Source organism: Breznakia blatticola, from assembly GCF_004365815.1.
In the GTDB taxonomy this organism is placed as follows: domain Bacteria; phylum Bacillota_I; class Bacilli_A; order Erysipelotrichales; family Erysipelotrichaceae; genus Breznakia; species Breznakia blatticola.
Map to the genome: position 1 here is coordinate 1 of NZ_SODD01000011.1, position 57,671 is coordinate 57,671.

The following is a 57,671-nucleotide window of genomic DNA, read 5'->3' on the forward strand; positions in this document are numbered from 1 at the left end:
TTATGGTAACGATTCTTAATATTATTTTTACAATTTTTATTATGAATCTAAATCCACGTTTAGACAACTTAGGGGGTCACTTCATATTATCTTAATATAAATTATCGTCCTGAACGCAATATAAACAGAAGCATTGTAGAACAACTACAAACGAATGATTATATTCGAAAACATCATAATGTCATTATACATGGTGCATGTGATACTGGTAAATCGTTTATCGTAAATGCATTAGGTAACCATGCTTGTGATAACTCGCATTCCACATTCTATTGTAGGATATTTGAATTCATTGATGACTTTTTAATTAACGAATTAATAGATAAGGAAGTGAATTACTTATTTCAACTTCTTTAATATTGATATGGAACCAAGTCAACTATTGTATGCTCGTAACTTGAACATAAAGAATGGCATTCACAACTTGGTGGAAACATATTGACAGATTCTATTCTTGGCAGAATTTCTCCAAACGCCTACGAAATCATACTTGATGAAAAATCCATAAGAAGTGTCTAAAAAAACAGTTATCATCATAAGGTAGTAACTGTTTTCAATTACTATAATTGGCTCAAACTATCGCGACGTGTCTGGCACAAAACGAGTGACGTATTCAATAACTGTAAAAATTCAAAGGTGTTGCACTAGAAGTTCAAACAAATAAGATAGGTACACTAAAGAATCCTGGCGTCAGTGCTAATTGTTTTACGCTTACACTATACCATTTTCTCCAATGTTGGTTCTTGTGATGTAAGTAATTCTATAACAGTATCAATCATATCAGATATTATATAGTTTTCTATTTCCTCCATAGGTCGCGTACCTGAAGATTGATGTTCGAAATATTTTTTGTATTTTGAGTTTTCAATCATTAAAATATTACTTTTCTTTTTTACATTTCGTTCAAACTTTGAAAATCTATCAATATATCCATTTTCTGTTGCACACCGAATATCCCAGACCGAATCAAATTTTAGTTTATATTGATCTTTATTTGGTGTTGAAAATATTATTTCAAAATATTGATTAGATCCCGATATATTCTCAATAGTTTCAATGTCAACGACTATATTACAATTTACTAAAACTTCCATAAGCAACACCTCCTTAATAACGTATTTTTATACTATGTTCTGTCAATGGATTATAAATCTCTACTGATGGCACTCCATTCAATGTTGTTGAAGGTTGAAGATTTTTTGTGGTTCCATCTGGCAAGTCACCAAAAATAGTTCTATTTTCATAAGTTCTGACGTATGTGGAACTTTGAGATTAAAAGTCTTTTTTTGCTACATCAAGTTCTTTTACATCGGATGTATAATGATCTACCTTTCTAGTTTGATTAGTTATTTTTTATTAGATATATATGTCACTACCTGAACTCTTATCTGAATTCTTGTTTCTATCTTAATAACCAAATTGGTATCCTTCAGCAATATAAGATAACATACAAATACAACTCCATACGGACTTCCAAAACTAGTGGGACCAACACTCACTGACTCTACGATAGCTTATAAAGCTTTATTTAACGATTGTGGATCAGTTGCATAATTAACAGATGCAATACCTACAGCAAGTGGCTGTCTTTGATTCTTTTTTGCTATTGCCCTACTGACTGCGCTTACAGCAGAATTTTTTAGTTTGATTTTTATCATTCTATTCCTATCTCTATCCACACACGTATAAGAATTACTTAAGCATAGTTATCTATGTGATACTTTCTTTTACTTGTTTGAGTTTTAGATTTGCAAAACTTTGCTAATCACAGTTATATCCTCTTTTTTGTAGTTTGTTTATATACTCTTCTCTCTTAAGAAAACTAACACTAGGTGATATTATATTGATTGATTTTTCATTATATTCTATGATTTCACTAACTATTACTACATCATTTTCAATAGTAATATTCACAGTTATATATGGAATATCTTTTAGAGCTTGCTCATAGTTTGCTTCAAGATCTTTCTTTAAACCGTGAATATCTTCGTCATTTCGATTTAAATATTTCGTTATAACTTCCCTCTTAATAATCTCTTCATCTTTATAGTATACTTTTTCCTTTATTTCCTTATCTGCTGTGTTCATAGTACAAATTTGCTCTCCACTTGCTGAATCACAAGAAACTAGAAATATGAGAATTAGCAAATAAAATGTATATTTTTTTATATTGTCTGTTTTTTTGATCATGCTTTCTCCATTTTCCTTACCTTACAATTAGCTCTTTTATAAATCGCATAAATTCACAAAAGTCATCATGAACTGAACCTTGTATTTCCTTGTTTTTCTTCATTTTCTAACAGTTCTTGTTAGTATTAAAATGTAATATTTGAATTCGAGTATGAATGAAATCTAAGTTGAAAAAGTCTCCATTAATATTATTGTTCGCAATTAAGCTTATAACTGAACAAGGAATCTTTGTTGTAGATATATTCATCAACAATGCTTTTTTCCTGCGTCTATAGTGAAGTAACTTTCGTTAGCCAGAACTTTTTATCGGAGTTTTAAACTATAACTATTTGTATGAGATTTTTTAATCACTCAAATTGCATAATTTTCTTAGTATCATGAGATGTATTGATTACTTATCACTTTCATTTGTTGATTCACATGTATATCCACCCTTTTTAAGAGCATTAATGAATTCATCTTCACATTCCAACGTATCTACGGATATGATCATCGAGATGTAACTTGTGTCTAATGGAATTACATTGTCAACTTTTTCAAAATCTACAGCAACACTTAATTCAAACGAATCATCAAACGGCATAAATTCAAATGTTTGACCTTCATTTTCTGTATGATTCTCAATATCATTTGTCATCTTGTATATAAACTCTTCTTTATCTTCTGCGTATGCACTATATGGTATTTTAAATTTTTGCTCAATATTTATCATTTCATTATTTTGATATGTACTTACTACCGTAGTTGTTGAATCATCATTAATTTGTGTACATGTGTATTGTACTTTATCCATTGTTTTTGATTTTGTACATCCACACATTATACAAATACAACAACATAAATATATTATTTTTTTCACTGTATCTATTTTCTTCATATTACGGTTCCTTTTTTCACACTAAACATCTACTTTTTTCTATTTAATCTATTCCACAAAAAAAGTGCAGCACTAAAAAACACTTACGGTTTCTTAACTCCTGCACACATCAATATATTTATTTTAGCATAATGTGACAAAAATGCTATTTTATTTCATTCGTTTGATTAAATCTTCTATTTCTACTTGCCCTGGTGCACTCACTGTACCAAGTGCTGCATACGTTAAACATGAACCTAGTTCGGTAGCATGTACACGTGTGAACTCACCGAGTTCTCCCATCGAAATCGCCACAAATAGTTCACCATTTTCTTTTAATGTTTTAGCAGCTTCAACCGTTGCATCGACATCCTTTTGACTTCTTGGCATATTTGCGATTTTTGCAATATCTGCACCCAGTGTATACATATGTTGCATACGTTTAATGATAACATCTTTTGTTGGGGTTGAATCAAAATCATGGTAAGACAAAATAACTGCAATTCCTGCTTGTTTTGCCTTTTGGACTAATGGTTGACCAACTGCTGGATCCACATTCATTTCAATATCAATAATATCAACTAACTTTCCTAAGATAATCGTATTATACAGCAAACTGTAATCGCGACTTTCAATTGCACGCACACCACCTTGGTTTGCGTTACGGAATGTGAAAATTAATGGTTTATCTTTACGAATTTCGTTGATTTCACGTAATAATGGAAGTAGTTTTTTCTCATCTAGAACGTCGTCATAGTGATCGACACGCCATTCCATTATATCTGCTTTTGAAGCAACAATTGCTTCTACTTTTTTTAGTATTTCTGTATCTGTTGTTTCAACAATGGGTACACAAATCTTTGCTTTGCCACGACCAAGTGTTGTTTGTTTTATTTGTAGTTCTTTCATCTCTCGTTCCTTTATATTCGAATTCATTATACACTATAACAAATCCCCAGAGTTTCTTCAATGTAAGTACTTAATCCTTTTCGATTGTAGTACCCCAACCATCAAATTCACCATCGTGATCTTTAGCTAATGTAATAAGTGCATTGGTTGTTTGCATAATGTAGTCCATTTGCGGAATATCCACAACTGATACAAATACTTGAATTCCTTTGCGCTCTACCTCACAAATATCCAACTCATGAATATCAGTAAATACATCATCAAGTGAACTAGCAAAGGCTTTTGCTTGTTCATTGGTTTCAAAATACGTGTAGAAATCAATCTCACGTGCTTTACAAAATAGTTCTCCTTGATTTCGTAAATCATTGATAATTGTATCGTTTTTAATCCAGTTAAATCCATACGCATCTGGATATAGTTTTGTTTGGTAAAACTTTCCATGATCATGAAGTCGTGTCACAATCTTTGACTGTAAGTCTTTATGATTTCGTAACAGTTGGTTACACATCGATTCCCAACGAATGATATGTTTACTCATAAAGACAAAATCACGATTTCCATCTTGTGTTCGTGTTCCCACGAAATAGAATCCTTTACGACCCCACTGTTTTTCGATTTGATCTTCCACTAGATATAGTTTTTCTAACTCTTCTTTAGTTGGAAATCCTAAATCGTTTTGTTGGTCGTAATGAATGGTTAAAATATAAGTATGTTCTAAATCTCTAAATAAATATTTAAATGCTCCATAATCAAAACGTACGGACGTATTCCCTTTAAAATACACACGCCAGTCTTCACTTAATTTGTTCACACTGTGTTTCTGTTTAGGTTTTAGTACCTTAGGTGCTTTAATATTTGGTTTTTTAATTTTTGGTTTCATTACATTAAGTTTCATAGTATCCTCGTTATTTATGCAATTCAATCAATTGTACAAAATCATACGTATTTTCTAATTCTTGTTTCGCTTTTGCAAGTGCTTCTTTATCTTTGCTTAATGCAAAAACGGAACTACCACTACCTGACATCAAGACCACTGGAAAGTCATATCCTTCTAGTGCTTGCTTAACTTGTTTAATGTCGGAATTTAATGATAGTGAAGGTTGTTCAAGGGTATTATCTAGCAGTGCAAGATAAGTATCATCTTGCATTTTCATCTTCTTAACAATCGCATCGATATTTGGATGAACTGCTTTTGCAAAATCAATTCCAGCAAATGCATCTTTTGTTGAAACACCACTAGCTGGTTTGACTAAGATTCCAGATATATCTAATGTTGCATCAATCGGTGTGATGACTTCTCCAATTCCTTGCACGCGTGCAAGTGTATTAGCAATGCAAAATGGCACATCTGCACCTACTTTAACACCTAAAGCAAACAAGGCTTCCTCTGTTAGTTGTAAGTCACACAGTTTATTGATAGCAATGATTACTGCAGCTCCATCTGCACTTCCTCCTGCAAGTCCTGCTTGCATTGGAATACGTTTTTCTACATGTATATGGAAATGACCAATTGATGGATATGCTTTACGCATAACATGTAGTGCTTTTACGACGGTATTACTTTCATCAAAAATCATATCTATATTTGATGAAAATGCATCATCTTTAGCAGTTTCAATATGCAAAGTATCATGTAAATCAATAGGTGTCATAATCATATCCATTTCATGATAGCCATCATCTCTTTTTCTAATCACATTTAATGCAATATTGATTTTCGCATTGGCTTTAATGATCATGTAGCACCTCATATAGTCTAGCAAACTCTGTAGCTTCCATACTTTCTGCACGACGTTTGCTATCAAGGTTTGCTGCTTCTAATGCAACTTTGGCTTTTTCTTTATCTTGAAGGTATTCACCTAAGTTATTTAAAATCGTTTTTCTTCGTTGTTTAAAACAGGCTTTAACTAACTCAAAGAATGCTTCTTCATTATCAACCAATTTGCTTGGGCGATACGTAAACTGTACAACTGCACTATCCACATTTGGTTTAGGATTAAACACATGTTTGCTGATTTTTAAAATCGTTTGGACATCATAGTTATATTGACTCACAATACTTAGTGCATTGTAATCTTTTGTATTTACTTTTGCCGAAAAGCGATCAGCTACTTCTTTTTGCATCATAACCGTTATCTTTTTAATTTTGATGTCACTTTCAAATAGCTTAAAAAGAATTGGCGTTGTAATGTAGTATGGTAAATTTGCTGCTACGACTACTTCACTTTCATCTGCAAGAATTTTAGCTAAATCAGCTTGTAGAAAATCTTGGTGGATAATTTCTACATTGTTATATGGAGCTAAAGTATCGTCCAGTACAGGAAGTAAACGATCATCAATTTCAAAAGCAATGACTTTTTTTGCATGTATCGCTAAAAACTGCGTTAATGCACCAATTCCTGGCCCAATTTCTAATGCAGTTGAATTTTCTGATAACAAAGACTCGACTGCTATTTTCTCCACGATTTGTGGTTCAACTAAAAAGTTTTGTCCATAATTCTTTTTTGCATACATTTGATGCTTTTCTAATATTTCCTTTGTATAGGAAGGTGTCGCAATAATTCTATCCATGTGTATCCTCTATGATTTCTGCTACTTGTGTATAGGTTAAACCCACCATATTGATGCGTTTATATAATGTTTTAGCATTGCATTTTCCTAAATGAAAGGCATTTGCAATTGTTTGTCGTCTAGCTGCACTATCACTTTGCCCTTGTAAGCCTAGTGATAAAAACTGCTCCATTGAAAGTGTGGTTGTATCTGTTTGTGTAAAACTTACTACATGTTCTAATGCATCAAGTAAATCTTTTTCATTTGCATGTTCAATTCCAACTTTTTTTGATGTTCTACTCTTACTTTTTTCAATAAAGGCATTTTTTAGGTTTGGAATTTGCTCATTAATCACTCTACGTATTCTTTCTCCAACATGATCTGGATCAAGAAACAAAATGACGCCACGCGTTGTATTTGCTTGTTGGATTTGTCGGATTGTTTGTTTGGAAAGATTGTAGCCATTGGTTTCAATGGTATCTACATCAAAGTATTGTTTTAACTTTGCTGTATCATGTTTTCCTTCAACCACAATGATTTCTTTGATTTTTAACATACCATGATTATAGCATAGAAAAAAAGGAAGAATTATGTGTTTAGCACTCTTCCTTTAGCTTGTTGTGACAGATTCTAAAAATTGTAGTAATTCTGGTGCAATATCATCAATAAAATAGTAATATTCATCGATTTTGGCATGATTTGCTTCCTTCCAAACATCGATAGTTTTTATAATATGACTACCTTTGTACACCTTGATGTGATAATCACTATTTGACAGCGTTAAACGATACCCTTCTGGATTTGTTTCTTCATGAAATTGATCACTATCATACGGACATGTATCAAGTAACTCCAGTAACGTATTTGTTTGTTCTTCGTTGAGTGTATATTTTTGTCCATTATATGCAACTTCAACAACAGCTTCGATTTTTGATTTCGTCGCTGTCGTTGTTTTCTTATTGGTTTCAGTATTGTTGCCTGCACATCCAAAGAGCATCAATGTGACTATACACATGACTATCACACGTTTCATTCTATCCCTCCAACATTACGCTTTATCTAAATAGAAAAAGAAGGTTGTTCCTTTATTGACTTCGCTTTCGACACCGTATTCAACACGATGTAATTCTAAAATCCCTTTAACGATATTTAAACCAAGTCCAGTTCCAATATCTTGTCGTTTCCATTTTTTCGGTTGTTTGAAATAGCGATCCCAAATATATGGAATTTGGCTTTTCTTAATCCCTTTCCCAGTATCTGTGATTTCAATGCGGACACGATGTCCTTCATCCCGTTGATTCACATATACTTTCTTATCACTTCCAGTAAAGTGAATTGCGTTTCCTACTATATTATACACCACTTGGTTAATTCTTTCTTTATCTGCATATACAAATAATTCTTCACTATAGTTAAATTCAATTATATAGCCATCATTTGCTAGCATCTTATTGATACGGTTGACGATATCTTGAATTGTCGTGGTGATATCAAATTCAGCAATATGCAACTCTTGACGATTTGTTTGGATTTTTGATAGATCAAGCAAGTTATTTACCAGTTGTGTAAGTCGTTGTGCTTCATCGATAATTACCTGAATATTTTCTTTGGTATTTTCACCAGGTAAATCACGCATAACTTCTCCATACCCAGTAATCATCGTTAATGGTGTACGTAAATCATGTGATACATTTGCCATCAATTCATTACGCATCGATTCTACTTTCTTTAATTCTTCTACTGCATAATTTAACGTATCATTAAGCTCTTCAATTTCCATATACCCTCTTGCATCAAAGTGAATATCTAAATTATTTTGTGCAAGTAGTTTTGCTTTTCCATTGGTTTTCTTGATTGGATTTGCAATTGTCCAAGCAATTAAATACGCAATGATAAATGACATTGCAAGCACAACCCAAGTAATAATAAACAATTGACGCGTACTAGCTGCAACGGTTTCTGAGGTTGGTGATAATCTTGCATTCACAATAACCATATATGTATTATCATTTTTACTTGTAATAACATTGGTTACCGTCATATTGGCAAAAGCATCAAGTGGTTTTCCACCAAACTCTAATTGTATATCTTCTACATCAACAAGTTCATTATCATTTTCTAATGCACCTGCATAAAGTTTACTTACATCTTGATTTGCTTGAATTGCTTCACAAGATGCATTTTCTCCTGTAGCTAATGGTAATTCTTGAAAATGTTGTGCATCTACTTTTTCAAATACTTGAATACAATAGTTTTGATTGATCGTCAAATCTTGTACATATTGATTAAATTCTTCCTGATCATCAATTCGTTTTACCATTCGAGACGCCGAACGCGTAATTTGTTGGCTTGTATAGTTTTGGTAGAATTCCTCAAAGAAGACAATTTGCATTAACCAAAGCAGTGCAATAATAGTTGCCGCAAAGATTAAGATAAATGCCATTATTTGATTTTGTAGCTTAATTCTCTTCAAAACGATATCCTACCCCTCGGATTGTCACAATATTATTACTGTATTGTCCAAGTTTTTTACGTAATAGTTTAATATGTGTATCTAGTGTACGATCATCACCAAAGAAATCATATCCCCATACCTTAGAGATAATTTGTTCTCTAGTTAAAGCGATATCTTTATTTTCAACAAGATACAACAATAAGTCATATTCTTTTGGTGACAGATTTAATGGTTCACTATCAATTTTCACTAGGTGTGATGTATGATTGATTTCCAACGTTTTGTAGTTATACATATCAACCGTTTGATTTTTCTCATAACGTTTAAGAATCGCTGCAATACGCATCATCAATTCTTTTGGTGAAAATGGTTTAACCACATAGTCATCTACACCAATTTCAAATCCGTGGATACGATCATATTCTTCTCCACGTGCACTTAACATTAAAATTGGTACACCTGAAAATTTGCGGATTTCACGACATGCGCTAAATCCATCTAATTCTGGCATCATCGCATCCATTATAATTAGATCGATACTTGGATTGAGTTTTACTTTATCAATAGCTTGCAATCCATCTTCTGCCTCTAATACTTCATATCCTTCAAACTTTGCATATTTTTTTACAATTTCTCTTATATTAGCTTCATCATCAACGATTAATAATTTCTTCATAGTCCGTACGCTCCTAAACATATTATAATACAAAAGTCCATAAAACCTATGGACTTTCCTTGATATATGACTGAAGTTTTGGTGAACGTAACCTACTCAATGACCTATTTTTCAGTTTCTTTTACATGATAAAGACAAACATCGGATAAAATACCCAGTCCATTATGTGCTACATATTGTGATAAACCATCGTTTTGACTGTTTACTAACGTGTTTGTGATAAGTAGTTGCAACGTATTTGTTTGCTTGATTACATCTTTAGGAATTACAAATCGATATGATGGTGCAATTTGTACACCACAAGAAGTACCATTGACAACTAATTCAACAACTTCATTTGCTTCTGCAATTTCAAGTATATGATCTTGTTTAGCTAGTTTCACATCATATGTATACAACAAGTTTCCGCTAAAACGAGCAAATGCTTCACTATGTAAGGCATCTAATGATTGTACGCGTTGGTATGAAGATTCATTATATGCTTTACATTCCAATGAGGATAGTGTATCTAACGTTTGTATAAATGTCCCTTTACTTGGTTTATATTTTGAAGCAGTTGTACTAACGAGTACCAACATTTCATATGGTTGTAATGTAAGTTGGAAAGTAACAGAGGTTTCATCATACTTTGCATCTAGTGTATATACTTCATTAGTGGATGCATCATAAATTGCTAGTTCTTTCGCAAAAGGTAGTTTGATTTGTGTATCAATTGTATGTGTCACACTTTCATTATTAAAAACAAACACATGACTATTTGCATGATGCATATAATGTAGCATACTTAAGTCTTTTTCAGGTGTTTCTGTATAAGCAAGTTTATCTTTTGCGAGTTCTTGTGTTAATTGATCCAGCGTACATGTTTTCCCAATAGATTCCAATCCAGCAGGTGCTTGATGAATCCATATAATTTGCACTTCTTTTGCCAGTTTTTCTAATGTATCCATTAGTTTTTTAGGTAAATATGGTGTATATGGCACAACAAGTGTATGAAATCCATATTGTTCAATCCAATATTTTCCATCTTGAATAGTTGCATCAATAAGATAATCTTCACTGATGATATTGCAATCTATCTGATTTTGTTGGAGTGTTTTCGTTACTTTCTGCACAAACATTGTTTCACCTTGCCATTCAGCAAAGGCATGATAGAGTACACCTATTTCACACTGTTGGTGTCCATCTTGTAGTAGTTCACATAAGCGATTTGTGTATGTTGACCACTGCGTAAAGTAGGTAAACTGTGGATTGTTGCCATGCGCATAAAAATGTGGTGGACAATCAAAATCTGGGAACTGTTTTGGACTGAATGCATGAGGCACTATCACATTTACTCCATGTACCAACATATGATTGGTAATCCATTTCATCATCCGTAAACCTTCAACCCAACCATATGCGCCAAATGCTTCACACATCAATCTACCTTTTTTCTTTGGATCCAATTTTGCTGCAGATTGTCCTAACTTACAAAGTGCATAGTGATAAAACTCTCCATCACTTCCACCTGTTGAAAATGCAGTATGTGCATAATCCATTCCAGGAATTACTTGACCACCGATAATATCAATACCTGCATACGTTTGACCAACTAGACTGCGAAAGTAATGTCCTGGTCCATATCCAAGACGTGCATGTGCATTATTATCTTCTATAACATGCCCAACATAATCTACATCATGTGCTGTACACCATGCACCAATGACTGCAGAGAAGTTTTTCGCATATAAATCACTTACGATATCCATATAGTAAAAACGAGCATCATTCGCTGCTTTACTGACTCCAGTAAATAAGAATACCTCACAAATGTTTGCTTGTTGAAGCATTTCTTCAATTGTCATATTCCACGGAATAACCATATCTGTTTTCCCAATGATACAGTTTGGTCCTTTTGCATTACCAAAACGTGGCTCATCCGAGAAAAAACCAACAATGGTTTGTCCAAACTCTTGTGAGAAATGCGACCAATGTTTCTCATATACTTCATTTAGTAAAATTTGTGTTGCTTCTTTTCTTGTTGGATCCAAGTATTCACGTGTTCCTACTTCTTGTCCGCAATACGTTGTATATAAAACAAATACACTATAATGATCTGCATCTAATTGGATCTTTAATTTTCCATGTTCCACTTGTGCTGTAACATCTTGCAAGCTATCTTCAATAAATGCATCTTGGCCACTTGTGTCGTTTTTTGCAATATATACTTTATATAACGCATCATTTTGATGTTCTTTATCCATCATGAGTTGTCGAAATTCCGCATATGGTTCAATGGATAGTTCTCCTTGCATCACAGGCCCACAAATATCATAACGACGAACTTGTAAATACTGCTTTTGCAGGTGTTTTGGTACTTGTCCATTTGCATATCCAGTTGGAAATTTCGCATCATCTAAAATCCAAAGTTTCATTTGACGCTTCTTTGCTTCTTTAATTATAAAGGCAAGATCTTCCCACCATTGATCTTGTAAGAACGCAGGATGTGGACGTGATTCAATACATAAATTGTGAATGCCACTTTCATAGATCTTTGTTATATAGTCAAGTAATATCTCGTGTGATTCTCCATGTTGCCAAAAAAATGGAAACAGATGATTTGCTTCTTGATTCTTTAATAATGTGTTAATTTTTTCCATAATTCACCTCTATTACTTCTATGATTCATCTCGTATCACACGACATCCATCAAGCAAACCCTATTTTATTTCCTTCTTATACGTTTCGCGATATACACTTGGTGTCATTTGGTACTTCTTTTTGAATATCTTATAGAAGTATGTAATATTTTCGTAGCCGACTTCTTCCATAATATCGACAACAGGCAAAGTTGTACTGACAAGTAGTTGTACCGCATTTTTTAAACGTTCTTCTTGAACTAGTTGAATAAATGTCGATTTTGTATATTTCTTAATGACTTTACATATCTTATAATCAGCAATTCCTAATTGTTTTGATAAAACAACGAGTGAACCTTCTTTATACTTCGTATGAACGTATTTAAGAATACGACTCATTAAGACTCTTTCACTACTTTCTGATTTATGGGTTTGAATATTTTCTGGATGATTCATCAATTCAGTTAATAGTAAACCAACCAATAGTTTTAGTGATACCCCTGCATTCAACTGTGGACGATACAGTTCGCTAATAATCAATTCGATATAATCTAGAGCAACTAGATTGTTGGATTCATGAAATACAAGAAACTCTTTTGTATCATCATAGGAATAGAGTGCTTGAAAGATAAAGCGTACCACTTCATTATCCGTATCCACTATCGATGATAAAAACTCGAGAAACTCAGGTTGAATAATAAAATTAAAGATAATGTCATCTTCCCCAGTAAAGAGAATTTCATGTTCTACATTTTGATTTAATAAGATAAGTTCTCCTTGCTGGATGGTAATCTTTTTTCCACTAATCACATGTGTCATCGATCCACTATATACATACGACAATTCAATATAGTTATGTCGATGCATCGGATACTGTGCAAAACGTGCATGTTTACGCACAGAAAACAAACGATCCTCATCGTGTAATTTACGATAATCAATGACATTTGAATTTTCATGCATATAAATCGATTTATCAATTTTATGCTTCTTATTTAAATTATCAATCTCTTCATCTGTGAATGTAATAAGTTCATCTAGTATCTCTTGTTTGATCATCGTGCACCTCATGCTTGTTACTCATAGTTTATCATAGATGCAAAGAGAAGATAAAGACGGACTATCTTTACCTTCAAAGTAATATTATGCCTCTCTATTTGCTAATACATAGGAAAGTACTGCTGAAACTACAAATGCAATAAGTGCACATGCAATAAACCCATAGAAACTAATATCAAGACCATCTGGATTAATCATTCCTGGAATTCTAAAGAATCCATCACCAACCATGGCATATAAACGTGCACCAAGTCCACCAAGAATTCCTCCTGCTAGACCTCCACCAATCCAAGCAGCTGCAAAGCATTTAATTTGTGGTAAGGCAATTGTATAAATCGTTGGCTCGGTTACCCCACATAAACACGATGCCATCGCACCAAATCCAATGGATTTCTTTTCTGGATCTTTCATTTTTAATGCATATCCAAGTGATACTCCTGCAAGTTCCCAAACAGTTAATCCCAAAATCGCATTGATTGGATCACTTCCCATCGTTACGATGTTATTGATTAATACTGGAATAAATGCTGCATGCAATCCAAGTAATACCATTACTTGCCAGAATGCTCCAAATAAGATTCCTCCAATAATTGGACTAAAATCAAACACCCCAACAACAAAATCAGATAATACACTTGATACAATGTTCATAACTGGTCCAATTGCCAACCAACTTAATGGTACTGTGATCATTAATACAAGTGTTGGCACTAACATAAGTTGTAACATTTGTGGAATAATTGATTTTGCAATACGTTCTATCCATGATGCAACGTAGGATGCTAAGATAATTGGAAATAATGTACTTGAATATGTTGCAGCTTCAATTGGTAAACCTAAAAAGTTAAGTGCTTGTTCACCATTTACAGCAGCAACTAAATCTGGATATACAAGTGCTGCTCCAATTGCAGCCGTAACATATGGATTGCATCGAAATACTTTACCTGCAGAAAACCCAACAATAATTGGCATAAAGTATAATACTGCATCAGATGCTGCATATAAAACAAGATACACTCCATCTGTTTTTGCAATTAGTTCAAATGTGACTGCTAGAGTTAATAATCCTTTGATAATTCCTCCTGCAATCATTGGTCCAATAATTGGCATGATGCAACCAGAGATCATTTTAAAGAAACGATCAAATAATGAACCTTCATTTTCCCTTGATGGCATGCTTTCTGTTTGCACACCAATGATATTCTCTACTTCTTTAATTACTTCATTTACATGAGTTCCAATAATTACTTGATATTGACCACCTTTGTTCATGACACCCTTTACACCAGGAATTGCTTTTATTTCTTCCTCATTTGGAATACAGTCATCTTTTAAAACGAATCGCAAACGTGTCATACAATTGGTAACGCTTTGAATGTTTTCTTTTTGGCCAACAGCAGCTACGACTTCTTGTGCAAGTTGGCTATAATTATTCTTCTTTGCCATATTCTACTCCTTATCATCATCTTACTGTCACTTTGGTACCTTGACAACCACAGTATAGCAAGAGTTTATATAGGCAAAAATATCTCATCTTGGTTTATTGATTATCCTTTTTTGCAAAAAGAAAGATACAGCATTCATCATTAAACCGTATCTTTCTTCTTTAGATTATTCTTCTTTGTCAAAATCGTATTGGATTCCTTTACATAAGTAAACGATATGTTCACATATATTTACTGCATGATCACTACTGCGACCAATCGTACGATACAGTGCAGATAAGTTAAATGCATCTTCTAAGTCTGCAACATTGTTTTTAATCACAATCTTACGGAAATCTTGTAAGAGTGCTTCAAGTTCTTTATCTTGTGTTGGAATTTCATATGCCAAGGAAACATCTTTTTGTTTATAGGCAATCATGATATCCTCTAACATTTTCACCAATCTTTGTTGGATGAAACTTGCTTCTTTTAATATTTTTAATGTTGCTGGATTATCTAAATTCTTAATCACAAACTTTGCCATGCTTTTCGCATAATCCCCAATTCTTTCTAAGTCTGAAGCAATCTTGATTGCGACAATCACACGACGTAAATCTGTCGCAATTGGACGCAACAAGACAATATCGGCAATTGCTTGTTCATTGATGTTTGTTTCATAGTTATTGATGATTTCATCATTGTGCATTACTTGTCGAGCAAGTGATTTCTCTGGATGTTCAAATAACACTTCACAGTTTTTATGTTGTTCGATAACTTGTCTTCCCATGTGTCGAACACTGGTTTCAAGTTTTTCTAGTTTACGATCTAATTTCAGCATAACATCCTCCTTTTACCCAAATCTACCAGTAATATATTCTTCTGTTTTCTTATTTTTTGGATTGGAGAAAATATTCAATGTACTATCAAATTCTACAATTTCCCCCAATAAGAAGAACGCTGTATCATCACTAACTCTTGATGCTTGTTGCATCGAGTGTGTAACAATCAAAATCGTATAATCCTTTTTGAGGATATCAATCAGTTCTTCAATTTTTTGTGTTGCAATTGGATCTAGTGCACTAGTAGGTTCATCCATTAAGATGACTTCTGGTTTCATGGCAATTGCACGGGCAATACACAAACGTTGTTGCTGTCCACCAGACATACCTAATGCATTTTTATTTAATCTATCTTTTACATCATCCCATAACGCTGCAGCCTTTAAGGAGCTTTCAACGATTTCATCTAGTATCTTCTTATCCTTTACACCCTGACAACGTGGCCCATAAGCAATGTTGTCATAAATACTCATTGGAAACGGATTTGGTTTTTGGAATACCATTCCAACTTTTGTCCGTAAATCAATCGTATTTATTTTATCAGACAGTATATTTTTACCATCCATATTGATTTCACCAGTAATCTTTACCCCATCTACTAAATCGTTCATCCGATTCAGTGTTCTTAGAAACGTTGACTTTCCACATCCAGAAGGACCGATGAGTGCAGTTACACGGTTTGCTTTTATGTTGATATTCAAATCCTTTAGTGCTTGAAAATCACCATAATACAAATTTAAATGTTTTACCTCAAATTTAATATCTTCCATATTATCCTACTTTCTTCTGAATTCGTCTAGCAACCAATTTTACAATAAGATTCAATGCAACAATTACCAATATTAGAATGGTAGCCGTCGCAAATGCTTGCGCTCTTTGCTCATCACTGACACCTTCACTTGCTAGATAGTAAAGGTGGGTTGTTAGTGTTCTTGATGAAGAGAATATCCCTTCAGGCATATAGTACACCATACCAGCGGTTAGTAATAACGGTGCACTTTCACTAACGATTCGACCAATCGCTAAGATGATAGCGCTAATAATTCCATTCAAACTTGTTGGTAAAATAACTTTAAAGATGGTTTGTACCTTGCTTGCACCTAGTGCATAACTTGCTTCTCTAAGTTCATTTGGAATGGTTTTTAACGTTTCTTCAATCGTTTTAATCAGGACCGGTAAAATCATAATTGATAAGGTTAAAGATCCTGATAAAATGGAATATCCATTTGTGAATGGTTGTAAGATTGTCACAAACAAACTAAATCCAAAAAGTCCATAGACAATACTTGGAACACTGGCTAATCCATCAATGGCAAAGCGAATAACTTCGGTAATTTTGTTTGCTTTTGCATACTCATGTAAATAGAGTGCACTACATATCGATATTGGTGTCGCAATAAGTAAGGTTACACCAACCGTGTATAAAGTTCCCACTAACATTGGTAAGATTCCACTATTTGGATCACTTGGACTAAAACTGTTTGTTAGAAAATCCCAACTTACATGCGACAGTCCTTTTCGTAAAACAAATACGATAATTACAACAAGTGAAATAATACTAATTGCACTTGCTAAAAAGATAAACAGGTATTGGATACCATCCATAATTGTTCGTTTTTTCATGAATGTGCCACCCCTTTTCGTTTTACTCTAAGTATGATGATATTGATCAAACACACAAAGATAAAAAGGACAACCCCAGTAGCAAACAGTGCCGCTTCATGGGTTCCACTAGCATATGCAAGTTCCATAATAATGTTACCTGTTAAAGTTCTTCCACCATTTAGATATGCTTCACTAATTGGAATAAGCTGTGGCATCATATTGGCATTTCCTGCTACTAACATAACTGCCATGGTTTCTCCTAGTGCTCTTCCTAAACCTAGAAGAAACGATGTCAGTATTCCACTTTTTGCATATGGTATTTTGGTTTTCATAATGGTTTGCATCTTTGTTGCTCCTAGTGCAAGAGAACCTTCATCAATTGTTTTTGGTACCGCTTTTAGTGCACTTGTCGATAAGGATACAACCGTTGGTAATATCATTAGCGCCAAAATCAATGATGCCGTAAACAGTGTTGTTCCACTACGAATGTTAAATAGTTTTTGCACAAATGGAACCATTACAGTTAATCCAAAAAATCCATAGATCACACTTGGAATCGATGCGAGTATTTCTACTGCAAATAAGACAAAACTTGCAATTTTCTTGGGTGCGATTTCGCTAATAAAGATTGCTGTATATAAACCAACCGGTATTCCAATCAAACATGCAAGAATCGTTGTAAGAATACTTGCCACAACAAAGGATGCAATTCCAAATTGTTCAGTTGATGGAGACCATACATCCGATGTAATAAATTCAATAATATTTACTTCTTTAAATAATGGTAATGCTTTTAATAAAGTGAAAATAAGAATGGCAGCTAATGCAATGACAGAGATACAAGTAAAAAAGAAAACAACGGTTTTAAAGATTGCATCGATTCTTAATTTTGAATGCATACGTTTCATTCACTACTTCCTTTCCACAGGTATATAATTATGTGCTTCAATTAGTTTCTTTCCTTCTTCTGAGAAAATGAAATCAAATAATTCACTACCTTGTTTCTCTCCTTTTTTCTGTACAAGTAAGAAAGCACGTTGGATTTTATACGTTCCATCTTTTACACTTTCTTCACTTGGTAATACGCCATCAATTTTTAATACTTTTACACTATCCGATAAGGATCCTAGTGAAATGTATCCAATTCCATGTTCATTAACAGACACATCACTAATAATGGAACCTGTTGCATTTTGAATGTCGGAATTACGAATTAAGTCACTTGATGAAAATCCAACAATGCTTTCAAAGCCATCGCGTGTTCCACTACCTTCTTCTCGTGAGACGACAGCGATTTCTTTATTTGCACCACCTATGTTTTTCCAATTGGTAATTTTACCAGTATAAATATCTTTTAGTTGTTCCATCGTGATGGAATCCACTGGATTATCTTTATGTACAACTACGACAATTCCATCTAAGGCAATGATCGTTTGATCAAGTTGCTTTGCTTCTTCAGGTTTTAATTCTCTTGAAACCATACCCAGTTGAAAGGTTCCATCTTCCGTTCCTTTTATCCCTACACTGGAACCTCCACCTTGGATACTTACTAAAGCATCGTTTTTCTCATTGTATGTTTCTGCGATACTTTCCATAAGTGGTTGTATTGACGTTGAACCGCCAATAATCATGGATGTTATCCCTTCACTTGTACTTCTTCCACCACATCCACTAATTACAAGAATGCAGCAAAGACTTAGTATTGTTCCTATCTTTTTCATCCAAACCTCCATCTTACATGTAAATTATAAGTAAGAGATATGTTCTTATTGTTTACAAACTGTTAAGAAACGGTTAAAAAGTTTTGGTATTTTGCTTTTTCATAGTTTGTATGTACAATGAAGATACAAAAAGGAGTAACTATGACAAATATAATGGATTATCTTGCTTGGCGTGGTGATTTAACCTTCCAACAAGATCCCTTCAATGAAATAGATGCACTGATACTTGCACGCTTATCGTATTTGCGTTTTGATCAAATGGTCGACTTTCAACTTGATAAAACAAAACCACTAGTGGATGTTGCAGAAATGTATTTTAAGGTGCCTGTAGATCCTAAATCACTAAGTCCAACCGAATTTGAAGATCAACCATTCTTACAAGCTTTGGCAAAAAGTGTTCGATTCAAGGATCTTTTACTATCCGGTTATCGCAATCATATTGATCCCATACTCGAAAAACAGTTTGCTTGTATTACGATTCAACTGAGTAAAGATGTGTACTATATTTCCTATCGTGGAACTGATAATACGCTTGTTGGTTGGAAAGAAGATTTCAATATGACGTACTTAACTATCATCCCAGCACAACAAGATGCACTTGCATATATTGAAGAAGTAAGTCAAACTTTACCTGGAAATTACTATCTTGGTGGACATTCTAAAGGTGGCAATTTAGCTATTTATGCGGGTATGTTTACCAAAACAAATCTACAAAAGCAAATCCTTGGCATCTATAACTTTGATGGTCCTGGCTTTCAGAAAGATATCGCAAAACAATTTGCGAAAAAGCCACTTAGTAAAAACGTATATACATATGTTCCACAAGGTTCAATTATTGGTATGTTGATGTATCGCTATCTTCCTTATACGGTTGTTAGTAGCACAGAAAGAGGGATCAACCAACATGATGTGTATAGTTGGCAAATTCTTGGGAAACAGTTCGTATATGAAAATTCACGCACTGAAGATAGTCATTTTATTGATCGCACCATTAAGATATGGATGGATCAAATTCAACCTAGTGACCGAAAGAAATTCATTGATTCAATGTTTGAACTCTTTGCCAGTGTTGGTACGGATACCGTTCATGAAATGAGCGAATCTTGGTTTAAGTCATTAGGTAGTATGCTAGATGCCTATTCCCACCTTGATAAAGAAACGCGCAAAGATATGGGAGATGTTACTTCGCTTTTGATGAGTACCATCTCAAAAAATATGAAGGATGTCCATCCATTAGATAAACTTCGTTTAAAAGTAAAAAATACCAAGCCTACAGAATAATCCTGTATGGCTTGGTATTTTAGTTTTTAATCCAAATTTGGAATGATGAACCTTTATCAACTTCACTTTCAATCACAAGTTGTGCATTATGGGCATCAAGTACAGACTTTACAATCGATAATCCTAACCCACTACCACCAGAAACACGAGAGCGTGCCTTATCCGTACGATAGAACCGTTCAAAGATGCGTTCTTGGTCTTCTTTTGAAATTCCTCGACCTTCATCTTTTACTTCAATTACATATGAATCCCCACGATATAGTGTAGATACTGTAATAACTCCATGATCACTATAAGTAATTGCATTGGATATTAAGTTATTGATAACGATTTGCATTTGTCCAGGATCCACAAAAATTGGTTCTTTGTTTTCATAATTCGTTTGAATTTGTAATCCTTTTTTATTTGCTTTATACGATAAACTAGCAATACTTGCATCAATGATTTGTGTTACATCGCAAGATTCACGTTTCATTACAAGTTGTTCACTAGATAACCTTGATAACTGCAATAAATCATATACGATTCGTTCCAGTCGACTATTTTCATATTCGATTTGTTCGAGGAAGTCTTTTCGTATTTCTTCATCATTAAATCCTTCTCGATTTAAAATTTCGACCATTCCTTTAATCGCACTTATTGGTGTTTTTAATTCATGTGATGCATCCGCAATAAACTGCTTTTGCAGTGCTTCTTGACGCTTAATTTTTGTGATATCTTGAAATACTATTACACAACCACTAAACTGATTGTTTTTAAATAGTGGTTCACTGTATGCTTCGTATTCTTTTTCATGCACGACAATTGTTTTTCGGATTTCTCGTTCAAATAATGTCGCATCAAAAATGAAACGATATACAGGACGTTCAAAATCATTATGCACATATGTAAGTCGTCGTTGTTCTTTCGACTGACGAAACTCTGCAAAACTATCATTGAATAAAAGCACTTCCCCATTACGATCCAATAAAATTAATGGCATCGGCAAATTGGAAATTAATGCAGCAAGTTGTTCTTGTCGAATATCCGCTTGAAACGTCACATTTTGAATTTGCGTATGTAAACGTGCATTTTCTACTTTCTCAATACTTTCACGTTCTTTTGCTTCTTGATAGGAAAAGTATCCTGCTGTTATACCTAATAAAATAATGACCAAAAAGCTTGGTAGGTTGAACATATAGACACCAACCAAACCAAAGAAACAAAGTAAAAGAACTCTTTGATAGCGTTCTTTAATCATTCTTTTGCCTCAAGTATATACCCAACTCCGCGTGAAGAACGAATTTCAACAGGAGCATCTTTTAATTTTGAGCGCAGTTTGAATGTATGTACATCCACAATTCGCGTATCTCCATCATAATCAAACCCCCAGATATCATTTAAGATTTGATCACGTGATACAACAATATTTGCATTACGAATAAAGTACGTAAGTAAATCATATTCTTTCTTTGTAAGTTGTAATAAGCTATCTTGCAAATACACTTTTCGTTTATTTTCATCTACACGTAAACCAGAGAATGTTTGTTCTTGTTTCGTGTTGTTTCGTTTTAAATGGGACTGTACACGCGCAAGTAATACACGTGGTGAAAATGGTTTGGTAATATAATCATCGACTCCAGCTTCAAATGCATCTAAGATATTGGATTCTTCATCTTTTGCCGTAAGCATAATCATTACACCATCAAGCCCCTTTTCACGAAATTTTCTAACTAAATCGATCCCCTCAATCTTTGGAATCATCCAATCTATTAAAAATACATCGTATGCTTGACTATAAGCTTTTTCTAAAGCAACTTTTCCATCACATGCTTCTTCAACTGCAAAGCCAGCAACTTTTAAATCATAAGTAATTAGTTTACGAATATTTGCTTCATCTTCAATCAATAGTATTTTTTTCATAGTCCACCCTCATTTGTATTAATCATAAAACAAATGTGCACAATTGAAAAGGTAAGTTAACTAAAAATACAAAAGTTTACACAATCTTCATCTAGAATCCATCATTCCTAAACAAAAAGGGCACTTGCCCTCATCGTTTATATATTTTCTATTTCATAAATGGAATTTTTTTACGAATTCCACCTCTAACAACACCAACAAGAACTTGCAGAATGTTTGCTACATCATCATGTGCATAACCAGTTTTATTTGCTATCCAACTTACCATATCAGCATCAACTTCTGGTTTGAATGGTCGCTTAATTTCTTTAGTACAATATTCTTCATATGCATCTGCAATCTTTGTACATATTTCTTTATCTTTTCCTGTTTGTTTCATTACTTCATTAATTACATTCGTGTAGTTCATTTTATTTACCCTCTACTTTCCTTAAAATCCGATCCATTCAAAGATATTTGTCTCTTTTTCATCTTTGAAATCGAATGTGTCTTTATCATCATCTGTCTCTTTAAAACTTGTTTCTACATACTTTTGAATTGCTGGTTTATCTAAATTTCTTTCCACTACTTGTGATACTAACCCAATTCCTACTAACATGACACATGCCACAACTAACTTATTTCTTTTCATATACATTTCCTCCTCGCCTTTTCTAGGCCTTTATATGTTTGTTTATTGTTTCTATAACTTTGGTTTTACTAGTTTTTTGCTCATTAACTACAAGCATCTGAAAGATTGCATTTACAACACTTTCTATTTGTATTTCAATTGTAGATCCTTGAATATGACTCAAATCAAATAGTGTTTGAATTCCTGCAATTAGAAATTGAATATCTTCTAATGGTTGCTTAGATATAAACTCACCATTTGCATTTCCTTCTTCAATAATTTGCGCATAGATTGGACAAATTACTTCAATAGTTCTTTGCAATGTTCTTTGTTTCATCAGTGCATTGTTTGCTTCATAAAGTTGTTCAATCATTACTTTCTTATTGTCTGTTTTTGGTTTACTGAAGATACATTGCAGCAATTTATCCATTGCACCTAGCTCTTGTTTATCCATAATGGTTGTTGCTGTTTGTAAGTCTTCATCAATAAATCGCATAATTACTGCATCCATAACTTCTTCTTTTGATTGAAAATAATAATAGAAGGTTCCTTTTGCAATTCCAACTTCTTTTAGAATGGCATTTACGGTTGTATCTTCATATCCCTTACTTGTGAATAGTGCTTCAGCAGTATCAAGTATTTCATTTCGTTTGATATCGAATTCTTGTGTGTTTGACATGTCCTTCTCCTTTGTCGACCGCCGGTCTATATGCATATATTACTCGACCAACGGTCGAATATCAACAATTTCTTTATAATTTTTTTATTTTTTATGCTTTGATTCTTTTTTGACGTTAAAAAAAGGGCCTTTCGCCCTTAGAGTAATTCTCCATATTTTCTGATATAAATCTTTTTCATAATGCTTACACCAACAAAGTATAAGAACATTAAACCAAACATCCATGCAAAGTAAATAACTGGTAATCCAGTCAATTCAAAGTAACTTGCAAGTGGTGTGTATGGCAGTGCAATAATGAATAGCACAGAGATTGTTGTAAGGCTCATAAGTATTGCCGATGGTCGTGATTGAATAAATGGTATTTTACTTGTACGCATCAACCAAATCACAAAGGTTTGTGTACACATAGATTCAATTAACCAACCGGTTTGGAATACAGCAACATATAAAAGTTGCATTGATGGATCACTTATTTGATGATACATCAATCCATTACATACCATTGGACAAATCACAAAGTAAAGTAATATATATGTAAGAATATCGAAGATGGAACTAATCGGTCCAAAGTATTTCATAAAGCTAGAAATGCCATCTGCTTGCCAACGTCTTGGTTTTAATAAGTATTCTGGATCCATGTGATCCCATGGAATTGCTGTACAGGATAAATCATACACCAAATTAAGTAGGATTAATTGCACTGGATCCATCGGTAGAAATGGTAAGAAGGCACTTGCTATTAATACAGAGAACATATTTCCAAAATTAGAGCTCGCTGTAATTTTGACATACTTCATCATGTTTCCATAGGTCTTTCTTCCTTCAAGAATACCTTTTTCTAATACCATTAAATCCTTTTCTAATAAAATGATATCTGCACTTTCTTTTGCAATATCTACTGCTGTATCTACTGAAATTCCAATATCTGCTTGATTCATTGCAAGTGCATCATTGATTCCATCTCCCATAAAGCCAACTGCATGTCCTTTTTCTTTCATAAGACGAACTAGACGTGATTTTTGTTGGGGAGATAGCTTTGCATAGATATCAACCGTATCCACTTTATCTTTAATTTGTTCATCACTCATATTTTCTAAATCACTACCCAGTAAGATATCTTGTACATCCATACCTACTTGTTTACAGATTGCTTGTGTCACCACATCATTATCACCAGTTAAGACCTTTACATTCACTCCATAATAATGTAAGGCTTCAATGGCAGCTTTCATTGTCGGTTTTGGTGGATCAAGAAATGCTAAATAACCAATCAGTACCATCTCTTGTTCATCCTGCACACCAAAGGCATCAACGTCTTTTGGATTTGTTTTTTGTGCAACTGCAATTACACGCATTCCTTCTTTGTTGAGTCGATCTACTACTTGAACAACACGGTCTTTCATGTCTTCATGTAATTTCATGACTTGTCCATCAAGCTCTACATATGTACAAATATGTAAGATTTCTTCTACTGCTCCTTTTGTGATCAATTGTACTTTTCCTTGATGATCTTTTACAACAACACTCATACGTCTTCGATTAAAATCAAATGGAATTTCATCAACTTTTTCATAGCGATCGACAATATCTTCAAACATTTCTTTTTCTTGTGTTTTATTAATGATCGCGATATCGATAAAGTTCTTCAATCCAGTTTGATAGTAACTATTTAAAAATCCATGACGTAACACACGATCATCTTCATTTCCATTAACATCTAAGTTATATTGCAATACAACTTTATCTTGGGTAATTGTTCCTGTTTTGTCTGTACAAAGAATATCCATTGCTCCAAAGTTTTGTATTGAATTTACATTTTTCACAATTACCTTTTGTTTGGACATTTGATATGCACCTTTTGCTAAACAGGTTGTGGTAATCATTGGCAGCATTTCTGGAGTTAATCCTACTGCAATGGAAATCGCAAACATTAATGCATGAACAAAGTCACCTTTGCTAAATCCATTAATGAAGAAAACAATCGGTACCATGGCAAGCATGAAACGAATAAGTATCCATGATACATGGTTCATTCCTTTTTCAAAGCTTGTTTCTTCTTTTTCCTGTATTTCCTGGGAAATAGATCCAATAAGTGTTTCATCTCCCACAGCAACCACAATACCAATAGCTGAACCTGATACAACATCACTTCCCATAAATACGAGATTCTCATATTCAATGGTTGGTTTATCATCTTGTTCATGATCAGCAAACTTTTCAACTGGAGCACTTTCACCAGTTAAACTACTTTGTTGGATAAATAAGTCTTTGGTTTGGAAAAGTCGCATATCTGCTGGAATCATATCGCCAGCTGCTAAATACACAATATCACCAACAACAATTTCATTAATTGGTACTTCTGTTGCAACTTTTCCTTTACGCTTAACTCGCGTTGTATTCTCAATCATTTCGTTGAGTTTTTCTGCTGCTTTACTACTACGATTTTCTTGGATAAATCGTAACAAGCCACTACTAATTACCATAATGGAAATGATAATGATGGTTGTCCAATCCTGTTTTTTATCTGGCATTAACACAACATCTGTGAAATACGAGATCACAACTAAAATAATCAAAATCAAACTAAATGGATTGATAAATGCATCAAACAAGCGTTTCCATACATTATCGGGTTGTTTACTAGTCAGTACATTTTCTCCAAACATTTCCATTTGTTCTTCTACATGTGTTTCATCAAATCCATCCATACTACTATCAAGCATATCTAGCAAATTCATAATGGGTAATTTTGCTGCTTGTTTTAGTCTAGCTTTTAAAGCCTTTGCTTTTTTTACTTCTGCTTTTTTTGCTTCTTCTTTACGTTTTTTAAATACAGTCATCTAGTTACCTCCCTTGGGATGGCTACAACAAGTGACTGTAATCGTCACATGTTATACCATGCCATATATCTTGTATTTGCCTCTGCTTTGGTCCTTCGTCCATGTGACTCACTCCTTTCAAACATAGAAAAAGCCGCTCTCAAAAGAAAACGGCATTAAAAAACTATGACATTTCCGTTTGAGCTTTAGCTCTGTAGGGCGATGAAATTGCATTAAGTATGACCTTGAATCGATCATCCCTGCTAACCTGCGCATAGTGTCTCCACTATTTTGCGGCAGCAACCCGTATCCCTACAGTAACCTTACTTACCGGTTTTTCTAGACACATCATAACGCGATATGCCAAAATGTACAACCTTTATCCACGAAATCTTCACTTTCCGCTTATGGTAGAATGTCCATTTCTATGCTATTATAATGATATTATGAAATTTAAGAAAGCAACGACACAAAAAGAAATATTTCAACTTATGCGTATTCGAATTGACGTATTTGTGATTGAACAAGAAGTAGATCCAAGTATTGAAATTGATGATACTGATGGCTTATGTGATCAATATGTACTCTATGATGACAGTGAGCAAATCGTTGGTACTTGTAGAGTCATCATTGAAGATGATTCATGGCACGTAGGACGTGTAGCCATTAAAAAAGAAGCACGTAAGCATCAGTATGGAAGTTATATGTTACAACAAGTAGAAATACTTGCTCGTCAAGCAAATGCAAAACAACTTGAGCTTGGTGCACAAGTAACTGCAATGCCTTTTTATGAAAGAAATGGGTATGTTGGATTTGGTGATATCTTCTTCGATGCACATATCGAACATAAAATGATGGTGAAGCAATTATGAGTGGAAGAAGACAAAACCTTTCAAGGGTTCGCCAACCACAAAAGTTTGATTACATCTTATCGTTAATCATAGTACTATTCTTTGTGGCTTCAATTATCACCATTGCTGCTTGTAAACCACTTTTACCTGTTTACTTAAGTTTATGGGGACTAGATGGTGTACTGACAAAACAGATTCTATTTTATATTCTAGGAGTCATCATCATTGCCGTAATCATTTATTTCGGTAATGATAATCTCTTTGATTTTGCGAAGATTGGCTATTTCATTTTCTTAGCATGTCTGGTGTATTTGTTTATGTCCAGTCAAGTGGTCTATCGCTTCACTGGTCGCTATTTGCCACTCGCTTCTCCAGTAAACGGTTCAACCGCGTGGTTACAAATACCCTTACTAAACATACAACCTTCTGAGTTTATGAAGGTTATGCTAATTATTATTAGTGCTTATGTGATTGAGCAACATAATGAAATGAAGGAAGATGATTCCTTTGAAAGTGATATTCATTTATTTATTGAGTTATTAAAATGGATCTTAGTTCCTGCTATACTTATTCTTCTACAACCAGATACCGGAATCTTCATTTTGATTCTATTCTCGATTATGGTTATGGTTATCTGTTCTGGAATTCGTAAAGAATGGTTAATCTTTGGTGGAATCGTAGTTGTCGCTGCAGTTGTGCTATTCTTATATCTATTTTATTTCAATCAACTATTATTTGTAAAAATATTTGGTGATAGTTATAAAGTTAAACGTATCTATGGTTGGCTATATCCTGAAGAATATTCAACTGGTGTTGGTTTACAACTATACTCATCCCTACTTGCAATGGGTTCTGGTGGTTTATTTGGACATGGTTTCCAAGCCAGTCTTATCAGTTTTCCAGAACCACATACAGATTTCATCTTCGCAGTTATTGGAATGAACTTTGGATTTATCGGTTGTTTATTTGTAGTTGGTTTATGTGTTGCTTTGGATGTACGACTATATATTATTGCATCCAGGTCAAAAAACAATATTGAGAAATTGATGGTCATTGGTTTTCTAGCCATGTTCATCATTCAACAATTAGAAAACATTGGAATGGTTGTTGGTTTATTACCAATAACCGGAATCACTCTTCCACTTATTAGTGCAGGTGGTTCTAGTATGTTATCCTTCATGATTGCCTTTGGTATTATTATGAATGCATCATTAAAAGCAAAAAAGTTATCAGACTATGTATATTAGTCCGATAACTTTTTTTATCTTCTAAACCAAGATTTTTTCTTCTTATAGAAAGGTTCATAGCTTTTCACTGCACTTTGACCAAAGTCACTTTGCAATTCAACCATATCTAAAAATTCACCTTTATCTAAATATTGTGGTGCTAAACGACCAATCTTAGGAAAATCAACTTCCTTTTGCGTTGTATCAACCACCATCAAATAACTACCTTCGCCATCTTTCATCATATATAGCAAGTATGCACTCGAAACACTTTTTAATGTTGGTAATAATTCTTTTACTGCATCAATGAGTTTCGTTGGATATTTCGCAGGAATTCCGATTTGCACAGAAGTTTCCTTTTCAACAACAACTTTTTTCGCACCAGATAACATATCTCTGGTAAATAAGAAATTCTCAGTAAACGGATTAATGACAAGTCCTGCATATGCTTCATTTTTTACCACTAATGATTTTCCATCTTCAAAAGATACCATGAGTGTTTGTTGGCCTTCTTGTTTGAGCCATTTACCTAATTCATTCCAATCGGTAAAGTAAGGCAGATAATATTCATTATTTGCATTTGTAATTCCCACAAAACTAATTGTTGAGCCTTTTTCTAATACTGTTTGATTTCCATCTTGTTCTCTTGTTTTTGCATCCAGTTTTACTGGCACTAAAAATATCGCCTGTTCCAATTCTTGAAAAAATGCGAGTTCATTTTCTTTGGTTGGTTGCTCTTTCAACTGTTTCATACAAGCAACAAGCTTTGGATTGACCACCGGTTTATTTACATCATAATCTTCTCTCATACGTTTCCCTCTTTTACATCACTTATATGTATTATAACGCAAAATAAGCCGACATGACTGTCGACTTATCTTTATGCTTCATTATGGAATTCACGATACAAGTAATTCTTTGAAACACCTTGTTCCTTTGCAACCTTTTTGATTGCTTCTTTACTGCTCATTCCGTTTTCCATATATTGTTCTACTTTTTCTTTTAGCAATGGTAAAGGCATGACATCTTTTTCTTTGTCGCAACCTTCAATAACAACAACCATTTCACCTTTGATATCATCAACAACTTCAAGAACTTCACTGATCTTTCCACGAATAAATTCTTCATGCATTTTTGTTAGTTCTCTAGCTAAACAAATATTGCGATCTCCCAATACTTGTAAGCTTGTTGTTAACATCTTTTCAATACGATGTGGTGCTTCATAGAAAATCATCGTATATGGAAGCCCTTTTACTTCTTCTAAAAATTTAGCACGTTTGTTTTCTGTTGCATCCATAAATCCATAAAATACAAATGGTTGTGGTATTAGCCCACTAGCTACAAGTGCATTTAAACATGCACTACTTCCAGAAATCGGTACGACATTGTATCCTTCAGCGATTACTTTCTCAACTAAAATATGTCCAGGATCAGAAATACACGGATATCCTGCATCACTAACTAAGGCAATATTTTTTCCTTCCTCAAGAAGTTTAAGAATTCCTTTTACACTTTCATTCTCATTATGTAAATGATGTGCAATGATATTTGTATCAATGCCAAAGTGATGACATAGTTTTTTTGTATTGCGTGTATCTTCAGCAGCAATCACATCAACTTCTCTTAAAACTTCAATCGCACGTGGTGTCATCTCTTGTAGATTTCCTATTGGAGTAGCAACTACATAAAGCGTTGCTTTTTCATTATGAAAACTTTTTTGTCTAATCATAAAGTTTTACATCCGGTAATAGAACATTGATATCTACAAACTGGATGTCCTCCTTATTTTCAATTTTCGCTTGTTTTAATAATAAGTTGTAACTTGTAATTCGATATTGTTTTCCATTGAACTCAATTCGTGAATTGATCTTTGGTAAATCTTTGCGCATTTCTGTATATAAGTTATCTTCATAGCGTAGACAACATTTTAACTTTCCACATTGTCCTGATAACTTTTGAATATTCAGTGCCAACAATTGGTTTTTTGCCATGTTAATCGAAACCATTTCAAAATCACTCATATATCTTGAACAACATGTTTCTTGTCCACATTGCCCAAGACCACCAATCATTTTTGCTTTATTACGTGGTCCTACTTGACGTAGTTCAATACGGCAATGGAAAATTGATGCTAAACGTTTCAATAATTCACGGAAATCTACACGTTCTTCTGCAACATAAACAAAGGTAATCTTGCTTTGATCCAATGTATACTCTGCTTCAATTAAATTCATATCTAGATTTAAGTTTTTAATTTCTGCATCACAAGTTTTTAGTGCTTCCTTTGCTTTTTCCTTATTTACCTCAAAACGCTCTTTATCCTTCTTGCTTGCTTTTCTAAGTATAGGCTTAAGTTCCATCTTTCCTTTATGTTCTTCGATTGAAACAACATCTCCAGAAACATGTGCCATCTCAATTCCACGAACGGTTTCAACGACAACTAAATCTCCAGATTGAAAATCATTTTGTGTTGCACCGAATGTATATGCACGTCCATGTTCTTCAAAACTAACTGGAACGACATGTGTAAATGCATCTTTTTTACTCATCCTTTACACCTCCATTTCATATAAAAATTCATCCATCAATAAAGCGATATTTACCCCTTTACGATTTTTATCTTTCATTTGATTGCATACAACCATGAACTTTGTTGCTAATAAATCATCGATAGCATCCAATAATTGATCATAACTTGTAATCCCTGTATGTTGTTGCATCAACTTATCCTTACCTAAACTCACTAACATTTCAAACATATATTTTGCGACTAAGCGAACATCACGTTTCCCTTTAGCGAACCCTTGTTGGATGAGTACGTTAACATCACGATCCCGATTGCTTATTTTTTTCACAAACGTTTCAAATAGATAACGTGCATGCTGATACTCATCACTTTCTTCAATCGCAATAATGTTGGATAAATCCACTTGCATGTGGGAAAGTAAATATGCATCATACGCATCCATTTCTTCTTTTAATTGATCAAACACCGTTCCATCTTTTTGCTTATGAAAATGTATCATTTGGCATCTTGATTTAATTGTATCTAGCAATTGATCTGGATGCTCAACTAATAAAATTGCCATAACTGGACTGGTCGGTTCTTCCAAAAATGTCAGCAAACTATTTAATGCACTTGGTGTTGTGTTTTCTGCATGATCAATAATATAGATCTTCATTCCTACACTTTCCAAATTGGTTTTAGCAAATTCTTCTTTTAGTTTTATCACATCATCTTTTTTGATCGATGTTGTAGTTCCATCTAAATAAATAAAATCTGCATAGTTGTGGTGCATGATTCTTTGACAAGTATCACATGTCTCATCAGCAAACCCCACACTCTGACAAACCAAACTTTGTGCAAGTAACATCGCGGTTTCTTTTTTTGGTGTATTTTGATCTCCAACAAACATATATGCATGTGCCAAACGATCATTTAATAATGCATTTTCAAGCACTTGATATACTCTTGGTTGTTCGCGTTTTAAACGTTCTTTAAACATGATCAATTACTTCTTTCACCTTTCGATATGTATCTGCATATACAGCTTCAACATTTTGATTTGCATCAATGACAGTAATTCGTTTTGGATACAATTTAGCGACTTCATCATACCCCTTTGCAACTAGGTAATGAAAACTTTCACTTTCTTGATCCAAGCGATCTAAGTGTTTTCTTGATGCAATTCGTTGCAATCCATTTTCAGGATCCACTTTCAATAATAAGGTTGCATCAGGCATTGTATCTGCAATTGCAAATTGATTCATTTGATAGATTTCTTCAATCCCAAGACCTCTAGCTACCCCTTGGTATGCTAATGACGAATCAATAAAACGATCACATAACACAATCATTCCAGCTTCTAGTGCAGGAATCACTTTTTCAACTAAATGTTGACGACGTGCAGCAGCATAAAGTAATGCTTCTGTTCGCGCATCCATTGCAGTATGTTCAGGATCAAGAATTAATTCTCGAATTTTTTCAGCAATCTCAATCCCACCAGGTTCTCTGGTTTGAATCACATCGTATCCTTCTTCAATTAACTGCTCATATATTTTTGTAGAAATCGTTGTTTTTCCACAACCTTCATTTCCTTCAAATGTTATAAATGTACCTTTTTGCATACATACCTCACGTTCACTGATTATTATACCATTTTTCTTTCTGCTTTTACGTATTAAAGCGTAAAGATACATTATGATAGTTGAGAGTTGAAATCTTTGTGCTAAAATAATACCTATGAATGGAGAGTACTTATGAACTATATCGCAGATTTCCATATTCATTCGCTGTTTTCGAATGATTCTGAAGAACGCTTAGAAAATATTATTGAACAAGCGAAAGCTAAAGGTGTTAAGGAAATATGTTTTACTGAACATGTGGATTATGGAGTAAAATTCGACCATGATGATCCTGAACATCCAAATGTGGATTCAACACAACGTAATGTTGATTACCCTTTATATATGAAAACATTGACACAACTACAACAAGACTACAAAGATGAACTGACGATTCGTATCGGTTTAGAGTTTGGAATGCAACGTCATCGTATCGATACTTACCAAAAACTATACGATCGTTTAGATTTGGACTTTGTTATTTTATCTTGTCATGAAATTGATGATAAAGAGTTTTGGACATATGACTACCAAAAAGGTAAGGATGAAGATGAGATGAGCATGGGATATTATGAAGAACTATATACCCTTGTAAACTCCTATAAAGATTATTCAATTTTAGGTCACTTAGACCACTTAGAACGCTATATTCCAAATCATTATCCCTTTGAAAAAAGCAAAGACATTATTACAAAAATATTAAAAATTGTTATTGCTGATGGAAAAGGAATTGAAGTCAATACTTCAAGTTTTGCCTATAAATTGCCTGATTTAACACCAGCACGTGAAATTCTTGAACTATATTATGAATTAGGAGGAACTATTATTACACTTGGCTCTGATGCACATACTGCAAATCGAGTAGCGGATCACTTTGAAGAAGTAGCTACTATTTTAAAAGAAATTGGCTTTAGTCAATATTGTACATTTGAAAAAATGAAACCAATCTTCCATGCATTATAAAACGAGAGATATTTAATGTCCCTCGTTTTTTTATCGTCTTAACATTTCTGATACTACTAAACCAACGGTTTTCATAATTGCATCACGTTTTTCTTTTTCGACTTTTGTTAGTGAACGTAGTAACATAATTGATGTTTGTGGCCATGAGTCTGTTAATTGTGCTACATCAGTTATTTGATTATCCTCAAGTATTTCACTAAGACTTATTATAAATGTTTCACGTTCTTGATGTGTCAAACTAAGTAGAGCATCTCTTGCCTTTCGATTGATTTGATAGAAACGATTATCCAGTTGATCAAGATATATAAAGTCAGCATCCTCTATCATCCATGTATATAAATTATGTTGCAATAACCATCTCTCATTACTTTTCACTATGCGATAGTTCTCTTCATTTTCAAAAAACAAACCAAAAAATGTTGCTTGTGTAACAAACTTATAATAGCGATTTTGAATAGGTTCAAGTGATTCAATACTTTGTAAAGCTGGTCCATCAAAATTATAGATCGCTTGAATTTTTCGTTGTACTTTTTTATTTGCATGTAACGATGCATAGGTGGCAATACTTCCACCTTTCGAATGTCCAATCACAATTGCTTTTTTAAATGGATATTTAAGCATTTGTTCAAGATAAAGTACACCATCTTGTTGCGCAGGAACAGCTGGATACAATAACATATGTAAATCTTCTTTCCACCCTAATATGGAGGTGTCTGTTCCTTCAAATACAATGTAATACATTTGTTTATAAGAAAACGTTAGTGCATGAAACTGTTCACACGTTTCTTCCTTGATAATTTTAGTTTCATTAATCAGTTGTATATTTTGATATCGCTTTGCATGAGCAAGTGCAAGTAGTAACCGTCGATTATCTTTCCCACTTAAATACCCTGCTTCTACTTCTTGTAAATCTAATAGATGCGCAATTTGTTTTAGCTTTGGTTTCTTATATACATCGCGTAATTCTTTATACTCAATATAACTGAGTTGAGCTAAAATTAGTGCATCAACATGCGTAAAAGGGAGTTCATTCAAACTCCTGTTTTGATATTTTTGGATGTATCGAAAAATATCGGACATTTGATCAACTCCCTTTGTACATTATACTTCTTGAATAACTGGTAATGCTGTTTCAGTGAACACTTTCTTTAATGATTCACATGACTTATCAAATTTTCCTTGGTCTACTTCATTTAGTGGTAATTTAATCACTTCTTTTACCCCTTTCCGACATATAATTGCCGGTACACCAATGTATAGTCCTTTTTGACCATACTCTCCATTTTGATATGCACTTACTGGAATTACAATATCTTCATTATTTAAAATTGCGAGTACAATCTTATTTAATGATAAACCAATTCCATAGTTTGTGACACCTTTTAACTCGATAACTTCATATGCAGCATCACGTACTTCTTTATAAATATCTAATAAATCGTTGAAGTCTTTTCCTTTTTCATCGATATAGTCAAGTAAGCTTTTGGCACCTACATAACAGTTTGTCCATGATACGAAACTTGAATCTCCATGTTCTCCTAAGATATATGCGTGAATACTTCTTGGGTTAATTCCCAAGTAATCACTCATTAAGAAACGTAAACGGGCAGAGTCAAGTGATGTTCCAGAACCAAATACTTGGTTATGTGGAAGTCCAGTCACTTCTTGGGCAACACATGTTAATACATCTACTGGATTACTTGCGATAACAAGCACCCCATTAAAGCCACTTGCTTTGATTTCCTCACAAATTTCTTTCATAATTCGTGTGTTGATTGCAGTTAGCTCTAAACGTGATTGTCCAGGTTTTTGGTTTGCTCCTGCAGTTACCACAATGATATTGGCATCCTTACACTCTTCATATCCACCTGACTTAATAACCATCTTTGAATTTGGAGCATATGGAAGCCCATGACTTAAGTCCATTGCTTCTCCTTTTGCTTTTCCTTCATTGACATCGATAAGCACAAGTTCATCAATACCATTCGCCATTAATAATGTATACGCCATACTCATTCCAACAGATCCTGTTCCTACAAGTACAACTTTTCGATCTTTGATTGTTCTCATAATATCCTTCTCCTGTTCTTTACTTTATTGTACATGCTTCCTATCATTTCTACCAATGTTATGAATTATCCTTTTTATTCCACTTAAAAAAATGAACCAGTTGAAGAATCTACATTTCCAACTAGTTCATCTATTAATTTATGTAAGATTTTGTTTTTCTCTTTTTCTTGATTTATAGAGAACAAGTATTACGATAGCTGAAATGAGAATACAAGCTATGTAGTCTTTAGTTCGAGTTACATCTCCTGTATCAGGTTGTTTTCCATCTCCATCAGAATATTGTTCATTACTTTTTTTGCCATCATTTTTATCATCAGTAGTATCATCTATTACAGTCTTTTTATATGTATTCACAAATTCTAATTTTTCAGGTTTTTCACCACTTCCATTATCTCCAATAATTTCAGCAATTAAATCTCCATCACGGTCCCATTTAATATATACGGTGAGTGTATATACTTTGGTATCATATGTAAAATTCTTTAAGTCATCCATGTGAATTTGGTACAGTGAATATTTGTAAACACCAACATTTTCATATCGAATTACTCCGATATTCTTTTCCATGTTACCTGTTAAGGAAAAGGTATAAGTTGATCCATCTTTACCATCAGGCAATGGAGCATTTTCACTTAATGCTTCCAGACAGTAATCAAAACTAAAATCTTCAACATTTTTTGTAGTTTCTGTAGTTACGACTTGTCGTAACGGTAGAATAATCGAAACTTCTTTATTTGCGGCATACACATGCGTATTTTCTATCGTGTGGATTGCAGCAACAAAAAGCAACAAACAACATATAGAAAATTTAATCCATTTTTTTGTTACCTTCTGCATCCTCTATCCTTTCCGCTTCTTCTTGATCATTTCTTCTTTTTCTACGTAACCATAAATACAATAATAAAAGTAATAGTAATAAAAGAATCAAAATCACAAATATACTAATTCCAAATAAACTGCTATTTGAAAAAGACGAATCATTATTCATCTCACTTATTTTATTGTCTGAGAATGAGTCTTTAAATATTTCATCCCCCAGTCGACCAACTAAAATATATCGTCCGTTTGTTGCATCGCTTGCACAAGTACTCAACAAGAGAATTCGATCACTTGTACTAACTTTAATATCTCGCGAATATGTTGAGATAGAAAGAAGATACGAAAGGTATTCTTCTTGTTGTTTTTTGTCTTTAATATCTGGATTATATAATCTAAGATCATATGCATCTGCTTCCACATACGCAAAAAACTCAATACCATAATCTTTACCACGAACAAATAAATTCCCATACTTATAAGTATCAAAAACTTTTTTATCCTGAAATTTATCTAGGTTTCCAAACATCGCATTTTTTTCAACATGATGTCCATAGATAATACTATTGAAATCTGAAAAGTCTGGATTGTTGTTATAATCTAGATACAAACTTCCTGCTAGTGAAAAATCACCTTTTGCATTTATATTTAAATACTTCGAGTTATCTTTTGCTTGTGTAACAGGATAATCAACTTGAGTCCCATATACATTTAACCAAGCAATGACTTCATCATTTATTTCTTGAAGTTCTTCAAATGACGTCGTATCTTCACTTGTTGGTTTATATGCTTCATAATGGGTTGCACCTGCTTCTCCTACAACTTGGTTGTTATCCCATATGGAATAACAACCAAATATCATAAGTAAGAGAAAAATGAACATTACTACATAATCAACTATTGTGCTAAAACCACGAATAATTTTAATTTGTCGTTCTTTTTTATCATCAATGAAAGCTTCTTTTTTATTTACATCTTTCATATGGATTTTGTCTTAAACAGACTTAACGTACTGCGTTACGCTTTCTGTTTACTGCATAGTATCCAAATCCTGCTGCACCAACAACGATTAGGATAATAAATGGTAAGTTATCTAATAAAATACCAGTGATACTTGTTGAATCAAATGTATTCGTAACTGCAACACTATTTTCCTTTTCTCCTAATAGTGTGCTATATTCTGTATCTTTGTCTGCACGGATAATTAAACTATCCCCTTTATCGTAACCTTCTAATTTAACTTCTGCACCATTTGTTTTCAGTACAGCTGAAGGCTTGTATGATGTTGAAGCAGTTTCAACTCCATCCATAGTTGTACCTGTAGGTAAATTCTCAACTACAACAGTTTCTCCATGTTTTAGCTTTACTTTAATTTCTGCCTTTTTGTTTGCTCCTGCTAGTGTAAATTGTCCTGATTTCCCACTTACATCACCATCTTTATCAACAACTTTGTAATCATATGTTTGTGATTCTGTATGTAATGATGAAGACTTGAAATTAAGTGTGAAATCAAATTCTTGCGTTAAATCTGCTAAATCTCCTGTTGTTGTTTTGCTCAAAGTGAATGATTCTGTTGGAATTGCACTTCCTGCAATTTTTCTATATACTCCAGAAAATGGAATTGTTGCTCCTGCAGTACCACCATCAATTTTATCTGCATCTACAATATTTCCATCTACAACTTTCGTGCTATATACTGCAACACCTTGTAACTTCAATCCACCATTATCGAAATCATTAACAACATAAACGTGCATACGATAAACTTCTGGTGCATCTGTTATTGAAGCAGTACCCGGCACAGATGGCGTTTGTTCAGTAATTTGATAAATATATTCACCTGCTTTACTAAACCCTCCTGCTCCTACACTAGGAAGTACAATTTCTTCACTTGCAGTTACTGTAACCACATCACCATTTGTTGATTCAGTACTTGCAGAAGTAAATGATACAGTTACGTTAGCAATAGCTGGTAAGTTTCCTGTATCTGTTGATTCATTAAAACCCTTTTTTTCGAATGCATACTGAACATTCATAGTAGGTGTTGTAGTTCCTAAGTCTTTTTTAATTGTCTTGGTAATTGTAATCTGATTAGTGAATAAGTCAGCTGCTAATACTTTTGACGTTCCTCCACTTACGAATAATCCTACTGCCATTAAGAATGCCAGTACTCCGTATAATACTCTTGATTTTCTTTTAAACATTTCTTTTTCCTCTCTTTATCTTTCTGTTTTATAAACACACATTTATTTATAGTCCTCTTCGTCTGAAGAAACTAATCGCTTTTCCTTTTATGTTTTTTACATTTACTGGACCATAGACTCGACTATCTAGGGAGTCTTTTCGATCATCAGCTAATAGGAATACCTCATCCTCTTTTAAAGTTACTGGGAATTTTATTCCTTCAACATATGGAAGCGTTTCTTTTGTTATTTCTGGTTCATACTGCAGTGAACCATTAATCATTAATCCGTCTTCAGTGATATCTACTGTATCACCTGCCACGGCAACAACTCTTCGTAACTGTGTTTTACCTTCGTATGTAATAACAACGACATCTCTAGCAACATAATGCTTATCAAATCGATAATACAATACTATATCTCCATTTTTTATGGACGGTGACATTGTATTATCTGCAGTTCGTTGAATTCCAAATACAAAATTAAACAATACAACAAATATTAAAATTACAACTAATATTTTTGTTAACAGTCGAAGCAGTTCGCTTTTTACCGTTGGTGGATGTTTTGGTGGTCTTTGTTTTGCCACTTTCTTTTTTTCATCCATCAATGATACCTAACTTTCTTACGTATAGAATAAATCATCCATGTAGCAATCATCATTCCACCAATACCTAAGAGAAGATACCAAATATTGATATCATCATCAAATGCAGTTGCTGGATACTCCTTGCTTGAAGTTGTAATTGATACACTTGATGTTAGTTTATTTGCACTTGCAGTATTTTCTAACGTAATTCCTGTTGGAACATCATTCTTACCTTTTAATGTACACTTGAATGATAGTTCCACTTCTTCACCAATATCTAAGTATATAGACATTCCATTCATCAACTCAGATACTTTATGTGTTTCATCGGTTGTTACAACATTGTTTTTATTTGTATATTTCATTGTAACAATTGTATTTTGTGGATTTTCAATATAAGGCAATAAGTTACTTAATGTATCTTTTACCTTTGTGTTATCCGACAAAGTTGCTCCTGTCTCATTACGAACTAAAATCTTATAGTATAAGTCCTCTTTTGGTGAAGCATAATTATCACCATTCGTATCGATAACACTTTTATTAATAGAAATAATTGGCGAACCTGCAGCTATTGAATCTGTTGCTGTAAATCTATTATCTACAATTACTGTGTTAGTTAATTGTCCATTTAGCTCATCATTTAATTTATTCAAATCAAAATTTCCAGCTCCTAAGGTTTCTGTTGCTACCAAAGTTACAGTTACTTTCTGTGACTCACCAACCCCCATCCAAAGTTTAAATCCACCTTCATAAATTAGATGTAAACTATTCTTCCATATTGCATCATCTCTATCATCTTCATATGCTACATAAATATTAGGATCACTTTCAAAACTTTTCTGTAAGTCAAAATACTGAGCAGTATTACCTAATATCAGTTGCAAAGGAACGTCATTAATTCCTATTACTGAATTATTTGTTACAAAGAACTCGAACTTGACTTTATCACCTGGTCGTACGATTTCATCATCGCATACACCATCGCATACCTTTGTCATTTTCTTATCTATGGAAACATCCATTTTTGTATAAGCATCAACTTCAGTATCATTGATACCAGCATACACTGTGTTTTTGAATCTATCGATATTATCAAATCCCAATGCTTTTAAAGAAGCTTCATCTTTCATTACGACACTGAATTTAACTTCAAACTCATATCCCGATTCTAAATCAACACTTAATTCTCCTGACATTAATTTTTTAATTGTAGTTGATGACCTACCAATTTCAGTTGGGTTACCTTCTGATGACGATTTTTTCTTTATTATGGTTACCTCTTGATTATCAGGATATACGAAATAATCATAGATTCCTTCTAATGGGTCTTTAATTACCATATTCTCATATGTAGCACCACCATAGTTTGATACAACTATCGTATATGTTATCGTATCGTTTGGTTCAGCAAAGTTATTTCCATCTGGTCCATCTGTAACAAATTTTCCAACATATAAGTTTGGAAATTGTAGATCAATATTTGCTTGTGCTTCAACTCCACCTACAGTAACTCTATTTTCCATACTCTTTTGGTATCCACCCAAAACAGCTGTAGAAAGTTTTCCACTTCCTTTTGCGGCATTAGCAGCATCTTCGATACTTCTTAGTTCTACTCTATATTTCATTTTGACTGTAGCACCTGCAGGAATATTATAGCTTCCATAACGTTGTGTAAGTCCACCCATTGTTTTTTTAACTCCAGGTTGTTCTTGCAGTACATCGTTAACATAAATATCCACTACTTGTTCTTCTTCTGGCTGTTTATAATACTCTACTAACACTGGTGAAAATTTACTAAACATATCTAACTCATCAAAAAATAGAATTTCTTTCAAATCTGCACCAGTTTTATTTTCTGCAGAAATTGTATATTCTAAGGTATCACCAGCCCAACCAGGATGATTTGGATCTCTTGTTTTATTGATTACTGATTTCGTTACCAATAATTGATCTGTTGTGTAATCATTCTTACAAAATAGAACATTTCGATATAAATCTCCGATGCGCACTGTACCATTAATACTTGTTGTGGCATTTGGCATGTTTACCTTATGATTAAATCCTGTAACTAATGTTCCACTTAGTGTTTTACTTGTAGAAGCATCAAACTTCATTTCTATTGTTCCTGTAGTTCTTTCTCCAGATGTACTAGCATTAATTCGCCATTGTCCTACGGTCACTCCATTACTATCTACAAGATTACTGTACGCTGTATTACTATACAAGTAATTGATATTGTCGCTTACTAAAAAGTCAAATATGACAGAATCTCCTTCTTGGAAACTACTATTTTGTGTAGTAGCTGTCCAATCTATTGATGCATTGATCATATCTCCATCAAGCATCGCTGCATAGTTTGTCATATTATATCCTTGACTCGTTTCTATTATAAATTCATTAATTGTAATTCCAACATTTCCACTTGATAACAATGATATTTCTTCATTTCTTTCAGTTTCTTCTTTAGCTTGAATCGGTACTTTACTAAGCAAAGAAGCGACCACAATAAAAAAAACCAGGATTAACCAAGTTAAATTCTTTTTGTTTGTTTTCCCTACCATACGTCACATCCCATCATACACTTATTCTATCTCCTAATATTTTCTTTGCTCGTATTCTAACTAATGTGAAAATATACATAGTTTATTATAATCGTTCACCATAAATACGTCAATCTATTTGATTCTTCATAAAATGCGTTTTATGCGTGTTTTGTGCGAAATATACAGATTATTTTATTCTATATTTTTTACCAATCTCTATAAAACCTGTATAATGAAACAGAGGTAAGATTATGTATAAATTAATAGCTACAGATTTAGATGAAACATTACTTAATGATGACCACGAAGTCTCATTGAAAACCAAACAAGCAATCTATAAAGCACAAGAACAAGGAATCTATATTGTTCCTTGTAGTGGACGTGCACCGGGATTTCTAGCAAATCTTTATGATGAATTACATATCAATGATGATCATAACTACAGCATACTAGCAAACGGATCAATTGTGATTCAAAATAAAAGTGAAGCCATCATTTCAGCAACAAGTATTCCTTTTGAAAATGGAAAGTCGATATTTACGGATGCAACTGAAAAGGGATACTGTGTAGAAGTGTTTACGCCTAAAAAAGTATATGTTTTTCAAGTAACTCCTGATGAAAAAGAACGTCTTTTTAGTTTTGGTAATCGTATGCAATTTGTAGATGACACAGACTATTCAATTTTTGAAAATCAAGAAGTGTTAAAGATCCTAATTGTTAAAGAGGGTGGAATTCCAGAATTCCAAGAATATGAAGCTACGCATACCCATGTATTTGAAGGTAAAGTTTGTGTAAGCTACTCAAGTAATCGATATATGGAAATCAACCCTTTGCATGTAGATAAAGGAACTGGATTAGCTGCATTAGCAAAGCATTTGAATATCCCAATTGAACAAACTATCGGTGTTGGTGATAATTTCAATGATGTTGGATTAATGAAGAGTGCAGGTTTAAGTATTGCTGTTGCTAATGCAATTCCAGAAATCAAAGAACTTTCTGATGTTGTACTTCCTTATACAAATAATGAAGATGCGATTATGCATATACTTGAAGAATATGTATTTTCAAAGAAGTAGTGATATAATGAAGCAAGGTGATACACATGAATAATAATCCAATTGGCGTTTTTGATTCTGGACTTGGTGGAATCAGCGTCCTTAACACATGTTTGACAATCTTGCCAAACGAACATTATATATACTATGGTGATTCTTTACATGCACCATATGGAACCAAGCCAAAAGAAGATGTCCTTGCTCGATGCATTGAAATCTGTGACTACTTTATTCAAAAAAATGCTAAAGCGATCGTAGTTGCTTGTAATACTGCAACAAGTGTTGCAATTACTGAACTTCGTAAACGTTATAGTATTCCAATTATTGGAATGGAACCTGCCTTAAAGGTAGCTGCACACAATAAAGAAAATAAGAATATTATTGTGATGGCAACACCCTTAACGTTAAAAGAAAAAAAGTTTGCATCATTAATGGCTAATTATGCAAATAATAGTACGATTTTAAAAATGCCATGTCCTGAATTTGTTGAAATCGTGGAACATGGAATGCAGGATGTCCAATCAAGAGTAAATAAGCAAATCGATGTATATAAAGATCTCATTCAGGATCGTCAAATCGATAGTATTGTATTAGGTTGTACACACTTTCTATTTGTAAAACAAGAAATCGAGAATTACTTTAACCATAATGTACAAATGATTGATGGAAATGAAGGAACCGCTCGACAATTAAAACATTTATTGGAAATCGATGGAAATCTAGGAAACCACAAACAAAAAGTGGAAATATTCAATTCGGATGAATCGAAACTTCCACTTAGTTATCAATTAGTAGATGCTTAGGTGTCTACTTTTTTCTTGCCATAATATACGAAACTGCTTTATTTACGAAAACATTTGGTAAGAGTTTTGTGCAGATATACCCTATTTTATTGTATACACCAGGAATAATCATCATCTTATTTTTCTTCAGTCCCCGATATGCGGTTTTCGCAACACTCTGTGCTTCCATGACATGCATGGTAAACAAGTGTGTATCTTCTGCATCTGATTTCGATGCAAATAGTGTTCTTGTTGCTCCTGGACATAATGCACTTACTTTTACCTTGTATGGTTTACACTCATTATGAAGTCCTTTCGTAAATGAAAGAATATATGCTTTTACTGCTCCATACACAGCTGCATTTTCTAACCCAACAAAACTAGCCATACTAGCGACATTGAGTACACTCCCATATTGATGTTTTACCATATCTGGAACATAGTAATGACATAGCTCCGTAAGGAAATTGTTTTGTAGTTGAATCATTTCCATCTGTTTTTGTAAATCGCTATGCACAAATGCTCCATACTCCATAAATCCCGCATTATTTACAAGTGCATCTACTGGATCTTTGATTTCGTTATATAGTAACTTGGCTGCATTTGGTTGACTTAAATCAAGTACATAAATTTGTACCTGAATGTTATATGCTTGCTCAAGTTCTGCTTTTTGTTGCTCCAGTTTTAATTTGCTACGTGAAACAAGGATAAGATTGTATCCATCACTAGCAAATAACTTTGCTAACTCATATCCAATTCCACTTGTTGTACCAGTAATTAATGCGTTCATGTATGACTCCTTAGATGATGTTTTTACGTTTTCGTTTTTGGATAATGAAAGCTACAACAAATATCACAATACCAAACAATAAGGTAATTCCCATGTTTTGATAAATTGGTGTTAATTGCTTACTATTCATTTTAGTCAATTCGAAAATTAGATCATTATTTCTAACAAAATAGTAACTTGGTGTGAATTTTGCAACCATAAGTACGCCATCTGTTAATAATGCTTGAGGAACAAAACTACCACTCACAAAGGCTAAGAATAAACTAATAACATTTTGCATTCCACCAATGACTTCACGTTTCTTCACAAAGACGCATAGTAAATAACCTAATGCAAGTGATGGTACAACTATACACGCTAAGTTAAGAATGTATAAATGACTACCAATAGCTTTCATTGCATTTCCAAATACACCATATGCATACGCTGTTGAACATAATACAAAGATTGCTCCTAATGCAATAGTTGCTAAGGCAATTTGGAAGTTATAACTCTTATTAGAAATTGGTGAAATCATCAAGCGACGTTTAATATCTGTCTTGTTTAATTCAATCATAACAATTCCAATAGCAGCGATAAGTCCACTAAAGAATGAATAATTCAAGAAGTTGAATAAGAAGTTAATTGGTAAGTCATCTTTTTGTTGGATGCCTGTATACGCAATTTCTTCTTTCATATCTTCATTGGTTGCTTTAATGACATCCTTGATATCACTATTTCCATATGTTGCATGTGCATACAGTGTGTCTGTATAGTTTGTTACATAACTATCCACGACATATGCAGATGAACTGTCTGGTAATTGTTTCTTTTCTAATTCGATAACTGCTTGACTATCAAGTGATGCTTCATATCCTTTTGGAATATACAATACGTAATCCACTTGACGATAATACATCGCATCTTCGATGTCTGCTTCTTTGACATCTTGTAATTCAACTTTATCTTTTAAATACGTTGTTAGTGCTTTGGATGCTTCACTTTGATCTTGGTCAGCAATGACTACTTTTGCTTTTGTCTCAATTGACGATGATGCACTATCTTGTACAAACATAAACGACATTGCAAACGCAATAAGTAATGTCATGATGACTGACCACTTGTTTTTATATATAATACGGAAGAATAACTTAAAGACTTGCATATGTTTTCCTCCTTAATACTTGATATGAAATCACCAGTAATACTACACCAATACCAATCATTACACATGCGTTGATATACACAGGTTGCATATCACTATAGTAATACATCATATTAAATGAGTTCGTAATAAGTGATGCAGGATTGATGTATTTAATAAGCGGTGAAATTTGTTCTAGCATGTATGGCATTGTGTTAATCATCATCCCTGCTAAGAAACAACTAAATAATGAACCCATACTTAATATGGTCATATTCGTATTTTCTCGCAACTTTGATACACTTCCCACAAAGATTCCTAATGCCAAACTCATTAACATTCCAGAAACTGAAGTAAGTACAAGTAATCCCATTTGATTTCCGAAATCAATACCGAGCACAAATATTAAAAATGCATAGGCTATACATAATTCAATACTCAAAAGTATAAACATCGCTAGAAAATCAATACACACAACTTTTAACTTATTTGTTGGTGCAACATTTACGCGTACGGCACGATCACTTTGATTTGCTTGTGAATCCTTCATACTTTGCAGTCCATAAAATGAACCATATAGAATCGTCATAGCAATTACCGTATAAAAATACTGCATTACTGGATCTTTACTTCCTCCAGCTGCTGTTTTTTCTTTTACATTCGTATGCATACTTGATACATCTTGAATGACTTGTTCACTGATCATTGTTGGATCTTTTTTTGCAAGTTGTGTAACTGTGCTTTCTACTTGAATGTATGAATTTGCAATCTGTTTTAAGACACTTAAATTCATCCCTTTATTAATTGAAAGTAGTTCTGGTTTACTATCACAAATAAAGATTGCGTAGACTTCATTGTCTTCTAACATTCGATTGGCTTCTTTTTCACTTGTTTCGTGTAGAATCAGTAGATTATTTTCTTCATCTGCTAGTGTATCAAGTACACTTTTAAATGTTTCATTTCCTTTATCTACAACTGCTACTTCGATTGGATCGAGTTTTTCTGCTTCCATAAGTCCACCAAATGCAAAATGAAATAATAATGATAATGCAATTGGAAATAGTAAGGTCCAAAACAGAAAACTCTTATTTCTTGTAAAGACAAGAAAACGATACTTGAATAAATGCATCTTAGTCTCTCAATTCTGTTCCAGTAAGTTCTAAGAACACATCATTCAAGGTTGGACTTTCACTATGTACCTTTATAAAGTCTACTTTTTCTTTTTTAAAGTAGTTTAATATTTCAATCAATGTTCCATTATTACTTTGTACTTCAAGTTCAAGTAATCCATGTGCATATTGCACTTTCTTTAAATCTTCTCTTGCTTTCAGTACTTCGATTATTTCCTGGGAAATATCTTCTAATTCGAAAATGATTTTCTCACGGATGGATATACTTTCTTTCAAACTATCTTTAGTTCCTTGTGCAATCACTTTTCCTTTATCCATGATTACAATACGGTCGCAGATTTGTTCCACTTCTTCCATATAGTGTGTTGTATAAATCACAGTTGCTCCTAATCGATTTAATTCTAAAATGTTTTCTAGAATTCGATTTCTTGATTGTGGATCTACAGCAACCGTTGGTTCATCTAAAATAATAAGCTTTGGTTTGTGTGCAATTCCACAAGCAATATTTAAACGACGTAATAATCCACCACTTAATTCCTTTGGATACTTCTTTTGAAAATCTTCGATTCCTACAAATTGAATCGCTTCTTTTACATATTCTTTTCGTTTTTGACTATTTTGAATATATAACCCACAAAAGTAATCAATGTTTTGGTATACTGTTAATTCTTCAAATACAGCAACATTTTGCATGACCAAACCAATATCCTTTTTAATGTCATTTGCATCTGGTGACATTGGTTTATCAAATATTTCAATACTTCCTTTTTCATACGTCAGTAGTGATAATAGACAATTTATTGTTGTTGTCTTCCCACTACCATTTGGACCAAGTAGTCCTAAGATTTCCCCTTGTTGTACGTCAAGATCTAAACCATTAATGGCTTTAAAATCCCCATAACTCTTTTCGAGCCCTTTAATTGATACAATCATAATTCCCTCTTTCTGTTTAACACAAATTTATTTTATAGTATCTTTTTGTCTACGACAAGTCTTACTATCTTTGTAGATTATTTATGTATGACTTCAGCAAGAACAATTACTGCCAAAGCAAATAAGTAAACAACCCAAGCTGTTGCCCACCATCCATATACCATTCCTAATGTTACATAAATAGCTGTAGCAAGAATCCAAGCTACCGAAGCAACTTTATCACTTGCTTTTGCTGCTTGTTTTTCTTTTTGTAGTTCTTCGTAGTTATCATTAAGTAATGTGCGATACATCGTTTTTGTAGTTCCCGCATGCACACAAAGTACGACTCCTACTGCAATTAATGCAAAGAATGTTACATTTGCAATGACATCCTTAAATACGTATTCAATCACTGTATATCCTGCAACTGCGCTTATAAAACAAATCACACCAATAATAATTTCAACAACAAATGTTGATTTTGATTTTTCATATGCTTGAATTATTTCCGTTTTTGTTTGATAGTCAAGTTCAATCATTTCTTTCATGTATTTATATCCATCCATACTCATACCTGCATAAATAAATAATCCTACAGCACAAGCAATTGGGAAAAAGAAGAAGACTCCACTTAATGCATCTGCAAAGTCAAATGAATATAATTCACTTGATACATATCCTAAACTTAATCCTGCAAAGATACATACTAAACCAATACAAACTAAAGTTGTTTGCTTTTTATATTTACGAATGTATGTATGTGCATCTTCACTTGATACATATCTTGCATCTACTGAAATGCTTTCTTTTTCAATATTTAACTCTCTTAATAGTTCATCCATATCACCAAATTGTTGAAGAACTTCTTTGATTGCATCTGTCTCGCTCATACCCGCTTCACGATATTCGTGATACGCATCTTCCATATGATCTTGTAGATTCATTTTCATTTCAGCTACTTCTTTCGTTTTTGGTAAGTCTTTGAACATCTGTTCTAAATACGCTCTAATTGTTTCCATTTTTTTCTCCCTTGGTGAACTGATTAATCACTTCTTTAGTGACTTCCCACTCTTCGCATTTTTCTTTGTAATAAGCAATTCCTGCATTTGTTATTTTGTAATAGGTTCTTCGTTTCCCAAATGTTTCATTTCCATAATAGGAAGTAATAAATCCATTTTTTTCTAAACGCGTAAATGCAGAATACAATGTTGTTTCCTTCATTTTGTATTTTCCATTTGATAATTGCTCTATTTCTTTTGATATCTCATATCCATAGTTGTCTTTTTCTAGTAACACTGCCAGTATCATCGTGTCGTTATAACCACGACTTACATCACTACTAATCATTGTTTACCTCCTTTTACTCCATCTGATGTACTTCATCTGTCATAGTAATATTAGCACATGTACTACGACAGGTAAAGTAAAATATAAAAAAAGGATAAAATTAATTATCCTTTACAGTAATTGAATGATTGCTGCACCTAGAAAACATAGACCACCTATCACCCATATAACGACTGCACTCATTCCTAATCCACTTGTTTCTTTCCTGCGATAATACCTGAATGCAAAGTAGAAAAAGTAAAATGCTAACATTATATTTGCCATATATGTTGGAGCTTTCCAAATTACTACACATGTAATACATGCATATAGCATTATAAATCCGTATTCTTTCAAAAATTTCTTCATTTTATACTTCCTTTTTCTATACTGTAGCATAAAAAGAAAAGGAATGAATCATCATTCACTCCCTAATTCTTATTAGTCGATCATTGCAGGTTCCCATTCTTCTTTTGTTGGTAACCCTAATAATTTAACAACTGTGTTAGCTACGTTAGCTAATCCAAAGTCTCCATCTTTAACTTTTACATCTGCGTTGTAGAAGATAAATGGTACTTTATTTAATGTATGTGAAGTTTTTGCTTTAAGTGCAGCTCCTTCTTTTTTAGGTTTTTCATACATTTCATCAGCATTTCCGTGGTCAGCAGTAACAAGCATTACACCATTTACTGAATCAATTGCATCTTGAAGACGTTTTAATTGTAAATCAACTGTTTCTACTCCGATAATTGTAGCTTCATAATTACCTGTGTGTCCAACCATATCTCCATTTGGATAGTTTACACGTAAGAAATCATATTTACCAGATTTGATTGCTTCAACTAATTCATCTGTAATTTCAGCAGCTTTCATCCATGGACGTTGTTCGTAAGGAACTACATCACTTGGAATTTCTACATATGTTTCTAATTCTTCATCGAATTTTCCTGCACGGTTACCATTCCAGAAATATGTAACATGTCCATATTTTTGTGTTTCACTAATTGCATATTCTCTAATTTTATTTTCTACTAAGTATTCCGTCAAAGTATTTTTAATTTTTGGTGGGAATGCTAAGAAGTGTTCAGGAATATTTAAGTCTGAATCGTATTGTAACATACCAGCAAATTTTACATCTGGTTTACGTACACGATCAAATTTATCAAAGTCTTCTTTTTCAAATGCTAAACAGATTTCTTGTGCACGGTCTCCACGGAAGTTGAAAAGAATTACTGAATCTCCATCTTCAATCGTTCCTACTGGGTTTCCATCTGTTGCAATAACAAACGCTGGTAAGTCTTGGTCAATTACACCAGTTTCTGCACGGTATGTTTCAATTGCTTCTTTTGCAGATGCAAATTGTCTACCTTCACCTAATACGTGTGTTTTCCATCCAGCTTCAACCATTGGCCAGTTTGCTTCATAGCGGTCCATTGTAATTTGCATACGACCACCACCTGATGCAATAACTGCATGGAAGTTATCATCGTTAAGTTCTGCAAGTTTGTTTTCAAGTGCATCTACATATTCAAGTGCACTTGTTTCAGGAACATCACGTCCATCTAATAAGATATGAACACGAACTTCTTTTGCTCCTTGTGCTTTTGCTTGTTCTAACATTGCAAACAAGTGGTTAATGTGTGAGTGCACATTTCCATCCGATAATAATCCAATAAAGTGTAATGTTTTGTCTTTAGCACTATCTACTAAATCGTTCCACGTTTCACTTTCGAATAAATCTTTACTTTCAATTGCTTCGTTTACTAATTTAGCTCCTTGTGAGTAGATTTGACCACAACCTAATGCATTGTGTCCTACCTCAGAGTTACCCATATCTCCATCACTAGGTAAACCTACGGCTTTTCCATGTGCTTTAATTGCGATATTTGGGCTTGTTTCATATAAATTATCCAATGTTGGTGTAAATGAATTAGTTACAGCATTTCCAAATTGGCTGTCATTGATTCCAACACCATCCATTACGACTAATAAAACTGGTTGTTTACTCATTTTTGCTTCCTCCTGATCATTCTAATGACGTTCTATATAAATATAGCACAATTCGTGAAACTTTTAACTAATTTGTTTGGAAAATGTATAGGTTTCACTATAGGTGTATTAAAAGCATAAAAAAGTGATGGAGAAAAACACTCCATCATCTTAAAAGACAATACAAAAGACAAATAAAAACTAAATTGGGTACTTTCTACACTGTATATGGAATTTCTAGTCAATCTTCTGTTGTACAATTATAGAGGGTACCTTTTATGCCTATTCGACAAGAAACAGCTAAATCCCACTTTTCCATTGCAAACAAGTCATTTGATAATGCTTGGAGATTACAAAGATATGATTCAACCAAGCCCACAATTCAAAAGATATTTACTGATCAATGGAGTGATTTTTTGAAAGATCCTCAAGTTGCTCACAATGGTTTTCGTGATGTGACTTTAAAAGAAGTCCAAAAGATGATGGACTGTGGAACCTTTGAATGTGGTTTTGAAATTTATGAGTGTCCCGATTGTCATACAACCAGTGTTGTCTGTTATACATGTAAAAGCAGATTCTGTTCTTCTTGTGGTGTTAGATATGCTAAAGAACGAGCACTTAGTATTTCCGCAAATGCTTTAGATGTTCCTTATCGACACCTAGTTTTTACGATTGATGAAGAACTAAGAGAGTATTTCTTAAGAGATAGAGAGATGCTACACCTTTTATTTAGTGCAGTCAAAGATACACTGTTTTATGTTTTCGATAAAATCAATGGAAAAAAAGACACATTTACTCCAGGAATCATTATGGTTTTACATACTTTTGGACGTGCATTAAACTGGAATCCACACATTCATTGCTTAATCACTGAAGGCGGTATGAACAGTAAACATATTTATAAGAACATAAATTTCATCAATTATGAGTCATTGAGAAAATCATTTATGCGTACTCTATTGTATAAAATGAGAGACTCTTATGATGTGAATTCTAGAGAATACAAAAATTTCAAAAAACTAATAAGCAAGTTATATCGTGAGCATAAAAAAGGATTCTATGTTTACGCTCCACCACTAGAAAACAGAAAAGGTAAAGACGCAATTATAAATTATATATTACGTTATACTGGAAGACCTGTAATGGCACAAAGCAGAATTATCCATTACAACAAAGAAAAAAAAACAATCAAATATTATTATGAGGATCATAAAACAAATGAACGCATTGAAGTAGAAGAACATGTATTTCTATTCATGAAAAAACTTCTTCTTCATATTCCCGAACAACAATTTAAAATGATTCGCTATTATGGAATATATGCAACATGTAATCATTCTCATAAAGAGAAAATGAAAATTTTACTTCCACGATTAGGAAAAGCAAAAGAGAGAGTATACTATCGTGGTGATTTAATAGAAACATTCGGAGTAGATCCGTTTTTATGTACATGTGGTCATTATATGGAATTCATAGATTACTATGTTCCATCAAGTAAAGGTGGTGATAAGAATGGACCAATATATAGCTAAAGATGAATATATCCAAATGAAATGCAAAAGCTGTGGATATGAAGAACAAATGCCTACATGGTGTTTTGATGAAGTAGCAGAAATGATGCGATATGATAACAACAATGACACACCACATATACATTGTCCAAGATGTGATAAACCAACACTTTATCCAAAGAAATAAATACAACCTAAAATCAAAATACAGGATTAGGTCTTTTCAAGTGCCTAATCCTGTATTTTGGCTCTACTTAGCAACGCAGAGAACTTTCCTTAAGAATAAAAAAAGAACAGCTCTTACGAACTATTCTTCAATTATCATTTCATCATCGATTAAGATATCAGCTAGATTTGCTTTACGAACTTCTTCATAACGGTGACGTGATTTGATATCCCATGAATTATTATCCATACATACAAATCGTCCATCTAGTGATAGATCTGTATAGAATTGTGCAATTCTATCTTCTTTTTGACTTTCTGTTAATTCATTGCGATCACAAACAGCGTTGAATAAATCAATAAAGACTAATTCCTTGTTTGTTTCCTTTAGCACTTCGTATGCTACATCGATCATTGGTTGCTTCATATAGCTTCCCCCTCCTACATTTTTTCTGGTGCTTCGACTCCGATTAACCAAAGAGCGTTACGTAAAGTGATTTGACAAGCACGTAACAAGTCTAAACGTTGTGCACTACGTTGTGGATGTTCATTATCAATGACTTTACATGCGCCATAGAATGAATGAAATAGTGATGCTAGCTTTTGAATATAATTGCACATCTTATTTGGTGCTCTGTTTTTTGCTGCATCAGCGACAACGTTCGTAAATTCATGAATGTATTTCAATAACTCTAACTCTTTTTCATGTGTTAGTAAATCATAGTTATCTACCGTTTCATCAATTGTGCTACTACGTAAGATTGAACAAATTCTTGCATGCGCGTATTGTGCATAGAACACAGGGTTTTCATTGGTTTGTTTCTTCGCAAGATTTACATCAAAATCAAAGTGCGTATCCAATGCTCTTTGCACAAAGAAGTAACGAGCTGCATCCACACCTACATCTTCGCATAATTCACGAAGGGTGATTGCATTTCCTAAACGTTTTGACATTTTTACTTCTTCGCCATTATCAACTAAACGCACCATTTGAATGATATCCACTTCAAGTGTATCTGCATCTCTTCCCAATGCTTCAATACTTGCTTTCAAGCGTGGAATATATCCATGGTGGTCTGCTCCTAGAAAATCTACCATCTTTTCGAAACCTCTGTCAAGTTTCGTGATATGGTATGCGATATCTGGTACTAAATATGTAAAAGATCCGTCGTTTTTACGTAATACACGGTCTTTATCATCACCAAATTTCGTTGTTTCGAACCATACGGCTCCATCCTTTTCATAAACGTATCCAAGTGTATCTAACGTTTCTACTGCTTTTTCAACTAAACCAGCATCACGTATTGATTGTTCACTTGTAAATACATCAAACTCAACTCTAAAGTTCTTTAGGTCGCGTTTTAGTTTTTCAAGTTCTAGACGAATTCCTTCTTTCTTAAAGAAGTTATGTACATCATCTGAATATTCAAGATATGCATCACCATATTCTTTAGCAATGGTTTCTGCAATTTCTTTAACATCTGGTCCATGATATCCATCTTCAGGAAGCTCTATTTGCTTACCAAAACTATTTGCATAACGTGCATATAATGAACGTGCAAGGTTATCTACTTGGTTTCCTGCATCATTTACATAGAATTCACGAGTAACATCGTACCCACTCATTTTTAGTAAACGTGTTGTTGCATCACCCCATGCAGCTCCTCTAGCGTGTCCTAAGTGTAAATCCCCAGTTGGGTTTGCACTTACATATTCACAGTTAATTTTTAAATTCTTTCCTGAATCGTTATATCCATAATTGTCACCAAGCTCAATAACTTGACGAATCACTCTTGTTAGACTATCACTTTGCATTTTGAAATTGATAAATCCAGGACCTGCAATTTCCATAGATGCAATGTTTGCAGCTTCTGTATCGATTGTATCGACTAAAGTTTGTGCGATGGCTCTTGGATTGTTTCCAATTACTTTTGAAAACTTCATCGCTGTATTGGTAGCATAATCCCCATGGCTTTTATCCTTAGGTATCTCAATAATGATATCTTCAATTGCGACATCCACTTGGAATGCATCTTGAATTGCTTTAGCAATTGACTGTTTTAGTTGTTGATCAATTGTACTCATTAAGATCTCCTTTCATCATAAACGTAATCTTGAAACCATCGTGATCTTGCGAATGTAATACATCATAGGCAATGACAACTTGGTTATCATCTTTACGATATAGGTGCGTAAAAAGATCAATATTCATATCTCCAAACTCACTTTTAATTGGGTTGGTTGTATCTTCATTTTCAATAAATTTCAAAATTGAATGAACATCCCCAATTCGTTCAATCTGGGCATAGTTTTCATATACTCGTAATATTACTTTTGCACCAGTTTCTTCTTCATATGTATATTGTTCGTAGTCATCATATATATCATGAGTAGCTTCTCCGATAAATAAGTCCTGACTCTCTTTTGTATACAGATGTTGGTGCATCACATGTAGTTTCTTTTTCATAGTTATATCGCACATTATAGCACGAAATACCTGTAGTGCAACCCTAATTTCAAAAAAAGGAAAGCTAGTATTTATGAGCTAACTTTCCAATAAAGTTTGAAACCTTTTCATCTAGATTTTGATTCGAATCGAGTTCATCTAAATCTAGATTTACTGTACGAACAATTAATGAATCCATAAGGTTCATTTTATTAAAATCAAAGGTTCCACCAAAATCAATCGTCGTTTGAAGTAAATTTTGATATTCTGGTATATTTTTTTCAATAATATCATCAATTGCAGGAGTTCTTGTTCCTCTATTTACAAATAAATGTAAAGATTTATTCGATAATTGATGAATCTTGTCACGCATAAAACGGATCAAGTCTTTACGAAGCTTTCCTACATATAAGGGACTTCCAAAGATGATGGTTGTATAACGATCCAAGTTTAATAAATCCACGTCCTCAATATTCACCATGTCTGCATCACAGTTATCTGCGATGGTTTTTGCGACCTCTTCTGTACTACCGTATTTTGTAGCATATAATACTAATGTTTTCATACATAACTACCCTTTCCACTATATATTTTCCACTACACACACTGCGTGGATGTACATAATAACAAATAAATCATAATATCTCTAGTTAAAAACTACTATAAATGATAATTGGTTGTTTGCGAGTTAAAATCGGTATTATATATATAAAAAAGAAGGTTTTTACACCTTCTTTACAAGTTTATTTATAGATTTTTACTTTGTCGTCGATATTCATAAATTCTTTATCACCTGGATCACCAGCAGGTTTACCAATTGGCATTTGGGCAACTAAACGCCAACTATCTGGAATGTTCCACGTTTTTTTCACTTCATCATCAATAACTGGATTGTAGTGTTGCAAGTTTGCTCCATAGCCAACCGATTCTAGTGTTGTCCACATTGCATATTGCATCATTCCATTTGCCTGTCTTGACCAGTCTCTGAAGTTCTCAGCGTAGTTAGGCATCTTTGCAGCATAACCTTCTACAACGTCTACATCATCAAAGAATAACAGTGTTGCACTTCCTGATGCAAAAGCTGTGTCAATCTTTGTTTCTGTAGAAACGAACTTTTCTGGATTATTTACAATTTTACGTAAAGTTTCTTTTACAATTTTCCAGAATGTATCATGTTGTTCATTTTCTAATAAGATAATGCGTTGACTTTGCATATTGAATGGAGAAGGTACATGTTTCGCTACATCCTTCACTAATGCTTCCAATTCTGCGCTATCAAGCACTTTTTCATTTGATATTTGGTAATACGTACGACGATCTTTAATACTGTCTAAAATAGATTTCATATTATCAAGTTCCTTTCCTTTTATTATTCTCATTATAAGCAATATACAAATATATTTCATTGAAAGTGCATAGGTAAAAAAAAAAGATGGATTGTTATCCACCTTAGATGTAACGTATCGTACGTTAATTATTCAGTTTTATAATTTTACAAATTTTTCTACATCAACAACGAAGATTGTTGCTCCACCTACTTGTACTTCTACTGGGAACGATGCGAATCGACCAATATCGTATGATGCAGTTGATGGTACAACTTCTGTGCGTTTACGAGAGAATTCTCCGATTACTTCAATTGCACGATCGACTTTATCGTCTTCCGTACCTACGATTAATGTAGTATTACCAGCTCGTAAGAACCCACCTGTTGTAGCTAAACGTGTTACTTGATAGTTTTCTTTTGTCAGTGCACTAGATACACTGTGTGAATCATCATTTGACATAATTGCTAAAATTAATTTCATAGTATCACCACTTCCTTTTCTTGATTATAACAATTTCTTAATCATTAGTCTATTCATAAAATTATTTGCAAATTAATTCTAATTTATAACTTCTTTCTACCTTCTAATGCTTTTATTAGTGTGAGTTCATCAGCGTAATCTAGATGTCCTCCCATTGGTAATCCATGTGCAAGGCGAGTAACTTCAACATCTTTATTTTCAAGTAACTTTCCAATATAGAGTGCAGTTGTTTCTCCTTCAATGGTTGGATTGGTTGCAATTAGTATTTCATTTACATCATCTGTAATGCGATCCAATAAACTTGCAATATTGATATCTTCTGGCATGATTCCTTTCGAAGTCGAAATAACACCATTTAGTACATGATACAATCCGTGATACTGTGCTGTCTTTTCTAATGCGATAACATCTTTAGGACTTTGTACAATTGCAATCATGTGTTGATTACGACTCGGATCCTTACAAATATCACAAGTCTCTCCATCACTTAGATTTCCACAAATACTACAAGTATGTATATCATTTTTTAAATCAATTAAACTTTGAATGAAGTTATCAATATCTTCATCGCTATAGTTTAACATTTCAAATGCATAACGTTCTGCACTTTTAATTCCTACCCCAGGAAACTTTCTTAAGTTATCGATGAGGTTTTCAAACTTCTTTGGATACATATTACATACCTGGTATTTTCATACCACCAGTTAATGATGCCATTGCTGCTTCTTTTTCTTCAGTTGCTTGTTTCAATACATCATTCATCGCCATTTGTACAAGTTCTTCAATCATTCCTTGGTTATCTTGATCAAGTACTTCATCTTTAATAAAAACACTTACGACCTCAAATGCACCATTCATTGTGATTTCAACAACTCCACCACCAACACTTGATACATATTGTTTCTCTTTTAATTCATTTTCTTGTTTCGCCATATCTTTTTGCATTTTTTGGGCTTGTTTCATTAATGCGTTTAAATCCATATCTTCCTCCATTAGATGATATCTATATTATTCTTAAATAGAATATTTAGTTCATCACTTATTGTCTGTTCTTTCTTTTCTTCTTTTTTAATTT

Annotated in this window: 64 protein-coding genes and 1 riboswitch (1 of these 65 running past the window's edge); of the genes, 9 read left to right on the forward strand and 55 right to left on the reverse strand. The window is 33.4% G+C overall.

What is annotated here, in order from left to right; genetic code table 11:
- Window positions 1-96: 96 nt before the first annotated feature.
- Window positions 97-357, forward strand: coding sequence for an ATP-binding protein (locus EDD63_RS11745; RefSeq protein ID WP_424945038.1), 261 nt, complete (start codon window positions 97-99; stop codon window positions 355-357).
- Window positions 358-716: 359 nt separating this feature from the next.
- On the opposite strand, the gene EDD63_RS04560 is transcribed toward EDD63_RS11745, so the two are convergent.
- The 20 genes from EDD63_RS04560 to EDD63_RS04650 form a co-directional block, all read right to left on the reverse strand.
- Window positions 717-1,094 carry a hypothetical protein gene (locus EDD63_RS04560; RefSeq protein WP_134168934.1) on the reverse strand — a complete coding sequence of 126 codons (378 nt, stop codon included), beginning with the start codon at window positions 1,092-1,094 and terminating at the stop codon, window positions 717-719.
- 420 nt (window positions 1,095-1,514) lie between these two features.
- Window positions 1,515-1,658, reverse strand: coding sequence for a hypothetical protein (locus EDD63_RS11545; protein ID WP_166667543.1), 144 nt, complete (start codon window positions 1,656-1,658; stop codon window positions 1,515-1,517).
- 103 nt (window positions 1,659-1,761) lie between these two features.
- Window positions 1,762-2,190: a hypothetical protein gene (locus EDD63_RS04565; protein ID WP_134168936.1), complete on the reverse strand. Its 429-nt coding sequence runs from the start codon at window positions 2,188-2,190 to the stop codon at window positions 1,762-1,764.
- Window positions 2,191-2,581: 391 nt separating this feature from the next.
- A complete protein-coding gene (locus EDD63_RS04570; RefSeq protein WP_134168938.1) occupies window positions 2,582-3,067 on the reverse strand; it encodes a hypothetical protein in 486 nt (161 codons plus the stop codon).
- A 150-nt stretch (window positions 3,068-3,217) separates the two neighbouring features.
- Window positions 3,218-3,955: a type I 3-dehydroquinate dehydratase gene (gene aroD / locus EDD63_RS04575; protein WP_166667544.1), complete on the reverse strand. Its 738-nt coding sequence runs from the start codon at window positions 3,953-3,955 to the stop codon at window positions 3,218-3,220.
- Window positions 3,956-4,025: 70 nt separating this feature from the next.
- Window positions 4,026-4,850, reverse strand: coding sequence for a DUF695 domain-containing protein (locus tag EDD63_RS04580; protein WP_134168942.1), 825 nt, complete (start codon window positions 4,848-4,850; stop codon window positions 4,026-4,028).
- Between the two features lie 10 nt (window positions 4,851-4,860).
- Window positions 4,861-5,694: a 4-(cytidine 5'-diphospho)-2-C-methyl-D-erythritol kinase gene (ispE, locus tag EDD63_RS04585; protein ID WP_134168944.1), complete on the reverse strand. Its 834-nt coding sequence runs from the start codon at window positions 5,692-5,694 to the stop codon at window positions 4,861-4,863.
- Window positions 5,684-6,526 carry a 16S rRNA (adenine(1518)-N(6)/adenine(1519)-N(6))-dimethyltransferase RsmA gene (gene rsmA / locus EDD63_RS04590; RefSeq protein ID WP_134168946.1) on the reverse strand — a complete coding sequence of 281 codons (843 nt, stop codon included), beginning with the start codon at window positions 6,524-6,526 and terminating at the stop codon, window positions 5,684-5,686. The genes ispE and rsmA overlap by 11 nt, the downstream gene beginning before the upstream one ends.
- Window positions 6,519-7,061 carry a ribonuclease M5 gene (gene rnmV / locus EDD63_RS04595; protein ID WP_134168948.1) on the reverse strand — a complete coding sequence of 181 codons (543 nt, stop codon included), beginning with the start codon at window positions 7,059-7,061 and terminating at the stop codon, window positions 6,519-6,521. Before rnmV ends, rsmA begins: the two co-directional genes overlap by 8 nt.
- A gap of 54 nt (window positions 7,062-7,115) precedes the next feature.
- Window positions 7,116-7,538, reverse strand: a complete 423-nt coding sequence (locus EDD63_RS04600; RefSeq protein ID WP_134168950.1) for a hypothetical protein — start codon at window positions 7,536-7,538, stop codon at window positions 7,116-7,118.
- 15 nt (window positions 7,539-7,553) lie between these two features.
- Entirely contained in the window at window positions 7,554-8,978 is a 1,425-nt protein-coding gene (locus tag EDD63_RS04605) for a sensor histidine kinase (RefSeq protein ID WP_134168952.1), read from the reverse strand.
- Window positions 8,965-9,636 carry a response regulator transcription factor gene (locus EDD63_RS04610; RefSeq protein ID WP_134168954.1) on the reverse strand — a complete coding sequence of 224 codons (672 nt, stop codon included), beginning with the start codon at window positions 9,634-9,636 and terminating at the stop codon, window positions 8,965-8,967. Before EDD63_RS04610 ends, EDD63_RS04605 begins: the two co-directional genes overlap by 14 nt.
- Before the next feature lie 104 nt (window positions 9,637-9,740).
- Complete coding sequence (locus tag EDD63_RS04615; RefSeq protein WP_134168956.1) at window positions 9,741-12,275, reverse strand: hypothetical protein; 2,535 nt, start codon at window positions 12,273-12,275, stop codon at window positions 9,741-9,743.
- 60 nt (window positions 12,276-12,335) lie between these two features.
- Entirely contained in the window at window positions 12,336-13,313 is a 978-nt protein-coding gene (locus EDD63_RS04620; protein WP_134168958.1) for an AraC family transcriptional regulator, read from the reverse strand.
- Window positions 13,314-13,397: 84 nt separating this feature from the next.
- Complete coding sequence (locus EDD63_RS04625; RefSeq protein ID WP_134168960.1) at window positions 13,398-14,759, reverse strand: PTS transporter subunit EIIC; 1,362 nt, start codon at window positions 14,757-14,759, stop codon at window positions 13,398-13,400.
- Window positions 14,760-14,924: 165 nt separating this feature from the next.
- Window positions 14,925-15,575 (reverse strand): phosphate signaling complex protein PhoU, encoded by a 651-nt coding sequence (gene phoU / locus EDD63_RS04630; RefSeq protein WP_134168962.1) that lies wholly within the window; start codon window positions 15,573-15,575, stop codon window positions 14,925-14,927.
- Between the two features lie 12 nt (window positions 15,576-15,587).
- A complete protein-coding gene (gene pstB / locus EDD63_RS04635; RefSeq protein ID WP_134168964.1) occupies window positions 15,588-16,346 on the reverse strand; it encodes a phosphate ABC transporter ATP-binding protein PstB in 759 nt (252 codons plus the stop codon).
- Window position 16,347: 1 nt separating this feature from the next.
- Window positions 16,348-17,199 carry a phosphate ABC transporter permease PstA gene (gene pstA, locus EDD63_RS04640; protein WP_134168966.1) on the reverse strand — a complete coding sequence of 284 codons (852 nt, stop codon included), beginning with the start codon at window positions 17,197-17,199 and terminating at the stop codon, window positions 16,348-16,350.
- On the reverse strand, window positions 17,196-18,089 hold the full coding sequence (gene pstC, locus EDD63_RS04645; protein ID WP_134168968.1) for a phosphate ABC transporter permease subunit PstC: 894 nt from the start codon (window positions 18,087-18,089) through the stop codon (window positions 17,196-17,198). Before pstC ends, pstA begins: the two co-directional genes overlap by 4 nt.
- A gap of 3 nt (window positions 18,090-18,092) precedes the next feature.
- Window positions 18,093-18,902 (reverse strand): phosphate ABC transporter substrate-binding protein, encoded by an 810-nt coding sequence (locus EDD63_RS04650; RefSeq protein ID WP_166667545.1) that lies wholly within the window; start codon window positions 18,900-18,902, stop codon window positions 18,093-18,095.
- A 141-nt stretch (window positions 18,903-19,043) separates the two neighbouring features.
- On the opposite strand from EDD63_RS04650, the gene EDD63_RS04655 reads away from it, so the two are divergent.
- Window positions 19,044-20,183 (forward strand): Mbeg1-like protein, encoded by a 1,140-nt coding sequence (locus EDD63_RS04655; protein ID WP_166667546.1) that lies wholly within the window; start codon window positions 19,044-19,046, stop codon window positions 20,181-20,183.
- 19 nt (window positions 20,184-20,202) lie between these two features.
- On the opposite strand, the gene EDD63_RS04660 is transcribed toward EDD63_RS04655, so the two are convergent.
- The 6 genes from EDD63_RS04660 to mgtA all read right to left on the reverse strand — a co-directional run bounded on the left by EDD63_RS04660 (window position 20,203) and on the right by mgtA (window position 26,214).
- Window positions 20,203-21,423: a sensor histidine kinase gene (locus EDD63_RS04660; protein WP_134168974.1), complete on the reverse strand. Its 1,221-nt coding sequence runs from the start codon at window positions 21,421-21,423 to the stop codon at window positions 20,203-20,205.
- Entirely contained in the window at window positions 21,420-22,085 is a 666-nt protein-coding gene (locus EDD63_RS04665) for a response regulator transcription factor (RefSeq protein ID WP_134168976.1), read from the reverse strand. Before EDD63_RS04665 ends, EDD63_RS04660 begins: the two co-directional genes overlap by 4 nt.
- 148 nt (window positions 22,086-22,233) lie before the next feature.
- Complete coding sequence (locus EDD63_RS04670) at window positions 22,234-22,494, reverse strand: hypothetical protein (protein WP_134168978.1); 261 nt, start codon at window positions 22,492-22,494, stop codon at window positions 22,234-22,236.
- Between the two features lie 21 nt (window positions 22,495-22,515).
- On the reverse strand, window positions 22,516-22,716 hold the full coding sequence (locus EDD63_RS04675; protein ID WP_134168980.1) for a hypothetical protein: 201 nt from the start codon (window positions 22,714-22,716) through the stop codon (window positions 22,516-22,518).
- A 22-nt stretch (window positions 22,717-22,738) separates the two neighbouring features.
- Window positions 22,739-23,374 carry a TetR/AcrR family transcriptional regulator gene (locus EDD63_RS04680; protein ID WP_166667547.1) on the reverse strand — a complete coding sequence of 212 codons (636 nt, stop codon included), beginning with the start codon at window positions 23,372-23,374 and terminating at the stop codon, window positions 22,739-22,741.
- A 137-nt stretch (window positions 23,375-23,511) separates the two neighbouring features.
- On the reverse strand, window positions 23,512-26,214 hold the full coding sequence (gene mgtA / locus EDD63_RS04685; RefSeq protein ID WP_134168984.1) for a magnesium-translocating P-type ATPase: 2,703 nt from the start codon (window positions 26,212-26,214) through the stop codon (window positions 23,512-23,514).
- A 161-nt stretch (window positions 26,215-26,375) separates the two neighbouring features.
- Window positions 26,376-26,535: riboswitch (M-box (ykoK) riboswitch) on the reverse strand.
- Between the two features lie 104 nt (window positions 26,536-26,639).
- Here mgtA and EDD63_RS04690 point away from each other — a divergent pair.
- Together EDD63_RS04690 and EDD63_RS04695 are read left to right on the forward strand one after the other, a co-directional pair.
- A complete protein-coding gene (locus EDD63_RS04690; RefSeq protein WP_166667548.1) occupies window positions 26,640-27,065 on the forward strand; it encodes a GNAT family N-acetyltransferase in 426 nt (141 codons plus the stop codon).
- Complete coding sequence (locus EDD63_RS04695; protein ID WP_134168988.1) at window positions 27,062-28,291, forward strand: FtsW/RodA/SpoVE family cell cycle protein; 1,230 nt, start codon at window positions 27,062-27,064, stop codon at window positions 28,289-28,291. The genes EDD63_RS04690 and EDD63_RS04695 overlap by 4 nt, the downstream gene beginning before the upstream one ends.
- 14 nt (window positions 28,292-28,305) lie before the next feature.
- On the opposite strand, the gene EDD63_RS04700 is transcribed toward EDD63_RS04695, so the two are convergent.
- From EDD63_RS04700 to tmk, 5 genes are all read right to left on the reverse strand, one after another.
- Window positions 28,306-29,079, reverse strand: a complete 774-nt coding sequence (locus EDD63_RS04700; protein ID WP_134168990.1) for an enhanced serine sensitivity protein SseB C-terminal domain-containing protein — start codon at window positions 29,077-29,079, stop codon at window positions 28,306-28,308.
- Between the two features lie 71 nt (window positions 29,080-29,150).
- On the reverse strand, window positions 29,151-29,999 hold the full coding sequence (gene rsmI, locus EDD63_RS04705; protein WP_134168992.1) for a 16S rRNA (cytidine(1402)-2'-O)-methyltransferase: 849 nt from the start codon (window positions 29,997-29,999) through the stop codon (window positions 29,151-29,153).
- The gene (ricT, locus tag EDD63_RS04710) at window positions 29,992-30,819 is read right to left on the reverse strand and encodes a regulatory iron-sulfur-containing complex subunit RicT (RefSeq protein WP_134168994.1); all 828 of its coding nucleotides are present in this window, start codon (window positions 30,817-30,819) and stop codon (window positions 29,992-29,994) included. The genes rsmI and ricT overlap by 8 nt, the downstream gene beginning before the upstream one ends.
- A 3-nt stretch (window positions 30,820-30,822) precedes the next feature.
- A complete protein-coding gene (locus tag EDD63_RS04715; RefSeq protein WP_134168996.1) occupies window positions 30,823-31,776 on the reverse strand; it encodes a DNA polymerase III subunit delta in 954 nt (317 codons plus the stop codon).
- The gene (tmk, locus tag EDD63_RS04720) at window positions 31,769-32,398 is read right to left on the reverse strand and encodes a dTMP kinase (protein WP_134168998.1); all 630 of its coding nucleotides are present in this window, start codon (window positions 32,396-32,398) and stop codon (window positions 31,769-31,771) included. Before tmk ends, EDD63_RS04715 begins: the two co-directional genes overlap by 8 nt.
- Window positions 32,399-32,530: 132 nt before the next feature.
- Between tmk and EDD63_RS04725 the strand changes: the two genes are divergently transcribed.
- Complete coding sequence (locus EDD63_RS04725) at window positions 32,531-33,358, forward strand: histidinol-phosphatase HisJ family protein (RefSeq protein ID WP_134169000.1); 828 nt, start codon at window positions 32,531-32,533, stop codon at window positions 33,356-33,358.
- A 30-nt stretch (window positions 33,359-33,388) separates the two neighbouring features.
- On the opposite strand, the gene EDD63_RS04730 is transcribed toward EDD63_RS04725, so the two are convergent.
- The 7 genes from EDD63_RS04730 to EDD63_RS04760 all read right to left on the reverse strand — a co-directional run bounded on the left by EDD63_RS04730 (window position 33,389) and on the right by EDD63_RS04760 (window position 41,577).
- Window positions 33,389-34,393 (reverse strand): Mbeg1-like protein, encoded by a 1,005-nt coding sequence (locus EDD63_RS04730; RefSeq protein WP_166667549.1) that lies wholly within the window; start codon window positions 34,391-34,393, stop codon window positions 33,389-33,391.
- 66 nt (window positions 34,394-34,459) lie between these two features.
- Complete coding sequence (locus EDD63_RS04735; RefSeq protein WP_134169004.1) at window positions 34,460-35,428, reverse strand: L-lactate dehydrogenase; 969 nt, start codon at window positions 35,426-35,428, stop codon at window positions 34,460-34,462.
- Window positions 35,429-35,566: 138 nt separating this feature from the next.
- A complete protein-coding gene (locus EDD63_RS04740) occupies window positions 35,567-36,265 on the reverse strand; it encodes a Spy0128 family protein (RefSeq protein WP_134169006.1) in 699 nt (232 codons plus the stop codon).
- Window positions 36,237-37,226, reverse strand: coding sequence for a class B sortase (gene srtB, locus EDD63_RS04745; protein ID WP_134169008.1), 990 nt, complete (start codon window positions 37,224-37,226; stop codon window positions 36,237-36,239). The genes EDD63_RS04740 and srtB overlap by 29 nt, the downstream gene beginning before the upstream one ends.
- Window positions 37,227-37,248: 22 nt before the next feature.
- Window positions 37,249-38,448, reverse strand: a complete 1,200-nt coding sequence (locus EDD63_RS04750) for a DUF7601 domain-containing protein (protein ID WP_134169010.1) — start codon at window positions 38,446-38,448, stop codon at window positions 37,249-37,251.
- 46 nt (window positions 38,449-38,494) lie between these two features.
- The gene (lepB, locus tag EDD63_RS04755) at window positions 38,495-39,034 is read right to left on the reverse strand and encodes a signal peptidase I (protein ID WP_134169012.1); all 540 of its coding nucleotides are present in this window, start codon (window positions 39,032-39,034) and stop codon (window positions 38,495-38,497) included.
- Window positions 39,034-41,577 carry a DUF11 domain-containing protein gene (locus EDD63_RS04760; RefSeq protein ID WP_134169014.1) on the reverse strand — a complete coding sequence of 848 codons (2,544 nt, stop codon included), beginning with the start codon at window positions 41,575-41,577 and terminating at the stop codon, window positions 39,034-39,036. Before EDD63_RS04760 ends, lepB begins: the two co-directional genes overlap by 1 nt.
- Window positions 41,578-41,810: 233 nt before the next feature.
- Here EDD63_RS04760 and EDD63_RS04765 point away from each other — a divergent pair, with 233 nt between their 5' ends.
- Window positions 41,811-42,635, forward strand: coding sequence for a Cof-type HAD-IIB family hydrolase (locus EDD63_RS04765; protein ID WP_134169016.1), 825 nt, complete (start codon window positions 41,811-41,813; stop codon window positions 42,633-42,635).
- 26 nt (window positions 42,636-42,661) lie between these two features.
- Window positions 42,662-43,417, forward strand: a complete 756-nt coding sequence (gene murI / locus EDD63_RS04770; protein ID WP_134169018.1) for a glutamate racemase — start codon at window positions 42,662-42,664, stop codon at window positions 43,415-43,417.
- Between the two features lie 4 nt (window positions 43,418-43,421).
- Here murI and EDD63_RS04775 read toward each other — a convergent pair whose 3' ends face one another.
- The 8 genes from EDD63_RS04775 to gpmI all read right to left on the reverse strand — a co-directional run bounded on the left by EDD63_RS04775 (window position 43,422) and on the right by gpmI (window position 50,687).
- The gene (locus EDD63_RS04775; protein ID WP_134169020.1) at window positions 43,422-44,186 is read right to left on the reverse strand and encodes an SDR family NAD(P)-dependent oxidoreductase; all 765 of its coding nucleotides are present in this window, start codon (window positions 44,184-44,186) and stop codon (window positions 43,422-43,424) included.
- 10 nt (window positions 44,187-44,196) lie between these two features.
- The gene (locus tag EDD63_RS04780) at window positions 44,197-45,330 is read right to left on the reverse strand and encodes an ABC transporter permease (RefSeq protein WP_134169022.1); all 1,134 of its coding nucleotides are present in this window, start codon (window positions 45,328-45,330) and stop codon (window positions 44,197-44,199) included.
- Complete coding sequence (locus EDD63_RS04785) at window positions 45,317-46,438, reverse strand: ABC transporter permease (protein WP_134169024.1); 1,122 nt, start codon at window positions 46,436-46,438, stop codon at window positions 45,317-45,319. The genes EDD63_RS04780 and EDD63_RS04785 overlap by 14 nt, the downstream gene beginning before the upstream one ends.
- Window position 46,439: 1 nt before the next feature.
- Window positions 46,440-47,372 carry an ABC transporter ATP-binding protein gene (locus EDD63_RS04790; RefSeq protein WP_134169026.1) on the reverse strand — a complete coding sequence of 311 codons (933 nt, stop codon included), beginning with the start codon at window positions 47,370-47,372 and terminating at the stop codon, window positions 46,440-46,442.
- A gap of 77 nt (window positions 47,373-47,449) precedes the next feature.
- Window positions 47,450-48,370: a permease prefix domain 1-containing protein gene (locus EDD63_RS04795; protein WP_134169028.1), complete on the reverse strand. Its 921-nt coding sequence runs from the start codon at window positions 48,368-48,370 to the stop codon at window positions 47,450-47,452.
- The gene (locus EDD63_RS04800; RefSeq protein WP_134169030.1) at window positions 48,357-48,698 is read right to left on the reverse strand and encodes a PadR family transcriptional regulator; all 342 of its coding nucleotides are present in this window, start codon (window positions 48,696-48,698) and stop codon (window positions 48,357-48,359) included. The genes EDD63_RS04795 and EDD63_RS04800 overlap by 14 nt, the downstream gene beginning before the upstream one ends.
- Window positions 48,699-48,809: 111 nt before the next feature.
- Entirely contained in the window at window positions 48,810-49,046 is a 237-nt protein-coding gene (locus tag EDD63_RS04805) for a hypothetical protein (RefSeq protein ID WP_134169032.1), read from the reverse strand.
- A gap of 72 nt (window positions 49,047-49,118) precedes the next feature.
- Window positions 49,119-50,687: a 2,3-bisphosphoglycerate-independent phosphoglycerate mutase gene (gene gpmI, locus EDD63_RS04810; protein ID WP_134169034.1), complete on the reverse strand. Its 1,569-nt coding sequence runs from the start codon at window positions 50,685-50,687 to the stop codon at window positions 49,119-49,121.
- A 257-nt stretch (window positions 50,688-50,944) separates the two neighbouring features.
- On the opposite strand from gpmI, the gene EDD63_RS04815 reads away from it, so the two are divergent.
- Window positions 50,945-52,198: an IS91 family transposase gene (locus EDD63_RS04815; RefSeq protein WP_134169036.1), complete on the forward strand. Its 1,254-nt coding sequence runs from the start codon at window positions 50,945-50,947 to the stop codon at window positions 52,196-52,198.
- On the forward strand, window positions 52,179-52,364 hold the full coding sequence (locus EDD63_RS04820) for a hypothetical protein (protein WP_134169038.1): 186 nt from the start codon (window positions 52,179-52,181) through the stop codon (window positions 52,362-52,364). Before EDD63_RS04815 ends, EDD63_RS04820 begins: the two co-directional genes overlap by 20 nt.
- 120 nt (window positions 52,365-52,484) lie before the next feature.
- Here the strand turns inward: EDD63_RS04820 and rpoE are convergent, their stop codons facing one another.
- The 9 genes from rpoE to dnaX form a co-directional block, all read right to left on the reverse strand.
- Window positions 52,485-52,769, reverse strand: a complete 285-nt coding sequence (rpoE, locus tag EDD63_RS04825; protein WP_134169040.1) for a DNA-directed RNA polymerase subunit delta — start codon at window positions 52,767-52,769, stop codon at window positions 52,485-52,487.
- A gap of 14 nt (window positions 52,770-52,783) precedes the next feature.
- Window positions 52,784-54,427 carry an arginine--tRNA ligase gene (argS, locus tag EDD63_RS04830; RefSeq protein WP_134169042.1) on the reverse strand — a complete coding sequence of 548 codons (1,644 nt, stop codon included), beginning with the start codon at window positions 54,425-54,427 and terminating at the stop codon, window positions 52,784-52,786.
- Window positions 54,414-54,809 (reverse strand): DUF1934 family protein, encoded by a 396-nt coding sequence (locus EDD63_RS04835; RefSeq protein ID WP_166667550.1) that lies wholly within the window; start codon window positions 54,807-54,809, stop codon window positions 54,414-54,416. Before EDD63_RS04835 ends, argS begins: the two co-directional genes overlap by 14 nt.
- 64 nt (window positions 54,810-54,873) lie before the next feature.
- Window positions 54,874-55,353 (reverse strand): flavodoxin domain-containing protein, encoded by a 480-nt coding sequence (locus tag EDD63_RS04840; RefSeq protein ID WP_134169046.1) that lies wholly within the window; start codon window positions 55,351-55,353, stop codon window positions 54,874-54,876.
- A gap of 178 nt (window positions 55,354-55,531) precedes the next feature.
- Window positions 55,532-56,134 (reverse strand): nitroreductase family protein, encoded by a 603-nt coding sequence (locus EDD63_RS04845; RefSeq protein WP_134169048.1) that lies wholly within the window; start codon window positions 56,132-56,134, stop codon window positions 55,532-55,534.
- A 138-nt stretch (window positions 56,135-56,272) separates the two neighbouring features.
- Complete coding sequence (locus EDD63_RS04850) at window positions 56,273-56,596, reverse strand: cyclic-di-AMP receptor (protein ID WP_134169050.1); 324 nt, start codon at window positions 56,594-56,596, stop codon at window positions 56,273-56,275.
- 83 nt (window positions 56,597-56,679) lie between these two features.
- On the reverse strand, window positions 56,680-57,270 hold the full coding sequence (gene recR, locus EDD63_RS04855) for a recombination mediator RecR (RefSeq protein ID WP_134169052.1): 591 nt from the start codon (window positions 57,268-57,270) through the stop codon (window positions 56,680-56,682).
- A 1-nt stretch (window position 57,271) separates the two neighbouring features.
- Window positions 57,272-57,577, reverse strand: a complete 306-nt coding sequence (locus EDD63_RS04860) for a YbaB/EbfC family nucleoid-associated protein (protein WP_208318299.1) — start codon at window positions 57,575-57,577, stop codon at window positions 57,272-57,274.
- 11 nt (window positions 57,578-57,588) lie between these two features.
- A protein-coding gene (gene dnaX, locus EDD63_RS04865) for a DNA polymerase III subunit gamma/tau (protein ID WP_134169055.1) crosses the window boundary here: on the reverse strand, window positions 57,589-57,671 show its 3' end. Its footprint extends 1,876 nt past the window's final position; the window shows 83 of its 1,959 coding nt (coding positions 1,877-1,959); its start codon lies beyond the right edge, outside the window; the stop codon is at window positions 57,589-57,591.

Bases quoted from the DNA above. Each gene is read 5' to 3' on its own strand.
- EDD63_RS04560 (WP_134168934.1), bottom strand. From the start codon at position 1,094: ATGGAAGTTTTAGTAAATTGTAATATAGTCGTTGACATTGAAACTATT.
- EDD63_RS11545 (WP_166667543.1), bottom strand. From the start codon at position 1,658: ATGATAAAAATCAAACTAAAAAATTCTGCTGTAAGCGCAGTCAGTAGG.
- EDD63_RS04565 (WP_134168936.1), bottom strand. From the start codon at position 2,190: ATGATCAAAAAAACAGACAATATAAAAAAATATACATTTTATTTGCTA.
- EDD63_RS04570 (WP_134168938.1), bottom strand. From the start codon at position 3,067: ATGAAGAAAATAGATACAGTGAAAAAAATAATATATTTATGTTGTTGT.
- aroD (WP_166667544.1), bottom strand. From the start codon at position 3,955: ATGAAAGAACTACAAATAAAACAAACAACACTTGGTCGTGGCAAAGCA.
- EDD63_RS04580 (WP_134168942.1), bottom strand. From the start codon at position 4,850: ATGAAACTTAATGTAATGAAACCAAAAATTAAAAAACCAAATATTAAA.
- ispE (WP_134168944.1), bottom strand. From the start codon at position 5,694: ATGATCATTAAAGCCAATGCGAAAATCAATATTGCATTAAATGTGATT.
- rsmA (WP_134168946.1), bottom strand. From the start codon at position 6,526: ATGGATAGAATTATTGCGACACCTTCCTATACAAAGGAAATATTAGAA.
- rnmV (WP_134168948.1), bottom strand. From the start codon at position 7,061: ATGTTAAAAATCAAAGAAATCATTGTGGTTGAAGGAAAACATGATACA.
- EDD63_RS04600 (WP_134168950.1), bottom strand. From the start codon at position 7,538: ATGAAACGTGTGATAGTCATGTGTATAGTCACATTGATGCTCTTTGGA.
- EDD63_RS04610 (WP_134168954.1), bottom strand. From the start codon at position 9,636: ATGAAGAAATTATTAATCGTTGATGATGAAGCTAATATAAGAGAAATT.
- EDD63_RS04615 (WP_134168956.1), bottom strand. From the start codon at position 12,275: ATGGAAAAAATTAACACATTATTAAAGAATCAAGAAGCAAATCATCTG.
- EDD63_RS04620 (WP_134168958.1), bottom strand. From the start codon at position 13,313: ATGATCAAACAAGAGATACTAGATGAACTTATTACATTCACAGATGAA.
- EDD63_RS04625 (WP_134168960.1), bottom strand. From the start codon at position 14,759: ATGGCAAAGAAGAATAATTATAGCCAACTTGCACAAGAAGTCGTAGCT.
- phoU (WP_134168962.1), bottom strand. From the start codon at position 15,575: ATGCTGAAATTAGATCGTAAACTAGAAAAACTTGAAACCAGTGTTCGA.
- pstB (WP_134168964.1), bottom strand. From the start codon at position 16,346: ATGGAAGATATTAAATTTGAGGTAAAACATTTAAATTTGTATTATGGT.
- pstA (WP_134168966.1), bottom strand. From the start codon at position 17,199: ATGAAAAAACGAACAATTATGGATGGTATCCAATACCTGTTTATCTTT.
- pstC (WP_134168968.1), bottom strand. From the start codon at position 18,089: ATGAAACGTATGCATTCAAAATTAAGAATCGATGCAATCTTTAAAACC.
- EDD63_RS04650 (WP_166667545.1), bottom strand. From the start codon at position 18,902: ATGAAAAAGATAGGAACAATACTAAGTCTTTGCTGCATTCTTGTAATT.
- EDD63_RS04655 (WP_166667546.1), top strand. From the start codon at position 19,044: ATGACAAATATAATGGATTATCTTGCTTGGCGTGGTGATTTAACCTTC.
- EDD63_RS04660 (WP_134168974.1), bottom strand. From the start codon at position 21,423: ATGATTAAAGAACGCTATCAAAGAGTTCTTTTACTTTGTTTCTTTGGT.
- EDD63_RS04665 (WP_134168976.1), bottom strand. From the start codon at position 22,085: ATGAAAAAAATACTATTGATTGAAGATGAAGCAAATATTCGTAAACTA.
- EDD63_RS04670 (WP_134168978.1), bottom strand. From the start codon at position 22,494: ATGAACTACACGAATGTAATTAATGAAGTAATGAAACAAACAGGAAAA.
- EDD63_RS04675 (WP_134168980.1), bottom strand. From the start codon at position 22,716: ATGAAAAGAAATAAGTTAGTTGTGGCATGTGTCATGTTAGTAGGAATT.
- EDD63_RS04680 (WP_166667547.1), bottom strand. From the start codon at position 23,374: ATGTCAAACACACAAGAATTCGATATCAAACGAAATGAAATACTTGAT.
- mgtA (WP_134168984.1), bottom strand. From the start codon at position 26,214: ATGACTGTATTTAAAAAACGTAAAGAAGAAGCAAAAAAAGCAGAAGTA.
- EDD63_RS04690 (WP_166667548.1), top strand. From the start codon at position 26,640: ATGAAATTTAAGAAAGCAACGACACAAAAAGAAATATTTCAACTTATG.
- EDD63_RS04695 (WP_134168988.1), top strand. From the start codon at position 27,062: ATGAGTGGAAGAAGACAAAACCTTTCAAGGGTTCGCCAACCACAAAAG.
- EDD63_RS04700 (WP_134168990.1), bottom strand. From the start codon at position 29,079: ATGAGAGAAGATTATGATGTAAATAAACCGGTGGTCAATCCAAAGCTT.
- rsmI (WP_134168992.1), bottom strand. From the start codon at position 29,999: ATGATTAGACAAAAAAGTTTTCATAATGAAAAAGCAACGCTTTATGTA.
- ricT (WP_134168994.1), bottom strand. From the start codon at position 30,819: ATGAGTAAAAAAGATGCATTTACACATGTCGTTCCAGTTAGTTTTGAA.
- EDD63_RS04715 (WP_134168996.1), bottom strand. From the start codon at position 31,776: ATGTTTAAAGAACGTTTAAAACGCGAACAACCAAGAGTATATCAAGTG.
- tmk (WP_134168998.1), bottom strand. From the start codon at position 32,398: ATGCAAAAAGGTACATTTATAACATTTGAAGGAAATGAAGGTTGTGGA.
- EDD63_RS04725 (WP_134169000.1), top strand. From the start codon at position 32,531: ATGAACTATATCGCAGATTTCCATATTCATTCGCTGTTTTCGAATGAT.
- EDD63_RS04735 (WP_134169004.1), bottom strand. From the start codon at position 35,428: ATGAGAACAATCAAAGATCGAAAAGTTGTACTTGTAGGAACAGGATCT.
- EDD63_RS04740 (WP_134169006.1), bottom strand. From the start codon at position 36,265: ATGCAGAAGGTAACAAAAAAATGGATTAAATTTTCTATATGTTGTTTG.
- srtB (WP_134169008.1), bottom strand. From the start codon at position 37,226: ATGAAAGATGTAAATAAAAAAGAAGCTTTCATTGATGATAAAAAAGAA.
- EDD63_RS04750 (WP_134169010.1), bottom strand. From the start codon at position 38,448: ATGTTTAAAAGAAAATCAAGAGTATTATACGGAGTACTGGCATTCTTA.
- lepB (WP_134169012.1), bottom strand. From the start codon at position 39,034: ATGGATGAAAAAAAGAAAGTGGCAAAACAAAGACCACCAAAACATCCA.
- EDD63_RS04760 (WP_134169014.1), bottom strand. From the start codon at position 41,577: ATGGTAGGGAAAACAAACAAAAAGAATTTAACTTGGTTAATCCTGGTT.
- EDD63_RS04765 (WP_134169016.1), top strand. From the start codon at position 41,811: ATGTATAAATTAATAGCTACAGATTTAGATGAAACATTACTTAATGAT.
- murI (WP_134169018.1), top strand. From the start codon at position 42,662: ATGAATAATAATCCAATTGGCGTTTTTGATTCTGGACTTGGTGGAATC.
- EDD63_RS04775 (WP_134169020.1), bottom strand. From the start codon at position 44,186: ATGAACGCATTAATTACTGGTACAACAAGTGGAATTGGATATGAGTTA.
- EDD63_RS04780 (WP_134169022.1), bottom strand. From the start codon at position 45,330: ATGCAAGTCTTTAAGTTATTCTTCCGTATTATATATAAAAACAAGTGG.
- EDD63_RS04785 (WP_134169024.1), bottom strand. From the start codon at position 46,438: ATGCATTTATTCAAGTATCGTTTTCTTGTCTTTACAAGAAATAAGAGT.
- EDD63_RS04790 (WP_134169026.1), bottom strand. From the start codon at position 47,372: ATGATTGTATCAATTAAAGGGCTCGAAAAGAGTTATGGGGATTTTAAA.
- EDD63_RS04795 (WP_134169028.1), bottom strand. From the start codon at position 48,370: ATGGAAACAATTAGAGCGTATTTAGAACAGATGTTCAAAGACTTACCA.
- EDD63_RS04800 (WP_134169030.1), bottom strand. From the start codon at position 48,698: ATGATTAGTAGTGATGTAAGTCGTGGTTATAACGACACGATGATACTG.
- EDD63_RS04805 (WP_134169032.1), bottom strand. From the start codon at position 49,046: ATGAAGAAATTTTTGAAAGAATACGGATTTATAATGCTATATGCATGT.
- gpmI (WP_134169034.1), bottom strand. From the start codon at position 50,687: ATGAGTAAACAACCAGTTTTATTAGTCGTAATGGATGGTGTTGGAATC.
- EDD63_RS04815 (WP_134169036.1), top strand. From the start codon at position 50,945: ATGCCTATTCGACAAGAAACAGCTAAATCCCACTTTTCCATTGCAAAC.
- EDD63_RS04820 (WP_134169038.1), top strand. From the start codon at position 52,179: ATGGACCAATATATAGCTAAAGATGAATATATCCAAATGAAATGCAAA.
- rpoE (WP_134169040.1), bottom strand. From the start codon at position 52,769: ATGAAGCAACCAATGATCGATGTAGCATACGAAGTGCTAAAGGAAACA.
- argS (WP_134169042.1), bottom strand. From the start codon at position 54,427: ATGAGTACAATTGATCAACAACTAAAACAGTCAATTGCTAAAGCAATT.
- EDD63_RS04835 (WP_166667550.1), bottom strand. From the start codon at position 54,809: ATGAAAAAGAAACTACATGTGATGCACCAACATCTGTATACAAAAGAG.
- EDD63_RS04840 (WP_134169046.1), bottom strand. From the start codon at position 55,353: ATGAAAACATTAGTATTATATGCTACAAAATACGGTAGTACAGAAGAG.
- EDD63_RS04845 (WP_134169048.1), bottom strand. From the start codon at position 56,134: ATGAAATCTATTTTAGACAGTATTAAAGATCGTCGTACGTATTACCAA.
- EDD63_RS04850 (WP_134169050.1), bottom strand. From the start codon at position 56,596: ATGAAATTAATTTTAGCAATTATGTCAAATGATGATTCACACAGTGTA.
- recR (WP_134169052.1), bottom strand. From the start codon at position 57,270: ATGTATCCAAAGAAGTTTGAAAACCTCATCGATAACTTAAGAAAGTTT.
- EDD63_RS04860 (WP_208318299.1), bottom strand. From the start codon at position 57,577: ATGGATTTAAACGCATTAATGAAACAAGCCCAAAAAATGCAAAAAGAT.